At 63.0% G+C, this 57,261-nt stretch carries 49 protein-coding genes and 6 tRNA genes (1 of these 55 only partly in view); 39 read left to right on the top strand and 16 right to left on the bottom strand.

Translation table 11 applies throughout. The features are described 5' to 3' along the window. Positions 1–3,837 carry the end of a DUF5801 repeats-in-toxin domain-containing protein gene (locus ACT531_RS02350; protein ID WP_476016617.1) on the top strand. 5,160 nt of this gene lie to the left of the window's left edge, so the window shows 3,837 of its 8,997 coding nt (coding positions 5,161–8,997); its start codon lies beyond the left edge, outside the window; the stop codon is at positions 3,835–3,837. A gap of 235 nt (positions 3,838–4,072) precedes the next feature. On the opposite strand, the gene ACT531_RS02345 is transcribed toward ACT531_RS02350, so the two are convergent. Together ACT531_RS02345 and ACT531_RS02340 are read right to left on the bottom strand one after the other, a co-directional pair. Next, positions 4,073–5,986 (bottom strand): EAL domain-containing protein, encoded by a 1,914-nt coding sequence (locus ACT531_RS02345; RefSeq protein ID WP_476016342.1) that lies wholly within the window; start codon positions 5,984–5,986, stop codon positions 4,073–4,075. A 30-nt stretch (positions 5,987–6,016) separates the two neighbouring features. Beyond that, a complete protein-coding gene (locus ACT531_RS02340) occupies positions 6,017–6,715 on the bottom strand; it encodes a transglutaminase-like cysteine peptidase (protein ID WP_476016341.1) in 699 nt (232 codons plus the stop codon). 136 nt (positions 6,716–6,851) lie between these two features. Between ACT531_RS02340 and ACT531_RS02335 the strand changes: the two genes are divergently transcribed. Next, positions 6,852–8,354, top strand: coding sequence for a TolC family outer membrane protein (locus ACT531_RS02335; RefSeq protein ID WP_476016340.1), 1,503 nt, complete (start codon positions 6,852–6,854; stop codon positions 8,352–8,354). A gap of 68 nt (positions 8,355–8,422) precedes the next feature. On the opposite strand, the gene lipA is transcribed toward ACT531_RS02335, so the two are convergent. From lipA to ACT531_RS02320, 3 genes are read right to left on the bottom strand one after another with little or no spacing between them, the layout of a single operon-like run. Further along, positions 8,423–9,403: a lipoyl synthase gene (lipA, locus tag ACT531_RS02330; protein ID WP_015012205.1), complete on the bottom strand. Its 981-nt coding sequence runs from the start codon at positions 9,401–9,403 to the stop codon at positions 8,423–8,425. Positions 9,404–9,418: 15 nt separating this feature from the next. Further along, positions 9,419–10,114, bottom strand: coding sequence for a lipoyl(octanoyl) transferase LipB (gene lipB / locus ACT531_RS02325; protein WP_476016339.1), 696 nt, complete (start codon positions 10,112–10,114; stop codon positions 9,419–9,421). 23 nt (positions 10,115–10,137) lie between these two features. Continuing rightward, the gene (locus tag ACT531_RS02320; protein ID WP_110961982.1) at positions 10,138–10,455 is read right to left on the bottom strand and encodes a YbeD family protein; all 318 of its coding nucleotides are present in this window, start codon (positions 10,453–10,455) and stop codon (positions 10,138–10,140) included. A 288-nt stretch (positions 10,456–10,743) separates the two neighbouring features. On the opposite strand from ACT531_RS02320, the gene ACT531_RS02315 reads away from it, so the two are divergent. The 9 genes from ACT531_RS02315 (at position 10,744) to ACT531_RS02275 (ending at position 17,911) form a co-directional block, all read left to right on the top strand. Then, positions 10,744–11,217, top strand: a complete 474-nt coding sequence (locus ACT531_RS02315) for an ATP synthase subunit I (protein WP_209816478.1) — start codon at positions 10,744–10,746, stop codon at positions 11,215–11,217. Positions 11,218–11,236: 19 nt separating this feature from the next. Beyond that, positions 11,237–12,115 carry a F0F1 ATP synthase subunit A gene (gene atpB / locus ACT531_RS02310; RefSeq protein WP_015012209.1) on the top strand — a complete coding sequence of 293 codons (879 nt, stop codon included), beginning with the start codon at positions 11,237–11,239 and terminating at the stop codon, positions 12,113–12,115. 55 nt (positions 12,116–12,170) lie between these two features. After that, a complete protein-coding gene (atpE, locus tag ACT531_RS02305; protein ID WP_015012210.1) occupies positions 12,171–12,440 on the top strand; it encodes a F0F1 ATP synthase subunit C in 270 nt (89 codons plus the stop codon). A 34-nt stretch (positions 12,441–12,474) separates the two neighbouring features. Beyond that, the gene (locus tag ACT531_RS02300; protein WP_015012211.1) at positions 12,475–12,945 is read left to right on the top strand and encodes a F0F1 ATP synthase subunit B; all 471 of its coding nucleotides are present in this window, start codon (positions 12,475–12,477) and stop codon (positions 12,943–12,945) included. A gap of 10 nt (positions 12,946–12,955) precedes the next feature. Then, a complete protein-coding gene (locus tag ACT531_RS02295; RefSeq protein WP_015012212.1) occupies positions 12,956–13,498 on the top strand; it encodes a F0F1 ATP synthase subunit delta in 543 nt (180 codons plus the stop codon). 42 nt (positions 13,499–13,540) lie between these two features. Continuing rightward, on the top strand, positions 13,541–15,094 hold the full coding sequence (atpA, locus tag ACT531_RS02290; RefSeq protein WP_060987364.1) for a F0F1 ATP synthase subunit alpha: 1,554 nt from the start codon (positions 13,541–13,543) through the stop codon (positions 15,092–15,094). An 18-nt stretch (positions 15,095–15,112) separates the two neighbouring features. Further along, the gene (gene atpG / locus ACT531_RS02285; RefSeq protein WP_476016338.1) at positions 15,113–15,979 is read left to right on the top strand and encodes a F0F1 ATP synthase subunit gamma; all 867 of its coding nucleotides are present in this window, start codon (positions 15,113–15,115) and stop codon (positions 15,977–15,979) included. Between the two features lie 33 nt (positions 15,980–16,012). Next, positions 16,013–17,419, top strand: a complete 1,407-nt coding sequence (gene atpD, locus ACT531_RS02280) for a F0F1 ATP synthase subunit beta (RefSeq protein ID WP_015012215.1) — start codon at positions 16,013–16,015, stop codon at positions 17,417–17,419. 75 nt (positions 17,420–17,494) lie between these two features. Further along, positions 17,495–17,911 carry a F0F1 ATP synthase subunit epsilon gene (locus ACT531_RS02275; protein WP_015012216.1) on the top strand — a complete coding sequence of 139 codons (417 nt, stop codon included), beginning with the start codon at positions 17,495–17,497 and terminating at the stop codon, positions 17,909–17,911. Positions 17,912–18,213: 302 nt separating this feature from the next. Here ACT531_RS02275 and ACT531_RS02270 read toward each other — a convergent pair whose 3' ends face one another. From ACT531_RS02270 to ACT531_RS02250, 5 genes are all read right to left on the bottom strand, one after another. Continuing rightward, the gene (locus tag ACT531_RS02270; RefSeq protein ID WP_056062211.1) at positions 18,214–18,510 is read right to left on the bottom strand and encodes a hypothetical protein; all 297 of its coding nucleotides are present in this window, start codon (positions 18,508–18,510) and stop codon (positions 18,214–18,216) included. 90 nt (positions 18,511–18,600) lie between these two features. Continuing rightward, a complete protein-coding gene (locus ACT531_RS02265; protein WP_015012218.1) occupies positions 18,601–18,888 on the bottom strand; it encodes a hypothetical protein in 288 nt (95 codons plus the stop codon). A gap of 520 nt (positions 18,889–19,408) precedes the next feature. After that, complete coding sequence (locus tag ACT531_RS02260; protein ID WP_476016337.1) at positions 19,409–19,951, bottom strand: TPM domain-containing protein; 543 nt, start codon at positions 19,949–19,951, stop codon at positions 19,409–19,411. Further along, positions 19,951–20,877 (bottom strand): TPM domain-containing protein, encoded by a 927-nt coding sequence (locus ACT531_RS02255; RefSeq protein WP_476016336.1) that lies wholly within the window; start codon positions 20,875–20,877, stop codon positions 19,951–19,953. Before ACT531_RS02255 ends, ACT531_RS02260 begins: the two co-directional genes overlap by 1 nt. 32 nt (positions 20,878–20,909) lie before the next feature. Continuing rightward, positions 20,910–21,521, bottom strand: a complete 612-nt coding sequence (locus tag ACT531_RS02250; RefSeq protein ID WP_060985174.1) for a LemA family protein — start codon at positions 21,519–21,521, stop codon at positions 20,910–20,912. A gap of 216 nt (positions 21,522–21,737) precedes the next feature. Between ACT531_RS02250 and ACT531_RS02245 the strand changes: the two genes are divergently transcribed. The 3 genes from ACT531_RS02245 to ACT531_RS02235 all read left to right on the top strand — a co-directional run bounded on the left by ACT531_RS02245 (position 21,738) and on the right by ACT531_RS02235 (position 23,812). Beyond that, positions 21,738–22,190 carry a YybH family protein gene (locus ACT531_RS02245; RefSeq protein ID WP_476016335.1) on the top strand — a complete coding sequence of 151 codons (453 nt, stop codon included), beginning with the start codon at positions 21,738–21,740 and terminating at the stop codon, positions 22,188–22,190. 67 nt (positions 22,191–22,257) lie between these two features. Beyond that, entirely contained in the window at positions 22,258–23,271 is a 1,014-nt protein-coding gene (locus tag ACT531_RS02240; protein ID WP_476016334.1) for a YheT family hydrolase, read from the top strand. Beyond that, a complete protein-coding gene (locus ACT531_RS02235; protein ID WP_476016333.1) occupies positions 23,264–23,812 on the top strand; it encodes a DUF2946 family protein in 549 nt (182 codons plus the stop codon). The genes ACT531_RS02240 and ACT531_RS02235 overlap by 8 nt, the downstream gene beginning before the upstream one ends. A 153-nt stretch (positions 23,813–23,965) precedes the next feature. Here ACT531_RS02235 and ACT531_RS02230 read toward each other — a convergent pair whose 3' ends face one another. The 4 genes from ACT531_RS02230 to ACT531_RS02215 form a co-directional block, all read right to left on the bottom strand. Continuing rightward, on the bottom strand, positions 23,966–24,826 hold the full coding sequence (locus ACT531_RS02230) for a c-type cytochrome (protein WP_015012225.1): 861 nt from the start codon (positions 24,824–24,826) through the stop codon (positions 23,966–23,968). A 154-nt stretch (positions 24,827–24,980) separates the two neighbouring features. Continuing rightward, complete coding sequence (locus ACT531_RS02225) at positions 24,981–26,414, bottom strand: efflux transporter outer membrane subunit (protein WP_476016332.1); 1,434 nt, start codon at positions 26,412–26,414, stop codon at positions 24,981–24,983. Then, positions 26,407–29,562: an efflux RND transporter permease subunit gene (locus ACT531_RS02220; RefSeq protein WP_476016331.1), complete on the bottom strand. Its 3,156-nt coding sequence runs from the start codon at positions 29,560–29,562 to the stop codon at positions 26,407–26,409. Before ACT531_RS02220 ends, ACT531_RS02225 begins: the two co-directional genes overlap by 8 nt. Positions 29,563–29,575: 13 nt before the next feature. Continuing rightward, positions 29,576–30,871: an efflux RND transporter periplasmic adaptor subunit gene (locus ACT531_RS02215; protein ID WP_476016330.1), complete on the bottom strand. Its 1,296-nt coding sequence runs from the start codon at positions 30,869–30,871 to the stop codon at positions 29,576–29,578. Positions 30,872–31,061: 190 nt separating this feature from the next. Here ACT531_RS02215 and ACT531_RS02210 point away from each other — a divergent pair, with 190 nt between their 5' ends. The 22 genes from ACT531_RS02210 to ACT531_RS02105 all read left to right on the top strand — a co-directional run bounded on the left by ACT531_RS02210 (position 31,062) and on the right by ACT531_RS02105 (position 53,345). Continuing rightward, positions 31,062–31,718 carry a TetR family transcriptional regulator gene (locus tag ACT531_RS02210; RefSeq protein WP_476016329.1) on the top strand — a complete coding sequence of 219 codons (657 nt, stop codon included), beginning with the start codon at positions 31,062–31,064 and terminating at the stop codon, positions 31,716–31,718. 69 nt (positions 31,719–31,787) lie between these two features. Then, positions 31,788–31,863: transfer RNA gene (locus ACT531_RS02205), tRNA-Arg, on the top strand. A 101-nt stretch (positions 31,864–31,964) separates the two neighbouring features. Then, positions 31,965–32,050 (top strand) — tRNA-Tyr (locus ACT531_RS02200). Positions 32,051–32,123: 73 nt separating this feature from the next. Next, positions 32,124–32,197 (top strand) — tRNA-Gly (locus ACT531_RS02195). A gap of 60 nt (positions 32,198–32,257) precedes the next feature. Next, positions 32,258–32,332, top strand: a tRNA-Thr gene (locus ACT531_RS02190). 74 nt (positions 32,333–32,406) lie between these two features. Then, complete coding sequence (tuf, locus tag ACT531_RS02185; RefSeq protein ID WP_015012187.1) at positions 32,407–33,597, top strand: elongation factor Tu; 1,191 nt, start codon at positions 32,407–32,409, stop codon at positions 33,595–33,597. A gap of 15 nt (positions 33,598–33,612) precedes the next feature. Beyond that, positions 33,613–33,688, top strand: a tRNA-Trp gene (locus ACT531_RS02180). Positions 33,689–33,779: 91 nt separating this feature from the next. After that, a complete protein-coding gene (gene secE, locus ACT531_RS02175) occupies positions 33,780–34,166 on the top strand; it encodes a preprotein translocase subunit SecE (RefSeq protein WP_343736345.1) in 387 nt (128 codons plus the stop codon). Next, positions 34,163–34,759, top strand: coding sequence for a transcription termination/antitermination protein NusG (nusG, locus tag ACT531_RS02170; protein ID WP_015012231.1), 597 nt, complete (start codon positions 34,163–34,165; stop codon positions 34,757–34,759). The genes secE and nusG overlap by 4 nt, the downstream gene beginning before the upstream one ends. A gap of 162 nt (positions 34,760–34,921) precedes the next feature. After that, complete coding sequence (gene rplK / locus ACT531_RS02165; RefSeq protein WP_008907082.1) at positions 34,922–35,353, top strand: 50S ribosomal protein L11; 432 nt, start codon at positions 34,922–34,924, stop codon at positions 35,351–35,353. Further along, positions 35,354–36,049: a 50S ribosomal protein L1 gene (gene rplA / locus ACT531_RS02160; protein WP_015012232.1), complete on the top strand. Its 696-nt coding sequence runs from the start codon at positions 35,354–35,356 to the stop codon at positions 36,047–36,049. Positions 36,050–36,289: 240 nt separating this feature from the next. Then, entirely contained in the window at positions 36,290–36,814 is a 525-nt protein-coding gene (gene rplJ / locus ACT531_RS02155; RefSeq protein ID WP_060986604.1) for a 50S ribosomal protein L10, read from the top strand. 40 nt (positions 36,815–36,854) lie between these two features. Then, complete coding sequence (rplL, locus tag ACT531_RS02150; RefSeq protein ID WP_015012234.1) at positions 36,855–37,232, top strand: 50S ribosomal protein L7/L12; 378 nt, start codon at positions 36,855–36,857, stop codon at positions 37,230–37,232. A gap of 266 nt (positions 37,233–37,498) precedes the next feature. After that, positions 37,499–41,611, top strand: a complete 4,113-nt coding sequence (rpoB, locus tag ACT531_RS02145) for a DNA-directed RNA polymerase subunit beta (RefSeq protein WP_291441954.1) — start codon at positions 37,499–37,501, stop codon at positions 41,609–41,611. Between the two features lie 21 nt (positions 41,612–41,632). Continuing rightward, the gene (gene rpoC, locus ACT531_RS02140) at positions 41,633–45,868 is read left to right on the top strand and encodes a DNA-directed RNA polymerase subunit beta' (RefSeq protein ID WP_060986602.1); all 4,236 of its coding nucleotides are present in this window, start codon (positions 41,633–41,635) and stop codon (positions 45,866–45,868) included. Positions 45,869–46,047: 179 nt separating this feature from the next. After that, complete coding sequence (locus ACT531_RS02135) at positions 46,048–46,656, top strand: LemA family protein (RefSeq protein WP_476016328.1); 609 nt, start codon at positions 46,048–46,050, stop codon at positions 46,654–46,656. A gap of 18 nt (positions 46,657–46,674) precedes the next feature. Further along, on the top strand, positions 46,675–48,144 hold the full coding sequence (gene rsmB, locus ACT531_RS02130; RefSeq protein ID WP_476016327.1) for a 16S rRNA (cytosine(967)-C(5))-methyltransferase RsmB: 1,470 nt from the start codon (positions 46,675–46,677) through the stop codon (positions 48,142–48,144). Between the two features lie 10 nt (positions 48,145–48,154). After that, entirely contained in the window at positions 48,155–48,766 is a 612-nt protein-coding gene (locus ACT531_RS02125) for a DUF4390 domain-containing protein (protein WP_476016326.1), read from the top strand. Continuing rightward, positions 48,763–51,057, top strand: coding sequence for a sensor histidine kinase (locus ACT531_RS02120; protein WP_476016325.1), 2,295 nt, complete (start codon positions 48,763–48,765; stop codon positions 51,055–51,057). Before ACT531_RS02125 ends, ACT531_RS02120 begins: the two co-directional genes overlap by 4 nt. Positions 51,058–51,099: 42 nt before the next feature. After that, positions 51,100–51,783 (top strand): response regulator, encoded by a 684-nt coding sequence (locus tag ACT531_RS02115; RefSeq protein WP_015012241.1) that lies wholly within the window; start codon positions 51,100–51,102, stop codon positions 51,781–51,783. Positions 51,784–51,843: 60 nt separating this feature from the next. Further along, positions 51,844–51,919, top strand: a tRNA-Phe gene (locus tag ACT531_RS02110). A gap of 172 nt (positions 51,920–52,091) precedes the next feature. Further along, the gene (locus tag ACT531_RS02105) at positions 52,092–53,345 is read left to right on the top strand and encodes an Hsp70 family protein (RefSeq protein ID WP_476016324.1); all 1,254 of its coding nucleotides are present in this window, start codon (positions 52,092–52,094) and stop codon (positions 53,343–53,345) included. A 101-nt stretch (positions 53,346–53,446) separates the two neighbouring features. Here ACT531_RS02105 and rsmI read toward each other — a convergent pair whose 3' ends face one another. After that, entirely contained in the window at positions 53,447–54,376 is a 930-nt protein-coding gene (gene rsmI / locus ACT531_RS02100) for a 16S rRNA (cytidine(1402)-2'-O)-methyltransferase (RefSeq protein WP_476016323.1), read from the bottom strand. Here rsmI and ACT531_RS02095 point away from each other — a divergent pair. From ACT531_RS02095 to ACT531_RS02085, 3 genes are all read left to right on the top strand, one after another. Then, entirely contained in the window at positions 54,376–54,786 is a 411-nt protein-coding gene (locus ACT531_RS02095; protein ID WP_476016322.1) for a YraN family protein, read from the top strand. The genes rsmI and ACT531_RS02095 overlap by 1 nt on opposite strands. Positions 54,787–54,876: 90 nt before the next feature. Next, a complete protein-coding gene (locus tag ACT531_RS02090; RefSeq protein WP_015012252.1) occupies positions 54,877–55,476 on the top strand; it encodes an SIS domain-containing protein in 600 nt (199 codons plus the stop codon). Next, positions 55,473–56,138, top strand: a complete 666-nt coding sequence (locus ACT531_RS02085; protein WP_476016321.1) for a BON domain-containing protein — start codon at positions 55,473–55,475, stop codon at positions 56,136–56,138. Before ACT531_RS02090 ends, ACT531_RS02085 begins: the two co-directional genes overlap by 4 nt. A 128-nt stretch (positions 56,139–56,266) precedes the next feature. Here ACT531_RS02085 and ACT531_RS02080 read toward each other — a convergent pair whose 3' ends face one another. Next, positions 56,267–57,181 carry an NAD(P)-dependent oxidoreductase gene (locus tag ACT531_RS02080; RefSeq protein ID WP_060986594.1) on the bottom strand — a complete coding sequence of 305 codons (915 nt, stop codon included), beginning with the start codon at positions 57,179–57,181 and terminating at the stop codon, positions 56,267–56,269. Positions 57,182–57,261: the final 80 nt, after the last annotated feature.

The raw sequence follows: 57,261 nt of genomic DNA, 5'->3' as shown, positions 1-57,261 counted from the left end.
CATGTCAACACGGTGGCCGTGGGACCGGCTTCGGGCAACCAGAACTGGGAGGACATCTATGGCGGGGGCGACCGGGACTACAACGACGTGCTGCTCAACGTCACCATGCCTCTGCTGGTGGATGACACTTTCCTCGATGTCGATGCAGAGTCCGACCTGGGCTCCACACGCTTCACGGTGAGTTATGGGGCAGATGGTGCCGCAGCGCTGAACGGGAAGGTCTATAGCCTGGTGCTCACCGGTGGAGAAGGCGCGTCCTCGGGTTTCCATGACACGGCACTGTCGTCCAATGGACAGCCTTCGGATGTGCTGCTCAAGAGCGGCCCTGGTGGAGTGGTGATTGGCTATGTCATGGTGGACGGGATGGAGAAGACGGTGTTCAAGCTGTCGATCAATGCCGCCACGGGCGAGGTGACTTTCGACCAGCAGCGCACCGTCGTGCACTCCACTCCGGGCGATTCGAACGAGGTGCAGTCCGCGCTGGCGGGCAAGATCGGTCTGCAGCTGACGGCCACCGATGGCGATGGCGACCATGTGCAGGCCAGCATCGATGTAGGCCGCATGCTGTTCATTGCCGATGACGGCCCCATCGCACGGGACGACACCGATGGCACGCAGTGGGTGGTGGACCACCGGGTTGCAACCGGCAACGTACTCACTGGCGCAGGCACCACCTCGGGGGTGGCGGGCCAGGACCAGCACGAAGGCATGCAGGACGGAGCCAAGGCCGAGGTGGTCCAGGTGCGCGCCGGTGCTGAAGGTGCGGCGTGGACCCCTGGTACGGCTGTCGCCAGCGGCGGCAGCGCCACGGTGGCGGGCCAGTACGGCTCGCTCACCATCGAATCCGATGGTGACTACTCCTACACAGGCCACCAGACGACCATCCAGCTGGGTGGCGGTGCCGGTGTGCCCGCAGGCACCGATGCGTTCGACTACGGCAAGCCTTACACCACGAACCTGGGCGAGCAGCTCATCACCAACCCGAGCGTGGCACAGACCGGCGGTGCGGTGGTCACGGACCAGCCCAGCGGCGCCGGGGTGGACGACCCGACTGAGCCCGTGCCCGGTGATGTGGGTGCAAGCACCCCAGAGCAGGTAGGCTATTCACCGACCCAGGGCACGGAAGCCCTGTCGGTGGACCTGGGCAAGATGGCCGTGCGGGCGGTGGTGGATATCTCCAACCTGTACCAGAACGAATCCGGCCAGGCGGGCAACAATGGCGAAACCGGCCGCTGGGAGGCGTTCGACGCTGCTGGCAACAAGGTAGGCGAGGGGATGATTGGCGGCGCGCTGTTTGCCAACACCAACGTACACCAGGGTCAGGTCGAAATCGAAGTGCTGGGCGCTGATGGCAACCCCATTGCCTTCCAGAACGTGGTGTTCACCGGCGTGGACTACCTGGCGGGCGACAAGGGCAGCGACAGCTCGGACTATTTCGTCAAGGCCGTCAGCTTTGAAGAATATGTGGAGAGCGGCACCAAGGACCAGTTCAGCTACCAGATGAAGGACGGCGACGGCGACACCGACAGCGCCACGCTGACCATCGACACGGGCCACCAGCTGAGCACGCAGGGCCTGGGAATGGTTTATGAAGATGGCCTGGCCACAGGCAACGTAGACAGCAGCCCGCACACCACGGACACCACGGGTACGCTGGGCATGGGCAGCGCCACCTACACCCTTGGTGTGCCCGTACAAAAGATCACCTCGGCAGGCGACGAAGTGCGCTGGACGGTGTCGGGCGATGGCAAGACGCTGACCGGTGTCGCAGGTGCGGGCGAAGACCTGCGCACGGTGGCCGTGGCCACCATTGACGACAGTGGCCAGTACAAGCTGGAGCTGAAGGGCCAGGTGGACCACGCCTACACCCAAAGTGGCGAAGAAAACCTGTACCTGCAGCTGGTGGCCAACAAGACCGAGGGCGGTGAGACCGAGGTGCAGGGCTTCAACGTCAAGATCCAGGACGATGCGCCCGTCTATGTGGGGGGCACGCAGGACACACTGGTCGCCAACAGCGGCGTGGGCGAGGTCGTCGCCGACCTGGGCGCCCGTGTGGGGGCCGATGTGGTGGGGGCCGATGTGAACATGGCGGCTACTACGGCGGCGTCTGTGGGCGGCTCGTCGCTGCGCTATGTGTCCTTGTCGTACATGCAAGGGGGCTCGGTGCAGTCCACGGTGATGACGGTGGATGGCAACAAGGTGTACTACCAGACCACCAGCGACGGCACCATCAAGGCGGTGTACGACGACTGCGGCGAGATCAAGACCGCCTTCACTGTGGAGGGTGTGGTCAACGCGGATGGCACCACAAGCTATGTGACCAACATGCTGGCGGTGGCAGACAAGGTGCAGGTGGGGACTGAAGTTGTCTCGCCGGGCAGCACCACGACCGTGGAAAAGACGGTGGTCTTCGGCGACAGCAAGAACGATGATGTGTTCAAACCATCCGGCCAGTCGTCCTCCGGTGGCACGGAGATGATGGCAAAGTATGTGGATTCCGCCACAGGCATCTACATGGTGGTCACGGCCGATAAGGACGAGACGGTGGTCAACGGTGTGGTGAAGGATGGCTCCAAGTGGGAAGTCACCCAGGACGATGTGATCTTCCAGACCGACGCGAACCAGGCGAATGACCCCAAGGTCAACTGGTCTTCCACAGGCAATGGCAACGGGGGCGGCGGCTTTGGGGTGGGCGACAACTTCATCGACAACGCTTCTTCCGAAGGTGTGCGTGATTCTGACAAGAGCGACGCTGTCGGTGCTGGCGACGGTGCTGGCGAAAGGCTGGTGGTCGAGTTCTTCAAGGCCGATGGCACGCGCCTGAACGTGATTACCGCAGACTTCAAGCTCGACCATCTGGGCAAGGAAGAAACCGCCATCATCAACGCTGGTAACACGACCACCAGTGGAGTGGTGTCCACCACCACTGCAGTCGGCAGCACCCTCTACAAGGATGGCACAACCTCCGGCGGCAATACCAGTGGCGGCACGGCCAGCGTCGAGACCTCTGTCAAGGTGGACCCAGCGGGCAGCACCACGTTCAACACCGTGCAGTTCGCTGCCGAGGACTGCACCGATTACCGGGTGACTGACGCCGCCACGTTGACCTACACCGAGACCGTGACGACTCCACCAGTGACCAAGCCGGTCTACGCTGACCAGACGTGGATCAACTTCCAGGCGGTGGTGGTGGATGGCGACGGCGACCAGCTTGCCAAACCGATCGACGTCAAGGTGGTCATCGACACCGACAACACGCTCGACGGCGACAAGGTGAGCCTGTCAGACCCCACAAATGGCGGTTTGACCATTAAGGGTGGTGATGCGTCGGAAACTATTGTCGGCAGCAAGGGCGACGACACCGTGCTGGCGGGCAAAGGCAACGATGTGGTCAAGGGCGGCGACGGTGACGACAAGCTCGACGGTCAGAGCGGAAACGACACGCTGGACGGCGGCACGGGAAGCGATACCCTGGTCGGCGGGAAAGGCAGCGACGCCCTCACTGGCGGGGATGGCGACGACACGATCAAGATCAACCTGGCGGACAGCACTACGGGCGGCACCCCTGACAAGGATGTCGTCACAGGCCTGGCCGAGGGCGACAAGATTGAAGTGGCCGACCTGCTGGCGGACGATGGTGGCGACCTGCTGGCCAACCTACCCCCCGCTGCCGTCGCAGGAGACACCTCCATCACGCTCGACAGCAACGGGCCCGCGGCTGGCGGCGCATCGCAGACGGTGGTGGTAGAGGACACCACGCCTGCGGCCCTCGCAGTGGATCTGGCCCTTGGGGCACCCAGCGTGGCGACCATCGAAATCAAGCCGAACGAAGACTGATCGGGCCACGCGCTTGGTAGTGGGTTCCCGGCGTCTTCCGACCCCGTGGCCCTTGCGCTTCGCAGCGCAAGGGCTTTTCCCATAGAACTTCAATAAAAATGGCCGTTGTCCCTCATGGGAATGAGAGGGTCTGCGGCCGAGTTGGAGTATTTACTGGTACGGACTGCTGAGCCTGCAGGAGCGGGAGCACAGCCGTTGAGGACGGGGCTGATACTGCGGCCAGTCCCGTATTGCTTCAACGGATGCCCGGTCCCGTGGCGCCATCGAAACCCAGCGACGCCAGAAGCGGTAGATCGTCCCGCGACTCCACCCCCAAGGCGATGACCTGGATGCCAATTGCGTGGGCGATGTTGCACAGGCCTCGCAAAAACTCTTGGTTGCCCAGGTTGTCGCCAATGCCGCGTACGTAGCTGGGGTGGACCTTGATGTAATCCAGCCCAAGGTCCGCAAGCTTGTTGCCCTCGGTGAAGCGCTGACCGAAATATTCGATACCAACACGGCAACCCAGTTGCTGCAGGGTGTGCGCCAATGCCTTGAAGGCATCGAAGGCTCGGAACACGCCGTACTCAGGTACCTCGAACAGCAAGCGCGCACACATGTCGGGGTAGGCGTGCAGAAGCTGGGTGAGTTCGTTGCGGAAGCGGAAGTCTGCGATGGTCTCGGCCGAGAGGTTGACGGCAATGTCTCCGGCGGAGCTGCGCAGGTGCTCAATGGCCAAGCGCACCACGCGTAGATCGATAGGGGCGGTGAGGTTGAGGTGGGCTGCCATGGGCATGAAGTCTCCCGCAGACATTAGTGCACCGGAGGCATCAGCCACCAGCCGGATCACGCCTTCCTGGTGGATGGCGCCATTCCCGCTGCCGTCCACCACTGGGTAGAAGGCCAATTGAAGCCTGCCGCCGCTGACTGCCTCGGTCAGCAAGGTCCGCCACTGTTCGGCGGGCCGCGCGTCGGCGGAGTGCGCGCCCTCGTCCACGTACATACTGTTGGGCCCGAGGGACGCTGCGCGGGCCAGTGCTTCGTCTGCGCGGCTGAAGAGTTCGCCCAGGGGCTCCTGCCTGCGGTATCCCAAGGCACCGATGTGGAACAGGTCCGGGACGAATGCTGACCAGTGGGGGAGCCACTGCGAGGACAGGGCGGCGAAGATGTCCTGTGCTGCTTCTTGTGGCGACGGCGTGGAGGGGCACAGCACGCCGAACTCGCCCCCTTTGAGCCGACCCGCCCGCTGGCCGGGCTTACCCTCGCCGCTTTTGTACAGCACGGTGCCCAAGTGCTTGAGCAGCGCATCGGCCTTCTGGTGCCCCAGCTGGTTGTTCAACCCTTCGAGATCGGTCAGCCTAAGGATCACCAGACTCCCTGAAGAGAGAAACTGTTCGCCTTCTATCGCCTCCTGAAGGTGCGATAGGAAGTAGTCGCGGCTGGAGAGTCCGGTCACTGCGTCTCGATTGACCTTCTTGCGCAGTCCGTCCAGGCGCGCAGCCTCCTCACCAAACATCGACCGCAAGCGCGTGACCATCTCATTCATGCCGCGCGCCACACTGCGCAGCTCTGGCGTACTCGGCTCAGCAATCTTGACGAAGCGCCGGTCTGCGATGGCCTCGGCCTGTGCCACTACGTCGCGCAAGGGAGATGTGATGCGCTTGACGGCAAGGGTGCCAACGCCACCTGCGACGACACTGCCCAGAACGAACCAGGCCAGCAGCTCCAGGGTGCCCGTCCACAGGCTGTGGTAGGCGTACTGGTCGTGGCTGGCAAGGGTGAGAGTGCCATATTGCTTCCAGCCGTCCTGGATCTGGGCCCGTCCGGGCTCGGCGTTCATGGGAATCAGCCGCGCGAACCAGGCAGGTGCGCCCTGCAAGGAGCCAGAGAAGCTGCGTTCGACCAGCGTCTGCCCAGTGGGCGACACAATCCGGATGAAGCGGTAGTGCCCAGCATCGAACTGTGCCGCGACCTGAAGTTCGACCGTCACGGGGTCCTTGTCCAGCTGCGACAGGGCCAGCGCCAGCGAGGTCGCGTTGTCGATGTTCTTGACCTGCAGCTGCTGCTGCAGGTAGTGCCGAGCAGATAGCACACTGACCAGCATGCTGCCTCCAAACGCAATCGCCATGACCAGGCCGATGGCAAGCCAGAGTTGTTTGGTGAGTGACATGTGCTGTATCTCCTAGAAAGGGCGCAGCATTCAGAAGCCTTCTTGCCGCATGCGCTCCAGCACATCGCGCCAGCGCGACAGGCGGGCTGTCGGGTCTGCCGAAGAGGTGGTGGCGCCAGAGACCCAGAGGCCTTCATTGTTGAAGCTGAAAACAGGTGACAGATCGGCCCGGGATGAGGCGGGGCGGATGGTGGTGATCAGGTTGTCCAGTACCATCGGTTCGTCTGCGGGGTTGGCGTAATAGCCCAACACCATATGCGCTTCGCTTTTCGCGCTGCCAGCGCCCCCGATCCGGGCCCGAACATAGATCATGCGCAGCTTGGCGTTGGGGACCCCCATGTGCAGCAGCGTGATGTACTTGGCGATGGAGAAATCTTCGCAGTCCCCTGCGCTTTTGCCCATGAATTCCAGCGGAGTGGCCCAGTAGTCGTCTTGCTGCCAGATGAACGAGTCGCTTTCAAACAGCATCCGCCGGTTGAAGAAGTTATTCACTTGGGCTAGCTTCTCGGCTTCGCTGAGACGGCTGCCTTCAGCCATCATGGCCCTCCAGGCAATGACGAGATCAGAGCCCTTGGCGCCGTAGCGCTGGAGCGCTACAGATTGGATCTTATCCAGATCCGGTGCGCTGGACACAACCCCCAGTGCCAAAGTAATGGTGAGTGCCACTAACGCCCGAACTCGCACTGCGATTCGGAGCGCACGCTTCTTAGGTGGCGGAATGGAGGGCATGGAACGCAGAGTTCGCGGCTACCTGGCTGAAAGTACTGGGTCGAGGGCGATGTGACCTCGTTGTAAAAAAAAACTGTGAGAGTTTCAAGGTAAATGTTACGTTTCGATTCTGCATCACAAACGATTCGGAGTCGCCATGAAACTGTCTCTTAGCCTGATCGCTGCCGCTGTTTTCATCAGTACGGGCGCTGCTGCGCAAACACCTCCTGAGGGCCTAGTCGAGGCTGCTCGCAAGGCCGTGACAAACAACCCAGATGTGCAAGCTCGATGGTTTGGCTTTCGAGCAGCCGACTCCGAGCGCAGTGTCGCTCGGGCAGGCTTCCTGCCTCAGCTGGATGCGTTGGCCAGCACTGGGCGCGAAAACCGGGTACGCCCCTCGGGAAGTACCGGCTCTTACCACCACACTGGGGCCGCCCTGACACTGAATCAGATGTTGTTCGACGGCTTCTTCACCAGCAACGAAGTCAAACGGCTGGGGCATGCCAAGCTCACGCGGTACTACGAACTGGTAGAGGCATCGGAAACGGCGGCACTGGAGGCTGTGCGGGCGTATGCCGACGTGGCGCGCTACCGGGAACTGGTCGAGCAGGCTAAACAAAACTACGTCGAACACAAGCTGACAACGAACCAGATTGATGAACGCACTTCTGCCGGTGTTGGGCGGCGTGTCGATCTTGAGCAAGCGACAGGTCGCCTGGCTTTGGCGGAGTCGAACTTGTTGACGGAAATATCCAATTTGCATGATGTCAGCGCCCGTTATCAGCGGTTGATTGGCGAACTGCCCCCCGGCACGTTGGTTTCCCTGCCGGAAGGATTCAAGCTCGGCGCCTTGCCTGCAAAAACTGAAGACGTAGTTAACTTCGCCTTGAACAACAGTCCTACGATCAACGCGGCCCTCGAGAACGTGCTTGCTAGCGAAGCAGGCATCGCATCACAGAAGGCGGGGTATGCCCCTCGGATTGATTTTCGGGCGCGACAGTCTTGGGATCGCAATCTGATTGGAGAGCAGGGGCGATCAAGGGATAGCACGGTCGAGCTGGTGCTGACCTACAACTTCTATCGAGGCGGTGCAGACAGGGCGCGGGAGCAGCAGGCTGTTGACAACAAGTTCCAAGCGCGCGAGCTTAAGGAGAAGGCTTGCCGAGATGTGCGGCAGACCACGGTGATTGCGTTCAATGACGTCCGACGTTTAATAGAGCAAATGACGTATTTGGATCAGCACCGGCTTTCCACCGAAAAAGCGCGTGAGGCATACAGGCAGCAGTTCGATCTTGGTCAGCGCACATTGCTCGACTTGCTTGATACCCAGAACGAAGCATTCCAGGCGAGCAGAGCGTATGTCAACGCGCGATACGATCAGATAGTGGCTCAGGCTAGGACCCTGAGTGCCATGGGGCAGTTACTGCCCGCACTTAATGTGAGTCGCGCCGACATGCCTTCACCCGCGGATGCCGGGCAGCAGCGTAGTGGCATTGATCCTGCGGAGTTATGTCCTGCAGAGGCCCCGATATCCATCGTGGTGGACAAAGCTCAGGCTGTAGCGGATACACCTGTTCGCCCTCGCGCTGCACTCCCCCCTGCACCTGCTTCGGGTACTCCCGCTGGAGCTGGAGTCGTCCAACCAGGGTTGAATCGTTAACCGGTAGTCCGTTCATAATTGACAGCCGCGGGGTTGAGGCGGGGATTGCGGGGCGCTATGAAAAGAGGTCAGACACCTGCGGCGTGCGCCTGCTGGTCCGCGTGGTAGCTGGAGCGCACCATGGCGCCCACGGCCGCGTGGCTGAAGCCCATCTTGTAGGCCTCTTCCTCGAACATCTTGAAGGTGTCGGGGTGCACGTAGCGGCGCACGGGCAGGTGGCTGTTGCTGGGCGCCAGATACTGACCAATGGTCAGCATGTCGATGTTGTGCTCGCGCATGTCGCGCATCACTTGCAGAATCTCTTCGTCCGTCTCGCCCAGGCCCACCATGATGCCGCTCTTGGTGGGCACGTTGGGGTGCAGCGCCTTGAACTTTTTCAGCAGGTTCAGGCTGAACTGGTAGTCCGAACCGGGACGCGCTTCCTTGTACAGGCGGGGCGCGGTTTCCAGGTTGTGGTTCATCACATCCGGGGGGGCTGCCTTGAGGATTTCGAGCGCGCGGTCATCGCGGCCACGGAAGTCGGGCACCAGGATTTCGATCTGCGTTTGGGGCGACAGCTCGCGGATGTTCTGAATGCATTCCACAAAGTGGCCGCTGCCGCCGTCGCGCAGGTCGTCGCGGTCCACGCTGGTGATCACCACGTACTTGAGCTTGAGCGCAGCGATGGTTTTGGCCAGGTTCAGTGGCTCGTCCTTGTCCAGTGGGTCGGGGCGACCATGGCCCACGTCGCAGAACGGGCAGCGGCGCGTGCACTTGTCGCCCATGATCATGAACGTGGCCGTGCCCTTGCCAAAGCATTCGCCGATGTTGGGGCACGAGGCTTCTTCGCACACCGTGTGGAGCTTGTGCTCGCGCAGGATGTCCTTGATCTCGTAGAAGCGGGTGGTGGGGCTGCCTGCCTTCACGCGGATCCACTCGGGCTTTTTGAGCACTTCGCCTTGCTCCACCTTGATCGGAATACGCGACAGCTTGGCCGCAGCCTTTTGCTTGGCCAGCGGGTTGTAGGCTTCGGTGGATTGCGCTTCGCGGACGACTTCAGGGGTGCTCATGGCTGTAGGCAGAGTTCAGGGCGCCAACCGGATGCTGAGCTGCTGGCCCAGCACCTGCGCGGCTTCTTCCCAGGTGGTGTGGACCCCGATTGTAGAAAGGTCCACCGTTTTCAATCCTGCGTAACCGCAAGGGTTGATGCGGTCGTAAGGCTCCAGGTCCATGTCCACGTTCAGCGCCACGCCGTGGTAGGTGCAGTGGCGGCTGACCTTGATGCCCAGCGCGGCAATCTTGCCCAGGCCTTCGAAGTCGGGTGTGGGTGCCTCGGCGCCCGTGCGTTTTTGGGGGCGTTGGGGCAGCATGGCGTGGCTGTGCGGGTCATCCAGACGCACGTAAATGCCGGGTGCACCGGCAACCCGGTGGCCTGTGATGCCGAAGTGCGCCAGCGTGCGGATCACGGCCTCTTCGACGCGGTAGACGTATTCCTTGACGAAATAGCCCGCGCGTTGCAGATCGATCAGCGGGTAGGCGACCACCTGACCGGGGCCGTGGAAGGTCACCTGCCCGCCCCGGTTGGTGGCGATGACGGGGATCTCGCCCGGGTCCAGCACATGGTCGCTTTTGCCTGCAATGCCCTGGGTGTAAAGCGGTGGATGCTCACAAATCCAGAGCGTGTCAGCGTCCGACGGCGTCCGTGTGGCTGTGTAGTCCTGCATGGCCTGCACGGTGCTGGCGTAGTCCACGCGGCCCAGCAGGCGGATGTCAATCGTCATGGCGCAATCTGCAGAGACGGCGGTTACAGCACCACTTTCACCATCGGGTGCGAGGACAGCGCGCGGTACAGGTCGTCCAGCTGCTCGCGGCTGGTCGCCGTGATGGTGATGGTTACTCCGAGGTAATTGCCCGCGCGGCTGTCGCGCAGTTCAATGGTGGCAGCGTCGAAGGTAGGGTCGAACTGGCGCGCCATTTCGGTCACGGCATGCACGAAGCCGTCCACCTTGGCGCCCATGACTTTGATTGGGAACTTGGAGGGGTATTCGATCAGCGAGTCTTTGCGTGGATCGGCGGCCTGGGGATCGAGGCCGTTGGCGGGCGGCGGATTGGAGGATGTCATGGTGATTAGCGGTGAGTGGGGTGCTGCGGTTTCGATAGCTGGCGACGCACTGTCATTGTGCGCCACAGGCGCGTTCGGCTCTTCGCGCTGCCCTTTCGGCGTGCGCCAGATCGGTGCATGGCGAGGCCGTTTTGTGAGCGCCAGTGCCGTTGGCACGTCACCACAACGGGGCGGGCACACACGCAACCCGCCGTCGCGTTTGCGGGTTTTTGTCTGGTGCCATGGGTTTTTACTTATAATTAGAGGCTTTGTAAAAGTTGCGGTCTGTAACGCGGGCGTCATTCATCAATGAAAACAATCCCGCCAGAGACTGAAACTGAGGCTGAAGAATCTGACTTCAAGCCCCTGACGGCCCAAGAGGCGCAGCAGTGGCGCAGTCGCCATCCGCCCCTCTCGGTGTGGAAGGTGGTGGCAGGTCAGGCGCTGGTCGGAATGCTGGTGGCCCTGGTGGCCTGGGTTCTGACGGGCAGGGCGGTGGTGGGCTGGTCTGCAGCCTACGGCGCTCTGGCAGTGGTGGCTCCGGCCGCACTGTTTGCCCGCGGTGTGTTGCGCCACAAGGCGTCATCCAATCCGCGGGCTGCCATGGTGGGGTTCTTTGGGTGGGAAATCGCCAAGATCATGTTGACGGTGGCGCTGCTGGCGGCGGCACCTCGGCTGGTGCCGGGCTTGAGCTGGATTGCCTTGCTGGTTGGCATGGTGGTCGCAATGAAAACGTACTGGGTGGCACTGTTGGTGCGGCCTGGTGTCCGAAAAACCGATTGATAGAGAGAAGAGTTGTCCGATGGCCGCAGAAGCGCACGCTCCGACTGCAAGTGAATACATCGTTCACCACCTGCAGCATCTTCAAAACGTCAACCAGACCAAGATTGTTGATTTCACTGTCATCAACTACGACTCGATCATCGTCGGTTTGGTTCTGGGTGCGCTCACCCTTTTGATTCTGTGGTCAGCTGCCCGTAAGGCAACCTCGGGTGTGCCCGGTCGTTTCCAGGCTGCGGTCGAGATGCTGGTCGAGATGGTGGACAACCAGGCCAAGGCCAACATCCACAACGCCGAAAGCCGCAAGTTCATCGCTCCCCTGGGTCTGACGGTGTTCGTCTGGATCTTCTTGATGAATTTCATGGACATGCTGCCTGTGGACCTGCTGCCCGCCATCTGGGCCAAGATCTACGGCGCTGCAGGTCACGACCCACACCACGCTTATCTGCGTGTTGTGCCCACAGCCGATCTGTCCACCACGCTGGGCCTCGCTTTCGCTATCCTGATCCTGCGCTTCTGGTACAGCGTCAAGATCAAGGGGGCCGGCGGCTGGGCGCACGAACTGGTGTCGGCTCCTTTTGGCACAAGCAAGAATCCTATCTTCGCCCTGATCCTGGGCGTGGTGAATCTGCTCATGCAGATCATTGAATATGTCGCCAACACCGTGTCCCATGGCATGCGGTTGTTCGGCAACATGTACGCTGGCGAACTGGTGTTCATGCTCATCGCCCTCATGGGTGGTGCTGCGGCCCTGTCGCTGTCGGGTGTGCTGCTGCCTGTGGGCCACGTCATCGCTGGCACCATCTGGACGCTGTTCCACATTTTGGTGATCTCGCTGCAAGCATTCATCTTCATGATGCTCGCGCTGATCTACCTTGGTCAGGCGCACAACGCGCACTAAGTTTCCCTTTCGTTTTTTCTTTCCTTAACTTTTCTTTTTTAACTCAGGAGTCATCATGGAAAACATTCTCGGTCTCGTCGCTCTGGCTTGTGGTCTGATCGTTGGTCTGGGCGCTATCGGCGCTTCCATCGGCATCGCCCTGATGGGTGGCAAGTTCCTCGAATCGTCGGCACGTCAGCCTGAACTGATCAACGAACTGCAAACCAAGATGTTCATCTTGGCTGGTCTGATCGACGCTGCGTTCCTGATCGGTGTGGCTATCGCCCTGCTGTTCGCTTTCGCCAACCCCTTCGTTTCCACGCTCTTGGCCAACCTGCCCAAGTAAATCCCGTTCAACGCCACTTTAGAAAGGTGTTGCCGTGAGTATCAATGCGACCCTGTTCATTCAGGCCATCGTCTTCCTGATCCTCGTGTGGTTCACGATGAAATTCGTGTGGCCTCCGATCGCGAAGGCGTTGGATGAACGAGCCCAGAAAATCGCCGATGGCCTCGCAGCTGCCGACCGTGCCAAATCCGAACTGACCGCTGCCAACCAGCGCGTTGAAAAGGAACTGTCACAGGCGCGCAACGAAACGGCCTCGCGTCTTGCGGACGCCGACCGTCGTGCCCAGGCCATCATCGAAGAAGCCAAGGCACGCGCCACAGAGGAAGGCAATAAGATTGTTGCTGCAGCCCGCGCCGAAGCCGAGCAGCAGACGGTCCAAGCCCGCGAAGCCCTGCGTGAGCAGGTGGCAGCGCTGGCCGTCAAGGGTGCCGAGCAGATTCTCCGCAAGGAAGTCAATGCTGGCGTCCATGCCGACCTGCTCAACCGCCTGAAGACCGAGCTGTAAGGGGACACACATGGCTGAACTCGCCACCATTGCCCGCCCTTACGCCGATGCCTTGTTCAAGGCTGCCACTGCGGGCGCGGGCGTCGATCTGGGCAGCACCGCTGCCTGGATGGACGAACTGGCGGCGATTGCCGCCAACCCCCAGCTGCGTCAGTTGGCGGACAACCCCAAGGTGACGGCAGACCAGGTGTTCGCCGTATTCACCGGGGTCGCCCGCTCGGCCCTGCCGGATATGGCCAAAAATTTCCTGCGCACAGTCATCGACAACGGACGCATCGATGCGCTCCCGGAAGTGGCTGCGCAGTTTCGTGCCCTCGTGAATCGTCGCAACGGCTCCTCGGATGCCGTCGTGTACAGCGCATTTCCGATGGACAGTGCTGCACTGTCCGAGGTCAGCGCAGCGCTGGAAAAGCGCTTCGGCCGTAAGCTCAATCTCGCTGTACAGCTGGATGAGTCCCTGATCGGTGGTATTCGCGTAGTGGTGGGTGACGAGGTGCTGGACACTTCGGTCAAGGCCCGTCTTGAACAAATGAAAGCGGCCCTCGTTGCGTAACGCGCGACGAGGACAGCGAACCAAAGAAAGAAGGAAAGAGTCATGCAACTCAATCCCGCAGAAATTTCTGAACTCATCAAGAGCCGCATCGAAGGTCTGGCCGCCAGCAGCGATATCCGCAACCAGGGTACCGTGGTGTCCGTGTCTGACGGTATCGTGCGCGTTCATGGCCTGTCGGACGTGATGCAGGGCGAAATGCTCGAGTTCCCCGCGACCAAGGACGGTCAGCCTTCCTACGGTCTGGCGCTGAACCTCGAGCGCGACTCCGTCGGCGCCGTGATTCTGGGCGAGTACGAGCACATCTCCGAAGGCGACACCGTCAAGTGCACGGGCCGCATTCTGGAAGTGCCCGTGGGCCCCGAACTGGTCGGCCGCGTGGTGAACGCCCTGGGTCAACCTATCGACGGCAAGGGCCCCATCAACGCCAAGCTCACCGACGTGATCGAAAAGGTTGCTCCCGGTGTGATCGCCCGTAAGTCCGTGGACCAGCCTCTGCAGACCGGCCTGAAGTCCATCGACTCGATGGTGCCCGTGGGCCGTGGCCAGCGCGAGCTGATCATTGGTGACCGCCAGACCGGCAAGACCGCCGTGGCCATCGACGCCATCATCGCCCAGAAGGGCCAGGGCGTGACCTGTATCTACGTCGCCATCGGTCAGAAGGCATCGTCGATCAAGAACGTGGTGCGCGCTCTGGAACAAGCCGGCGCCATGGAGTACACGATTGTGGTGGCCGCATCGGCTTCCGAATCGGCTGCCATGCAGTACGTGTCGGCCTACTCGGGTTGCACGATGGGCGAATACTTCCGCGACCGCGGCCAAGACGCCCTGATCGTGTACGACGACCTGTCCAAGCAAGCTGTGGCCTACCGCCAAGTGTCGCTGCTGCTGCGTCGCCCACCAGGCCGCGAAGCCTATCCTGGTGACGTGTTCTATCTGCACAGCCGTCTGCTCGAACGTGCAGCCCGCGTGAACGCCGACTATGTCGAAGCCTTCACCAAGGGTGAAGTCAAGGGCAAGACCGGTTCGCTGACCGCACTGCCGATCATCGAAACGCAAGCTGGCGACGTGTCCGCTTTCGTGCCTACCAACGTGATCTCGATCACCGACGGCCAGATCTTCCTGGAAACCAGCCTGTTCAACGCCGGTATCCGTCCCGCCATCAACGCCGGTATCTCGGTGTCGCGCGTGGGTGGTGCTGCCCAGACCAAGCTGGTGAAGAACCTGTCCGGCGGTATCCGTACCGACCTGGCCCAGTACCGTGAACTGGCTGCGTTCGCGCAGTTCGCTTCCGATCTGGACGAAGCCACCCGCAAGCAGCTGGACCGCGGTGCCCGCGTGACCGAACTGCTGAAGCAGGCACAGTACAGCCCGTTGTCCATCTCGCTGATGGCCGCCACGCTGTTCGCTGTGAACAAGGGCTTCATGGACGACATCGATGTCAAGAAGGTGCTCGACTTCGAACACGGCCTGCACCAGTTCCTGAAGACCAGCCACGCCGCTTTGCTGGCCAAGCTGGAACAGGCCAAGGCCATGGACAAGGATGCAGAAGCCGAATTGACCGCAGCGATCGCCGCGTTCAAGAAGTCGTTCGCTTAAACCGGACGAGGAGCCATCATGGCAGCAGGCAAGGAAATACGCGGCAAGATCAAATCGGTGGAAAACACCAAGAAGATCACCAAAGCCATGGAAATGGTGGCCGCATCCAAAATGCGCAAGGCGCAGGACCGGATGCGGGCTGCCCGCCCATACAGCGAGAAGATCCGCAACATTGCAGCCAACCTCGGCAAGGCCAACCCGGAGTACGTGCACCCGTTCATGAAAATGAACGATGCCAAGACCGCCGGTGTGATCGTCATTACCACGGACAAGGGCCTGTGCGGCGGCATGAACACCAACGTGTTGCGTGCCGTGACGACCAAGCTGCGTGAACTGCAGGGTGCTGGCGTCTCGACCGAAGCCGTGGCGATTGGCAACAAGGGCCTGGGTTTCCTGAACCGTGTGGGCGCCAAGGTGGTTTCGCACGTGACGGGTCTGGGCGACACCCCCCACCTGGACAAACTGATTGGCCCGGTGAAGGTGCTGCTCGATGCATACGCAGAAGGCAAGATCAACGCGGTGTACCTGAGCTACACCAAGTTCATCAACACCATGAAGCAGGAATCGGTGGTGGAGCAGCTGCTCCCCCTGTCCTCCGAGCAGATGCAGGCTGAGAAGACGGAACACGGCTGGGACTACATCTATGAGCCCGATGCGCAAAGCGTCATCGACGAGCTGCTGGTCCGTTATGTCGAGTCCCTGATTTACCAGGCGGTTGCGGAAAACATGGCGTCCGAGCAGTCGGCACGCATGGTGGCCATGAAGGCCGCCACCGACAACGCCGGAAGCGTCATTGGCGAGTTGAAGCTGGTCTACAACAAGACGCGCCAGGCAGCGATCACGAAAGAACTTTCGGAAATCGTGGCTGGCGCCGCTGCTGTGTAAGCAGCTCAACTAACTACTTTATTGGAGCGAAAAATGGCTCAAGTGCAAGGCAAGATTGTTCAATGTATCGGCGCCGTGGTGGACGTTGAGTTCCCACGCGACCAGATGCCCAAGGTTTACGACGCCCTGAAGCTGGAAGGCTCTGCCCTGACGCTGGAAGTGCAGCAGCAGCTGGGTGACGGCGTGGTGCGTACCATCGCCCTGGGTTCCTCCGACGGCCTGCGCCGCGGCATCATGGTGACCAACACCGGCAACCCCATCACCGTGCCCGTGGGCAAGGCGACGCTGGGCCGCATCATGGACGTGCTGGGCAACCCCATCGACGAACGTGGTCCCGTGGGCCAGGAGCTGACGGCTTCGATCCACCGCAAGGCACCTGCGTACGACGAACTGTCGCCCTCGCAAGAACTGCTGGAAACCGGCATCAAGGTGATTGACCTGGTGTGCCCGTTCGCCAAGGGCGGTAAGGTGGGTCTGTTCGGTGGCGCCGGTGTGGGCAAGACCGTTAACATGATGGAACTCATCAACAACATCGCCAAGGCCCACTCGGGTCTGTCGGTGTTCGCTGGTGTGGGCGAGCGTACCCGCGAAGGGAACGACTTCTATCATGAAATGGCCGATTCCGGCGTGGTGAATCTGGAGAACCTGGGCGAGTCCAAAGTGGCCATGGTGTACGGCCAGATGAACGAGCCACCAGGCAACCGTCTGCGCGTGGCCCTGACCGGTCTGACCATTGCGGAATCTTTCCGTGACGAAGGCCGTGACGTGCTGTTCTTCGTGGACAACATCTACCGCTACACGCTGGCCGGTACTGAAGTGTCCGCTCTGCTGGGCCGTATGCCTTCCGCCGTGGGCTACCAGCCTACCCTGGCCGAAGAAATGGGCCGCCTGCAAGAGCGTATTACGTCCACCAAGGTCGGTTCGATCACCTCCATCCAGGCCGTGTACGTGCCAGCCGATGACTTGACCGACCCCTCGCCAGCCACGACGTTCGCCCACTTGGACTCCACCGTGGTGCTTTCGCGTGACATCGCCTCGCTGGGTATCTACCCCGCTGTGGACCCGCTGGACTCCACCAGCCGCCAGCTGGACCCGAACGTGGTGGGCGAAGACCACTACACTACGGCCCGCGCCGTGCAGGGTACGCTGCAGCGCTACAAGGAACTGCGCGACATCATCGCCATTCTGGGCATGGACGAACTGGCTCCTGAAGACAAGCTGGCTGTGGCCCGCGCTCGCAAAATCCAGCGTTTCCTGTCGCAGCCTTTCCACGTGGCCGAAGTGTTCACGGGCTCCCCAGGCAAGTACGTTCCCCTGGCCGAAACCATCCGTGGTTTCAAGATGATCGTGAACGGCGAATGCGATCACCTGCCAGAGCAAGCGTTCTATATGGTGGGCACCATTGACGAAGCCTTCGAAAAGGCCAAGAAGGTGGCCTGATGAGCCGTCGGCCGGGCAGCCCGTGGCGACCCGGCCTTCTGCAATCAAGCAACCCACCTTTTCCTAGGAGCAATGATGAACACCATCCACGTTGATGTGGTCAGTGCCGAAGAGTCCATCTTCTCCGGTGAAGCGCGCTTTGTCGCTCTGCCCGGCGAAGCTGGCGAGTTGGGCATCTACCCCCGCCACACCCCGCTGATAACCCGCATCAAGCCGGGCTCGGTGCGCATCGAAATGGCTGACGGTGGCGAAGAGTTCGTTTTCGTGGCCGGTGGCATTCTGGAAGTGCAACCCAACTGCGTGACCGTGTTGTCGGACACCGCCATTCGTGGCAAGGATCTGGACGACGAGAAGGCCAACGCGGCCAAGTCTGCAGCCGAAGAAGCGCTCAAGAACGCCAAGAGCGACATCGATCTGGCCAAGGCCCAGTCCGAGCTGGCCGTCATGGCTGCCCAGATTGCCGCACTGCGCAAGTTCCGCCAGAAGAAGTAAGCTTTCGCGAGCACTCTGGTGCGGCACAAAAAACCCGGCATTGCCGGGTTTTTTTGTTTCTGTCGCGGTGACAACGCTCCAGACGTACACAGCCATACTCCTAGAAGCGGGGGCGCAGTATTGCCTATCGACGGGGTAGCAACTCGCCAGCAATGGCCTCTGCGAAGCTGGTCACTTGATCTCCGCTCCAAAAGGCTTACGCACAAACAAAAAGGCCAGGGCCCCTCACAGGGCCCCGGCCTTTTGCATTTGCACAGCTTTTTCACAAAGCCCCCATGCCGTGCGCACGGGGCCTGTGGCAATTACATCGCGTTGCCGATCTCGCCCGAAGAGATCTGGCCCGTGCGCAGGGCTTCAGCAGCCTGGGCACGCACAGCAGCGCGGTCAGCGGTGGACTTGTAGGTCACCACACGCGAGCCAGCAGGCTCGATGCTGCGGGTTTGTGCCACGGTAGCGGCTTCGGCAGCCACTTCAGCACGGGTGCGGTTGGTTTCGAACTTGGTAGCGAACTGCGAAGCATCGGCTTCATCAGCGTGGGCACCAAAAGCGGCGAAAGCGGCGACAGCAGCAACGGACAGGAAACGGACAGACTTGTTCATGGTGAAACTCCAGAAAATTTGAAAAAGAGGGACTTGGGTACTGAGAGATACGGCGCAACCAGAGCGGCAGATTCAGCCGCCCCGGGTCAATTAGCCGCGCTCACCCGAAGAAATCTGGCCGGTACGCACAGCTTCAGCAGCCTGGGCACGCACGGCAGCGCGGTCAGCCGTGGACTTGTAAGTCACCACACGCGAACCAGCGGGTTCGATCGAGCGGGTCTGGGCCACGGTAGCTGCTTCAGCTTGCACTTCAGCGCGAGTGCGGTTGGTTTCAAACTTGGTGGCGAACTGCGAAGCATCGGCTTCGTCAGCCTGGGCACCAAAAGAAGCGAAAGCAGCGACAGCGGCGATGGAGAGGAAACGTGCGGTGTTGTTCATGATGGAAATCCTTGAAGTTAAAGAAGCGGCTCAAAAAACCGGAACAAAGCGCCAAAAACAAAGAAAGCTGCCTGGGACCGGGTTCGGTGAGTCGCCTTGCGGGTTCGGCTCATCGATGGGATGAACTGTACGCCGGTGGGGTGCAGAGAAAAACCACCGGGTCGCGAACTAACTGTTCCGGTATTGGAAACAATGGAGGGAATGTATGAGAGCGCCCGAGGACTTAGGGCCTCACAAGGTGTCGGAACCGCTAGGATTTCATGGAAAACCCGGGTGCAAATTCAGGACGACCAGGGCCTGGATAAGTCCAGCGTTCCGACCATACGGAGGCGGTGCAAGACCATAGAGTCGGTGCCCCGCATGACCTCCGACAAGAGGGCTACTGGGGTACGTGGGGCTGGGGGTTAGGAGGGCTGCGAACGCCAATGGCCTCGCCTGCAAGATGCCCCGTCATCGTGGCCTTTAGTGTGCCGGCATGCGCCGCTCGTACGCTGTTGGGGCCGACGCCCGTCAAGCAGCGTCAGCGCACGATCGGTGCGTCCGGCAGCTCGTTGGGGGAGGGGGAATCCGCCGCGCGTGGAAAGTGCTGAATCAGCAGGGCGCCCACAGCGCTCACCGCCCGCGACAGGCCTTCCTCGTAATGCCCTTGCCGAAATTGGGCTGACATCTGCGCCGCCATCTGCTCCCACACCTCCGGAGGGACATGGCGCGCCAAGCCCCGGTCGGCAACGATCTCAAACGCATGCTCTGGCATCAGCAGGTAGATCAGCACGCCGTTGTTGTGTTCGGTGTCCCACACGCGGTGCTTGCTAAACAGCATCAATGCGCGTTCCCGCGTTCGGGCGTGGCGGCGCAGGTAGCTCCAGGGCAGGCCCGCCTCGGCCACGATGCGGATCTGCCCGGTGTGTTGCAACTCGTTGGCCGCCACCTGCGCGCCCAGGCGCTGCAGCGCGGGTGCCGGGATGGCGGACCGGCCAAAAGCGTCATGCCAGCGGTGGTGCACCAGCCGCCAGAGGGCTCGCCACAGCGTGTGCGCAGGTCGTTCGCTGTTCTCAACACCCATCACCAATCCCCCGAGGCGCCGCCGCCGCCAAAATCGCCCCCGCCGCCCGAACTGAAACCGCCGCTGTCACTGCTGCTGCTGCTGCTGAATCCGCCCGAACTGCCACTGCTCCAGCCTCCGGAGCCTCCACCGCCATGCCCCAGGCTGATGGGGCCGCTGCTACCGCCAAAAAGCCACGTGTAGAGCAGTGCAATGACGCCCGCACCCACCGACAGCAGCAGGCTGGAGGTGAACACAAACGCCAGGGCCCCCACGCCGCCGCCCACCGCCAGGCCACCCAGCGCAGCCCCCAGCAGGCTGCGTGCCAATGGGCCAGCCACCATGACGCCAAAGAACAGGAAGATGGCGAAGTCCGTCCAGTCGAACAGGCCGTGACTGCTGCCTCCAGCGGCGGGGGAGGATGTCTCGGCCGGGGCGGGAAGGGCTTCGCCCGCGATGCGCGCGCCGATCTGCGTGATCGCTGCACCGAGGCCTCCCGCAAAGTCGCCTTGTTGAAAGCGAGGCTTCATCGCGCCGTCGATGATGCGTGCTGCTGCAATGTCGGGGATGGCGCCTTCCAGCGATTTGGCGACCTCAATGCGCATCTTGCGGTCGTTCTTGGCGACCACCACCAGCACACCGTCACCCACGTCGCGGCGCCCGATCTTCCACTGATTGCCGACGCGGTTGGCATAGGCGGCGATATCTTCCGGTGCCGTGGTGGGCACGATCAGCACCACGACTTGCGAGCCGCGCGATTTTTCGAGCGCAACCAGCTGGCCCTCCAGCGCCTGAATGTCATTGACGCTGAGCGTGCCTGTCTGATCCATGACGTGGCCGGTCAGCGGGGGCACCGCCAGCGGCTGCGATTGGGCCCAGCCAAAGACTGGCCATGAAGCTATCAAAAATATAGCTATCAGGGCATATCGAATAGGCGCTAGCAGCATATTTGGCTCACGTCAGACCCTGCAAGGGGTGTTCAGGGCTTGGCCTTGGATGCGGAGAAGTCCACCGTGGGCGGCACGGCAATCTGGGCCTCGTTGGCCACGGTAAAACTGGGCTTGGGGGCGTAGCTGAAGGCCATGGCCGTGAGGTTGGTGGGGAAGCTGCGGGCCAGCACGTTGTACTCCTGCACCGTCTGGATGTAGCGGTTGCGGGCCACGGTGATGCGGTTCTCCGTGCCTTCCAGCGTCACCCTCAGGTCGCGAAAGCCCTGGTTGGCCTGCAAGGTGGGGTAGCGCTCGGACACGACCATCAGGCGCGACAAGGCGCTGGACAGCTCGCCCTGGGCCTGCTGAAACTTGCTGAAAGCCTCGGGGTTGTTCAGGGTTTCGGGCGTGACCTGGATGGCCGTGGCCTTGGCACGGGCCTCGACCACCTTGGTCAGCGTCTCCTGCTCAAAGTTGGCCTCGCCCTTGACGGTGGCGACGATGTTGGGCACCAGGTCGGCACGGCGCTGGTACTGGTTGAGCACTTCGCTCCACGCGGCCTTGGACTGCTCGTCCAGGCGCTGGAAGTCGTTGTAGCCGCAGCCGCTCAGTGTGAGCGTGGCAGCGAGCACGGTGAGGAGGGCAAGAAGACGTTGGATCATCATGATGGTGGAGTCCGCCGATGGAGAAATGGGATGACTGTGCCAGAAACCGCGATGCGCAAGACAGCAAAGTTTGTGGAGGATCTGTCGCAGTGGGTGCACCTCCAGAGCGCGTACAAAATCAGACCGCAGCAAGGCATTGCACCGCCGCCGCACAATAGCAGCCTCGCGTTGCACCTGTCACGCCATTCCAACCCACTTACCCTCTGAACCCACATGCCCCGCGCCCGATCAAAAGCAGCCACTCTGGGTGGCTCTTCGGATGAAACCGAATCCGCGTTCTATGAGGCGCTGCAGCGCGGTGACATCGATCTGCTGATGTCGTGCTGGGCGGACGACGACGAGATCATCTGCGTGCATCCGGGAGGGCCGCGCCTGCTGGGGCCTGTGGCCATCCGTGCCGCGTTCGAGGCGATGTTCTCGCATGGCACCGTGCGTGCTCGGCCAGCGCAGGTGCACCGCGTGGTGGCGCTGTCGAGCGCCGTGCACAGCGTGGTCGAGCAGGTCGAGGTGATGCTGCCCGACGGCCTGCACCAGGCCGTGGTCATGGCCACCAACGTGTACCACAAGACTCCCGAAGGCTGGCGTTTGGTGGCCCACCATGCCAGCCCGGGCGTGGCGCCCGATGCCCAGGTGGATGTGCTGGCGCAGCGCCCCGTTCTGCATTGAGAGGCCCCTGCGTGAGGATTTTGGGTCCAATTGGCCGTATGCGCCGACAACATATGCCTTGGCAGCTATGAAATACATAGCGCCTCGCTGGCTGCCCGGGGGCCAGTTGCAAACGATCTGGCCCGCGCTGTACGCACGCCGGGTGTTCGGCCCGCGTCCTGAGTACCGCCGTGAGCGCTGGGACACCCCCGACGGCGATTTTGTCGATGTGGACTATCTGCAGGACGGAGTGGCGGCTGACGCTCCCCGGCCGCTGTTGGTGGTGTTCCACGGGCTGGAAGGCTCGTCGCGCAGCCATTACTGCGAGGCCTTTGCCGACCTGGCCCGCGAGCGCGGCTGGGCCTGCGCGCTCCCGCACTTCCGGGGGTGCAGTGGGGAGATCAACCGCGCCCCGCGCGCCTACCACTCGGGCGACTACGCCGAGATCGGCTGGATGCTGGAGCAACTGCGCGCGCGCCACCAGGGGCCGCTGATGGCGGTGGGGGTGTCACTGGGCGGCAATGCCCTGCTGCGCTGGGCCGCCGAAGTGGGCACTGACGCCGCGCGCAGCGCAGATGCGGTGGCGGCCGTGTGCTCGCCCATCGACCTGGCAGCGGGCGGCCATGCCATAGGGCGCGGCTTCAACCGGCTGGTGTACACCCGCATGTTCATGCGCACTCTGGTGCCCAAGGCACTGCAGAAGCTGGCCCAGCACCCGGGGCTGTTTGACCGGCAGGCTCTGCTGGCCGCGCGGGATCTGTACGCGTTCGACAACGTGTTCACAGCGCCGGTCCATGGGTTTCGCAACACCGAGGACTACTGGCTGCGCGCGTCGGCCAAGCCGCTGCTGCACCGCATCCGCATTCCGGCCCTGGTGGTGAACGCGCGCAACGACCCCTTTGTGCCCGCTGGCAGCCTGCCGGGCGTGCGCGAGGTAGGGCGCCATGTGACGCTCTGGCAGCCGGCGCACGGCGGCCATGTGGGGTTCCCGCGTGGGTTGCCACCCGGGCATGTGCGCGCCATGCCCGACGCGGTGGGAGGGTGGCTGGCCGAGCACAGTGGGGCGCTGGCGCAGCACAGCGCACAATCCGCCCATGGATGACATCGTCAAACAGGCACTGGCCAAATGGCCCAATGTGCCCGACTGCTATGGCTGGCTGGGCCTGGATGCGCGTGGCCACTGGTATCTGCGCGACGACGCGGTGCAGGCAGCGGGTACGTTTCCGCACAGCAAAGGGTCGTTGCTGCAGCACGACAAGCTCATCGCGTTCATAGCCCGCAACTACGAACATGACGACCAGGGGCAGTGGTTCTTTCAGAACGGCCCTCAGCGCGTGTATGTAGAGCTGGAGGCCACGCCCTGGGTCTGGCGCCTGCAGCCGCAGGACCTGCGTGCCGTCAGCCACACCGGTCGGGAGGCGTTGGTGCGCCGCTGCCTGCTGGACGAACTGGGCCGTGTGTACCTGGAGACAGACCTGGGCCTCGGGCTGGTCCACACGCTGGACGTGGCACTGGCAGCAGAGGCGGTGACCGATGGGCGCTGGACGCCCGAGGACGTGCAGGCGAAGGACCTGCCGGCGCGCTACGGGTATGTCTGCAGCCCGCGTGCCAGGCCGCAAGCTGGGGCGTCGCAGTCAAGCTGAAGCTCTCCGCCCCCACCGCCCTTCGCCTGGAGCCGCAGGCATTGACCGCTGCTGATCGCTGAGCGGGATGGGTTCCAAAACGACAAAGCCGGTCGCAAGGACCGGCTTTGGGTTTGGGTTTTTACCCCGCCAGGGCGGGATAAAAGGGCTGCCTTACTTGGCGGCGGCTGCCATGAACTCCACCGCGGCGCGCAGATCGGCGTCAGAGGCTTGTGTACCACCACGGGGAGGCATGGCGCCCTTGCCCTTGGCGACACTGGTGTACAACGCATCGATGCCTGCGGGCAGGCGAGCGGCCCATGCGGCCTTGTCACCAAACTTGGGAGCACCGGCCACACCGGCAGCATGGCACACCTGGCAAGCTTGCTTGTACAGAGCCTCGCCAGCGCCTGCTGCGGCGGCTGCAGGTGCGGCAGCTACTGCTACAGCGGGCGCAGCCGCTGCAGGGGCTGCGGCAGGTGCTGGTGCAGGAGCGGCCGCTGGGGCTGCGTCTGCCTGGGCGGCAGGGGCCGCAGCGGCGGGAGCAGCAGGTTCGGCAAACTTGGCGCCACCCGCGTTGGCCATGTAGGCCACGGCGCGTGCGATTTCGGTGTCATTGAAGTCGCCGCCACCTTGGGGGGCCATGGCGCCCTTGCCCTTCAGGGCGGACTGCACCAGGGCTTCAAACCCGGTGCCGATGCGCGCAGCCCAGGCGGCTGCATCGCCAAACTTGGGGGCACCTGCAGCGCCGGAGGCATGGCAGGCGGAGCACTGGGCCTTGAACACCTCTTCGCCACTCTTGAGGGGACGGTTGGCGTCGCGCACTTCAACCATGCCGATCTTCTGAATGCGTTCGGCGATGGCCTTTTCGGGGTTGACGGCACCGGCAGCGGGCTTGTCCGCCGACGTCACATACAGGACCAAGCCAATGATGGCAAAGATCGGAACTACAAACGAGAAAAGTACCGCGACCAGCAACTGCTTGGGGTTCTTGATCGGGCCGGTATGGGCTTCTTCGTGGTGGTTGTCGCTCATGTCGTCCTCAGGTGTATCGGGGGCTTCGGTGTAATCAACCTTAAATTATATCTGCGGGGATGGTTATTCCGATCCCCGCTTGATGCAGACAACCACGGGTTTGCCCCAGCGCGCGCAGCACCTCAGGGGGCTGCGCGCGCTTCAGCGCAGAGCGTCAGGACGGGGCCTGGGCGCTGGTGTCGGGTGCTCCGCCCCCCAGCGCCTTGTACAGCGACACCTGGTTTTGCAGTTGCGCCAGCCGCACCTGCACCACGGCCTGCTGGGCCGTGAACAGCGAGCGTTGTGCGTCCAGCAGGTCCAGATAGCTGGCCACGCCGTTGCGGTAGCGCAGGTCGGCCAGTTGCAGGCGCGCGGCTTCTGCCTGAGCCTGCTGTTGCTGGGCCTGGGCCTGTTCGCCCAGGGTGGCTTGCCCGGCCAGCGCGTCCGAGACTTCGCGGAACGCGGTCTGGATGGCTTTTTCGTACTGCGCCACGGCAATCTCCCGGCCGACCCGGGCGCTGTCCAGATTGGCCTGATTGCGGCCCGCGTCAAAAATGGGCAGCAGCAGGGATGGAGCTATGGTGAAGCCCCAGGAGCCGTTCTTGAACAGGCCGGACAGCTCGCCGCTGGCGGTGCCTGCCTGCGCTGTCAGGGAGATGCGCGGGAAAAACGCCGCCCGCGCTGCGCCGATGTTGGCGTTAGCGCCAATCAGTTGCTGCTCCGCTTGGCGGATGTCTGGCCGGCGGGTGAGCAGCTCTGACGGCACGCCAGCAGGTAGCGGTGCCATCGCAGGCGCGTCGGCCAGCTTGCCACCCGCCAGACTGGCGCGCACGTCCTGGGGCAGTGCTTGGCCCAGCAGCAGGACCAGCGCGTTTTCGTCGAGCGCGCGCTGGCGCTGTTGCTGTGCCAGCGTGGCGCGGGCCGCCTGGGTGAGCGACTCTGCCTGGCGGAAGTCGAGCTCGGAGGCCACGCCCGCGTCCAGGCGCATCTTGGTCAAGCGCACCGACTCCTCGCGCGAGGCAAGGGTCTGACGCGACAGGTCCAGCAGTTCCTCGTCGGCCAGCAGCGTCAGCCAGCCATTGGCTACCGCCGCCACCAGGCTCACCTGGGCGGCGTTGCGGCCTTCTTCGGTGGCGAGGTATTGGGCGAGCGCTTGTTCCTTGAGGCTGGCAATGCGGCCAAAGAAGTCGATCTCCCACGCAGATACGGCCAGGCCCACGCTGAACGAGTTGGTCAGGTTGCCGGTGCCCGCAGCGGGCGCCCGGCTGGCATTAGCCGCCAGGCCCACGCCCGGGTACAGGTCGGCACGGCGCACCTGGTAGGTGGCCCGGGCCTGCTCGATGTTGAGCATGGCCACCCGCAAGTCGCGGTTGTTGGCCAGCGCAATGCCGATGAGCTGCTGCAGACGTGGCTCTGCAAAGTAGTTCTGCCAGGGCACGGTGGCGCCCGGCTGAACCGCCGCACCGTCCGTTGTTGCTGCCGCGCCGGCGTAAGTAGCAGGGACGGGGGGCTGAGGGCGTTCGTAGGTAGGAATGAACGAGCAGCCCGCCAGCAGCGCCGCCGCTGCGGCCGCTGCCAGTGCCAGAGGGGTACGGCGGTGTTTAGTCATGGGTTCCAACTCCTGCTTCTTCTGCATGGCGGCGGTTCATTTCCTGCTGGCGTGCGCTGCCCTTGAACAGGCTGCGCACCACCACAAAGAACACGGGCACAAAGAACACGGCCAGGGCGGTGCCGGTGACCATGCCACCCAGCACGCCAGTGCCGATGGCCCGCTGGCTGGCAGAGCCTGCGCCCGACGCAACCACCAGTGGCAGAACACCCAGGCCGAACGCCATCGAGGTCATCACGATAGGACGGAACCGCAGGTGCGCGGCGGCCAGCGCCGACTCGATCACGCCCTTGCCTTGGGCCTGCAGGTCCTTGGCGAACTCGATGATCAGGATGGCGTTTTTCGCCGACAGGCCAATGATGGTGATCAGGCCCACCTGGAAGTACACGTCATTGGCATAGCCGCGCAGCAACGTGGCCAGCAGCACGCCCAGCACGCCCAGGGGCACCACCAGGATCACGGCCAGCGGGATCGACCAGCTCTCGTACAGCGCGGCCAGGCACAGGAACACCGCCAGGATGGCAAAGCCATACAGGATGAGCGACTGCGACCCTGCCAGCTTTTCTTCGCGCGACTGGCCAGTCCATTCAAAGCCAAAGCCTTGGGGCAGTTGGCCGGCCAGCTTCTCCATCTCGGCCATCGCCGCCCCCGTGCTGTAGCCCGGCGCGGGCGAGCCGGAGATGCGCATGGCGGGGTAGCCGTTGTAGCGCACGGTTTGCTGCGCGCCGGTCACCCAGCGCGTCGTCGCGAACGCCGACAGCGGTACCGGTTTGCCCTGGCTGTTGGTGGCATTGATCTGCAGCAGATCGTCAGGCTGCATGCGTGCAGGCGCATCGGCTTGCACCACCACCCGCTGCAGGCGGCCCTGGTTGGGGAAGTCGTTCACATAGCTGGAACCCAGCGCTGTGGAGAGCGCAGAGTTGATGGCGTCGAAGGGCACGCCCAGCGCGTTGGCCTTGTCACGGTCAATGTCGATTTGCAGCTGTGGCGCATCCTCCAGACCATCAGGGCGCAACTGCGTCAGCACCTTGCTCTGCGAGGCCATGCCCAGCAACTGGTTGCGGGCTTTCACCAGGGCTTCGTGCCCTGCGCCGCCCCGGTCTTGCAGGCGGAACGTGAAGCCGCTGGCGTTGCCCAGCTCGGGAATGGGTGGCGGGCTCAACGGAAAGATGAACGCATCGCGAATGCCCATCAGCGCACCAAAGGCCCGGTTGGCCACGTCCTGAGCTGACTGGCCGGGGCCATGGCGTTCGCTCCAGTCCTTGAGGGTCACAAACGCGAGGGCCGCGTTCTGCCCCTGGCCGGAGAAGCTGAAGCCCAGCACACCCACCATGCTCTGCACTTCAGGCTGCTTCAGGATGAAGCCTTCGACCTGCTCCATCACGGCCAGCGTGCGCTCCTGCGTGGCGCCGGGTGGCAGCTGCACGTTGACGATGATGTTGCCCTGGTCCTCGCTGGGCAGGAACGATGTGGGCAGGCGCATGTAGACCACCGCCACGGCGCCGATGATGGCGGCGTAGATCACGAGGTAACGCGCAGCGCGACGGAGGATGCGCGCCACAAAACCCTCATAGCCCTTGGCGGTGCGCGAAAAGCCGCGATTGAACCAGCCAAAGAAGCCGGTCTTCTCGTGGTGATGCCCGGCCTCCACGGGCTTGAGCAGTGTGGCGCACAGCGCTGGCGTGAGCGACAGTGCCATGAAGGCCGAGAAGCCAATGGAGGCAACCATCACCGCCGAGAACTGGCGGTAGATGTTGCCGGTGGAGCCTGCAAAAAAGGCCAGCGGCACGAACACCGAGATCAGCACCACCGTCACGCCAATGATGGCGCCCGAGATCTGGCGCATGGCTTTGCGGGTGGCCTCCACTGGAGACAGGCCTTCTTCGCTCATGATGCGCTCGACGTTCTCCACGACCACGATGGCATCGTCCACCACGATACCGATCACCAGCACCATGCCGAACATGGTGAGCACGTTGATCGAGAAGCCCAGCGCGAGCAGCGTGGCGAACGTGCCCAGCAGCGCAATCGGCACCACGATGGTCGGGATGATGGTGTAGCGCCAGTTTTGCAGGAACAGGAACATCACCAGGAACACCAGCACCACGGCCTCGACCAGGGTTTCTGCGACCTGCTTGATGGAGATGTCCACGAAGCGCGAGCTGTCGTAAGGAATGCTCCAGCTCATGCCTTCGGGGAAGTAGCGCGAGAGTTCATCCATCTTGGCGCGCACATCCTTGGCTGCCTCCAGCGCATTGCCGCTGGGCGACAGCTGAACGCCGATGCCCACGGCGGGCTTGCCGTTCAGGCGCGCAGCGGTGGCGTAGGCCTGGCCGCCCAGTTCCACACGCGCCACATCCTTGATGCGCACGGTGGAACCATCGGTGTTCGCACGCAGCACGATGTTGCCGAACTGCTCGACGCTGGACAGCTGCCCGTTGACAACCACAGTGGCGGCAATGCCCTGGCCCGCAACATTGGGCAGGTCGCCAATGGTGCCGCTGGCCACCTGCGCGTTCTGGGCGCGGATGGCAGCGGTGATCTCGGCGGCTGACAGGTTGTAGCTCAGCATCTTGGCCGGGTCGATCCAGATACGCATCGCCCGCTCGGTGCCGAACAGTTGCGCCTGACCAATGCCCTTGAGGCGTTGCAGTTCGGGCACCACGTTGCGCGAGGCATAGTCGCCCAGGGCCACGGTGTCTGTGGCCGGGTTGGTGGACGACAGCATGGTGAACAGCAGGAAGTTGGAGCGCGATTTGTCCACGCGTACGCCCTGCTGCGTCACGGCAGACGGCAGACGCGGCGAGGCGCGCGAGAGCCGGTTCTGCACGTCCACCTGTGCCAGGTCGGCATTGGTGCCAGGCTGGAAGCTCAGCGTGATGCTGCCGGAACCATCGGCTTGCGCCACCGACTCCATGTAGATCAGCCCTGGGGATCCGTTCATCTCGCGCTCGATCACCGACAGCACGCTGTCTTCGAGGGTCTGCGCTGACGCGCCGGGGTAGGCCGCGTTGATGACGATGGACGGTGGCGCCACCGGCGGGTACTGGGCAATAGGTAGCTGCGTGATGGCTACGCCGCCCATCACCATGATGAACAGCGCAATCACCCACGCAAAAATGGGGCGGTCAATGAAAAATTTGGCCATGCTGGATTGCCCCTTATGGCTTGGATGCGGCCGAAGCAGGTGCGGCCGGCGCCTCTGCGGAGGTGGGCGCGGAGGCGGTCGCCGCTGCCGGCGCAGGCGTGCCTGGCGCTTGCCATGGGACGGGCTTTACCGGGGTTCCGGGAGGCAGCATCTGCAGCTTCTGGAACCCGTCCACCATCACTTTTTCTCCCGCCTTCAGCCCGTCCAGCACCACCCAGCGGTTGTTCTGCGCGGCACTGATCTTGACGGTGCGTTGGGACACCTTGCCGTCCTCGCCCACCACGCTGACCGTGTCGCCCTGCTGGGTCCGCGTGACAGCCTGCTGGGGCAGGGTGATGGCGTTGCTGGCCTGTGCCTGTTCTATCCGCACGCGCAGGTACAGGCCGGGCAGCAGTTCGCCCTTGGGGTTGGGCACTTCGGCGCGCAGGGTGACCTGGCCGGTGGTGGAGTCCACCGACAAATCTGTGAACAGCAGTTTGCCGGCTTGTGAGTATTCAGAGCCATCGCTGAGCACCAGCTTGACGCTGGCCCCCTGTCCGCCGCCCGCGCGCTTGAATTGCCCGCTTTCCATGGCACGGCGCAGCTGGAACACGTCCGCGGCCGATTGGGTGAAATTCACGTACACCGGGTCGATCTGCTGCACCACGGCCAAGGCGGTCGCTTCGCCCTGGCCCACCAGGGCGCCTTCGGTGACCAGTGCGCGACCGATGCGGCCGGAGATGGGAGCGGTCACGCTGGCGTAGCTGAGGTTGATGTCGGCGGTGCGCACTGCGGCCTTGGCGGCCGCCACGTCGGCCTGGGCTTGTTTTTCGGCCGCTTCGGCGTTCACAAAGTCCTGTTTGCTGATGGCATTGGCGGCGACCAGCGGGCGATAGCGTTCTGCCTGTGCGCTGGCCTGCGCCAGATTGGCCTGTGCCTTGGCGAGGCTGGCACGTGCACTTTCTGCCGCTGCGGCGTAGGGCGCGGGATCAATGCGGAAGAGCACCTGCCCCGCCTTGACGTCGCTGCCTTCCTTGAACACCCGCTGTTGGAGGATGCCTGCGGCCCGGGCGCGCACCTGGGCCACGCGCGATGCCTCCACGCGGCCAGGCAGCTCGGTGATCAGTCCTACGTCGCCCGGGGTGGCGGTGACCACCCCCACCTCGACGGGTGGGGGCTTGGGGCCACCCGCACCGGCGGACTGTCCATCGGGCTTGCCGCAGGCGGATACCAGCAGTACCGCTGCGCTGATGGCGGCCAGCGAAAGCACTCGTCGGGTGGTGGCGGCACGCAGTTGCGGGGTGCCGGATGCGTCATGCAGTTGGGGCATGGAAGTCCTTTGGATGTGCGTCAGAAAAGGGAGGGGGCCATAAGGCCAGGCCGAGCTCAGGGCGCTGCGCGCGAAGTCCCGCCAGTTTGATCGGAAATTATACATACAGACATGAATGTATAATTGTCGACTGTGACAGATGCCCCTCCGCAGCTGTAGGGGTTTTGGAGACTCAACAAGGTGTTTGACTATGGCGCGCCGGACAAAAGAAGATGCAATCGCCACCCGTAACGGGTTGATCGATGCGGCTGAATCGGTGTTTCGGGAGAAGGGGGTGTCCCGGGCGTCGCTGAGTGATATTGCACAGGCTGCGGGGGCTACCCGTGGTGCGATCTACTGGCATTTCAAGGACAAGGTAGATCTGTTCGGCGCCATGATGGATCGGGTTACGCTGCCGCTGGAGCAGGGTTTTGCCAGCTTTGAGGACAGTGCCGGTGCTGATCCAGTGCAGCGGCTGCGGGCGGTGATGGCGCTGGTATTTCGCAGCGTGGCCTCGGACGAGCACACCCGTCGGGTTTTCGAAATTGCTTTGTACAAGGTGGAGTACGTGAGCGAGCTGATGGGCTTGCGTGAGCGCCACGTAGCGGCCTCTGAGGGTTTCACGCAGCAACTGGCGCGTGACTTCGCGTTGGCGGCGGAGTCGCAGGGGGTGATGCTGTCGATGTCGGCCATGGAGGCGGCAATCAGCCTGCACGCTCTTTTTGATGGATTGATTCGCAACTGGATCTTGAATGAGGGGGGCTTCGATCTCGTTCGTGTGGGTGGCGCCAGTACTGACGCGTTTCTTCAGGGGGTGGGCTTGTCGCTGGACGGGTCTAAGGAGTCCATGCGCCCCTGTCGTGATTGAGCGCTGGGGCTTTGTTTGGTTGGAAGCCCGTCGCGTGCAATAATCAAAGGCTGCGTAAGTCAGAGGTGTGCGGCTGTAGCTCAGTGGATAGAGTATTGGCCTCCGAAGCCAAGGGTCGTGGGTTCGATCCCCGCCAGCCGCACCAACGATCGATGCAGCAACAAGCATTGCCAGTGCTTGTGATGGGTGCCAAGTGCGTTTAATTTTTAAGCGCGCAAAAATTGGTGCTATAATTCGAAATTCTCCGGAGGGGTGCCCGAGTGGCTAAAGGGGGCAGACTGTAAATCTGTTGGCTTACGCCTACACTGGTTCGAATCCAGTCCCCTCCACCAGTGAGTGAGCAGTGTTGAGAGTGTTGCTTGGCCGTGCAAGATGGGGTCAAGTTCGCAAAGGCCGGTGGTCTGCGCGGGAGTAGTTCAATGGTAGAACCCTAGCCTTCCAAGCTAATGACGCGGGTTCGATTCCCGTCTCCCGCTCCATTGTTCATTGCGTTGGTTTGTTGAGTAGAAATTTTTGGTGCTGTGCAAGCAGTGTCAATTGCCCATGTGGCTCAGTGGTAGAGCACTCCCTTGGTAAGGGAGAGGTCGCGGGTCCGATTCCCGCCATGGGCACCACTTTCTGGTGCGTCCGGTTCTGGTTGCGCCGAGATCCTGTTGTGTAGATATAGATTTTTTTCGGAGTCGGAAAAATGGCAAAAGGAAAATTCGAGCGGACCAAGCCTCACGTCAACGTGGGCACGATCGGTCACGTGGACCATGGCAAGACGACGCTGACGGCGGCTATCGCCACGGTGCTGTCCTCCAAGTTCGGCGGCGAAGCCAAGGCCTACGACCAGATCGACGCTGCGCCCGAAGAAAAGGCCCGCGGTATCACGATCAACACCGCCCACGTGGAATACGAAACGGCCAACCGCCACTACGCCCACGTGGACTGCCCCGGCCACGCCGACTATGTGAAGAACATGATCACCGGCGCTGCCCAGATGGACGGCGCTATCCTGGTTTGCTCCGCTGCTGACGGCCCCATGCCCCAGACCCGCGAGCACATCCTGCTGGCCCGCCAAGTGGGTGTGCCTTACATCATCGTGTTCCTGAACAAGTGCGACATGGTGGACGACGAAGAACTGCTGGAACTCGTCGAAATGGAAGTGCGCGAACTCCTGGACAAGTACGACTTCCCAGGCGACGACACCCCCATCATCCGTGGCTCCGCCAAGCTCGCCCTGGAAGGCGACAAGGGCAAGCTGGGTGAAGAAGCCATCATGAAGCTGGCCGAAGCCCTGGACACCTACATCCCCACGCCTGAGCGCGCTGTGGACGGCGCCTTCCTGATGCCTGTGGAAGACGTGTTCTCCATTTCCGGTCGTGGCACCGTGGTGACCGGTCGCGTGGAACGCGGCATCATCAAGGTCGGCGAAGAAATCGAAATCGTGGGTATCCGCGACACGCAAAAGACCACCTGCACCGGCGTGGAAATGTTCCGCAAGCTGCTGGACCAAGGCCAAGCTGGCGACAACGTCGGCCTGCTGCTGCGCGGTACCAAGCGCGAAGACGTGGAACGCGGCCAAGTGCTGTGCAAGCCCGGCTCGATCAAGCCCCACACCCACTTCACGGCTGAGGTGTACGTTCTGTCCAAGGACGAAGGTGGCCGTCACACGCCTTTCTTCAACAACTACCGTCCTCAGTTCTACTTCCGCACGACCGACGTGACTGGCGCCATCGAGCTGCCAGCCGACAAGGAAATGGTCATGCCTGGTGACAACGTGTCGATCACTGTGAAGCTGATCAACCCCATCGCCATGGAAGAAGGTCTGCGCTTCGCTATCCGCGAAGGCGGCCGCACCGTGGGCGCTGGCGTCGTGGCCAAGATCATTGCTTAATCAGGCAAGGTATACAGGGGTATAGCTCAATTGGCAGAGCGTCGGTCTCCAAAACCGAAGGTTGTAGGTTCGATTCCTACTGCCCCTGCCACTTGAATGTGGCCCCCAACAAGCCCGCCAGAGTCTGGCGGGCTTCGGTGTCTTAGGTGATGCCGTGACTCGGAAGCAGGAAATACTCAAAGATGGCCACTTCACAGGTTGAAACTGTCAATACAGGCGCAGACAAGGCCAAGCTCGCAGCGGTGGTGGCTTTGGTCATTGCATCTGTTGCGGGCTTTTATTTGTTGGGCAAGCAGGGCGCTGTCGTGCAGTGGGCTGTGCTGATCGTCGGACTGGTAGCGGCTGCAGCAGTGTTTCTGGTGTCGGAATCCGGGCGTCAGTTTGTCGCGTTTGCCAAGGATGCATGGCGCGAAGTGAAAAAGGTGGTCTGGCCCACCCGCAAGGAAACCTTGCAGATGACGGCCTATGTGTTCGCCTTTGTGGTGATCATGGCGCTTTTCCTGTGGTTCACGGACAAGACGCTGGAATGGGTCTTGTACGACTTGATTTTGGGTTGGAGAAAGTCATGACGACCGCTGCGGAAATCACGGGAGCACAGGCTCCTGCAGGCGCTTCTGCCTCGGCCAATCCCGACTTGCGCTGGTACATCGTTCATGCCTATTCGGGCATGGAAAAGGCGGTGGAGCGCAATATTCAGGAGCGGATCGGCCGCTCTGGCATGCAAGACAAATTCGGCCGCATTCTGGTGCCGACCGAAGAAGTCGTCGAAATGAAAAACGGCCAGCGCAAGACGACGGAGCGTCGCTTGTTCCCTGGCTATGTGTTCGTTGAGATGGTGATGGATGACGATACCTGGCACTTGGTGAAGCACACCAACAAGGTGACGGGTTTTGTGGGTGGGGCCAAGAACCGTCCGGCGCCCATCTCGGAAGACGAAGTGCAAAAGATCGTCAGCCAGATGCAGGAAGGCACCGACAAGCCGCGCCACAAGATCGAGTTCATGGTGGGCGAGTTGGTGCGCGTCAAGGAAGGCCCTTTCACAGACTTCAATGGTTCCGTGGAAGAAGTCAATTACGAAAAGAGCCGTGTGCGCGTTTCCGTGATGATCTTTGGCCGCTCTACCCCTGTGGAGCTGGAATTCGGACAGGTCGAAAAGACATAAGTCCCGTGATCATTGAGGCGTTCGACCTCGGTGATCTGGACAAAATGTTTGGATGCCGCACTTTTCGGCTCGGTGCGGACATCGTCACAGTGAGTCGTTAACCCCGGGGAGCTGGTGGTTGCTCGGTGCAACACAAGCGTTATGACCCGTCAGGAGTAAAACATGGCGAAAAAAATCGTCGGTTTTATCAAGCTGCAAGTTCCAGCTGGTAAGGCCAATCCATCCCCACCTATCGGCCCAGCACTGGGTCAGCGTGGCCTCAACATCATGGAGTTCTGCAAGGCATTCAATGCGCAGACCCAAGGTGTGGAGCCAGGCCTGCCATTGCCCGTGGTCATCACGGCGTTTGCAGACAAGAGCTTTACCTTCATCATCAAGACGCCGCCTGCGACGACTCTGATCAAGAAGGCCATCAAGCTCGAAAAGGGTTCTTCCAATGCCCTGAAGACCAAGGTCGGCAAGATCACGCGCGAACAGCTCGAAGAAATCGCCAAGACCAAGATGAAGGACATGAACGCCGCGAACGTTGACGCTGCTGTCCGTACGCTGGCTGGTTCCGCACGCTCGATGGGCGTGACGGTGGAGGGTTTGTAAATGGCCAAGTTGACGAAAAAGCAAAAGGCCCTGCAGGGCAAGGTTGACAGCACCAAGCTGTACGCTTTTGCAGACGCAGTGGCGCTGGTGAAAGAAGCCGCAACGGCCAAGTTCGATGAATCCATCGACGTGGCGGTGCAGTTGGGTATTGATGCCAAGAAGTCGGACCAAGTGGTGCGTGGCGCTGTGGTGCTGCCCAACGGTACTGGCAAGACGACCCGCGTGGCCGTGTTTGCACAAGGCGCCAAGGCTGAAGAAGCCAAGGCCGCAGGTGCTGACGTTGTGGGCATGGACGACCTGGCCGCCATGGTCAAGGCTGGCGACATGCCTTTCGACGTGGTGATTGCTGCTCCAGACGCCATGCGCGTCGTGGGTACCCTGGGCCAGATCCTGGGCCCCCGTGGCCTGATGCCTAACCCCAAGGTGGGTACCGTGACTCCTGACGTCGCTACGGCCGTGAAGAACGCCAAGGCGGGTCAAGTGCAGTTCCGTGTGGACAAGGCCGGTATCGTCCACAGCACCATCGGTCGCCGTTCGTTTGACAACGAAAAGCTGCAAGGCAACTTGGCTGCACTGATCGACGCCCTGAACAAGGCCAAGCCAGCTTCGAGCAAGGGTCTGTACCTGCGCAAGGTCGCTGTGTCCTCCACGATGGGCGTTGGCGTCCGCGTGGATACGCAATCCATCGCAGCGTAATTGCGATAAGAAATCTTCAGGTCTTTCAAAGGGCCTGATGTGGTGGGCTGTGGGTGGTGTAACAACTGCCTGCAGGCCATCCAAGACCGTTGGTGTGTGGTTCGCCGCACTTAATCCCTCCTTGGGGCCAACGCAGATGGCGATCCCGCTGCAGATGGAATCCGTTCCGAAACAGTTGGTCGCTGCAACAAGAGCGCGCAAAAGGGTGCAAATCCGAATGCGCAATTTAAGGAGTAGACCTTGAGTCTTAATCGCAGTGAGAAAGAAGCGGTCATCAGTGAAGTGACCAGCCTCGCCGCTAAAGCTCAAACGCTTGTGATTGCGGAATACCGTGGCATCACGGTCGCCGACATGACCAAACTGCGCGTCGATGCTCGCAGCAAGGGTGTGAGCCTGAGTGTTCTGAAGAACACCCTGGCCCGCCGTGCTGTGGCAGGCAGCCAGTTTGACGTGGTGGCAGACCAGATGACTGGTCCCCTGATCTATGGCTTCTCCGAAGACGCTGTGGCCGCCGCGAAAGTGGTGTCCGACTTTGCGAAGACCAACGACAAGTTGGTGATTCGCGGTGGCGCTTTCGGTGGTAAGGCCCTGGACGTCAATGGCGTGAAGCAACTGGCCAACATTCCTTCCAAGGAAGTTTTGCTGGCTCAGATTTGTGGCTTGCTTATGTCCCCCATGTCGCGTACGGCCGTCGTGCTGGGCGCACTGGCGGCGAAAAAAGGCGAAGGCGCAGCCGCACCGGCCGCCGAACCTGCAGCAGCTTGATAGCTGGGCAGTCAACCAACACAATTGTTAGGAAATCAAAATGGCATTCGATAAAGACGCATTTTTGACCGCGCTGGACAGCATGACGGTCCTGGAACTCAATGACCTGGTGAAGGCCATTGAAGAGAAGTTTGGCGTGAGCGCTGCAGCCATGGCGGCTCCTGCTGCAGCTGGCGGCGGCGGCGGCGCAGCTGCTGCTGAAGAAAAGACGGAATTCAACGTGGTGCTGACCGACGCTGGCGCCAACAAGGTGTCCGTCATCAAGGCAGTGCGCGAAATCACCGGTCTGGGCCTCAAGGAAGCCAAGGACCTGGTGGACGGCGCTCCCAAGAACGTCAAGGAAGGCATTGCCAAGGCCGACGCCGAAGCAGCCGTCAAGAAGCTGGTGGAAGCCGGCGCCAAGGCCGAACTCAAGTAATTTGGTCTTGCCCAAGGGCTGGAGTGCTCCTCAAAGGGCCTCCAGCCTTTGGTGCTTTCAGAGCGCACCCGCAAGCCCCGTTCTCAACGCGGCTTTCGAGTGTCTTCTGACAATCCCGACAGCAGAAGACGCCTTGGTTCGGGTGATGTGCAACGCATCACCGTCCGCCATGGTTGGTAGTGGCCAACCGCCAAGCCCGCAAGGACCACGCTCCTTGCGGGTCAGTCGTCGAAGACCCAGGACTCATGTCTTTGCCCGGAGATCTCATGGCCTATTCCTACACCGAACGCAAGCGAATTCGCAAAAGTTTCGGCACCCGCGATAGCGTGCTCGAAGTTCCTTATCTGCTGCAGATGCAGAAGGACGCATACACCGCTTTCCTGCAGGCAGATACAGCACCCCAGAAAAGAACCATCGAAGGCCTTCAGGCTGCATTCGACGCTGCCTTCCCGATCGTCTCCCACAACGGTTTTGTGGAGATGAAGTTCATTGAATACAACCTGGCCAAGCCGGCTTTTGACGTGCGCGAATGCCAGACCCGTGGTCTGACCTTCGCCTCGGCCGTGCGCGCCAAGGTGCAATTGATCATCTATGACCGCGAGTCTTCGACGTCGCAGTCCAAGGTGGTCAAGGAAGTGAAGGAGCAAGAGGTCTACATGGGCGAAGTGCCCCTGATGACCGACAAGGGCTCGTTCATCATCAACGGTACCGAGCGTGTGATCGTGTCGCAGCTGCACCGCTCGCCTGGCGTGTTCTTCGAGCATGACAAGGGCAAGACCCACAGCTCGGGCAAGCTGCTGTTCTCGGCACGCATCATTCCCTACCGTGGTTCCTGGCTCGACTTCGAGTTCGACCCCAAGGACATCCTGTACTTCCGCGTGGACCGTCGCCGCAAGATGCCGGTCACGATCCTGCTCAAGGCCATTGGCCTGAACCCCGAGTCCATCCTGGCGAACTTCTTCGTCAACGACAACTTCCGCCTGATGGACAGCGGCGCGCAGATGGAGTTCGTGCCCGAGCGTCTGCGTGGCGAAGTCGCGCGCTTCGACATCACCGACAAGTCCGGCAAGGTGGTCGTGGCCAAGGACAAGCGTGTCACCGCCCGTCACACCCGCGAACTGGAACAGTCTGGCACCACGCACATCAGCGTGCCTGAAGACTTCCTGATCGGCCGTGTGGTCGCCCGCAACATTGTGGACGCCGACACCGGTGAAATCATTGCCAAGGCCAACGAAGAGTTGACCGAAGCGCTGCTCAAGAAGCTGCGTTCTGCTGGTGTGCAAGACCTGCAGGTCATCTACACGAACGAACTGGACCAAGGCGCTTACATCTCGCAGACCCTGCGCATCGATGAAACCGTGGATGAGTTCGCTGCCCGCGTGGCCATCTACCGCATGATGCGCCCTGGCGAGCCACCGACCGAAGACGCCGTGCAGGCTCTGTTCCAGCGCCTGTTCTACAACCCCGACACGTACGACCTGTCGCGCGTGGGCCGCATGAAGTTCAACGCCAAGATCGGCCGCGACGAATCCACCGGCCCCATGGTGCTGTCCAACGAAGACATCCTGGCCGTGGTCAAGATTCTGGTGGACCTGCGCAACGGCAATGGCGAAGTCGATGACATCGATCACCTGGGCAACCGCCGCGTGCGTTGCGTGGGCGAACTGGCCGAGAACCAATACCGTACGGGCCTCGCACGTATCGAAAAGGCCGTGAAGGAGCGTCTGGGCCAGGCCGAGCAAGAGCCGCTGATGCCCCACGACCTGATCAACAGCAAGCCGATCTCGGCCGCCCTGAAGGAATTCTTCGGTGCTTCGCAGCTGTCGCAGTTCATGGACCAGACCAACCCGCTGGCCGAAATCACGCACAAGCGCCGTGTGTCCGCTCTGGGCCCAGGCGGTCTGACCCGCGAACGCGCAGGCTTCGAAGTGCGTGACGTGCACGTGACCCACTACGGTCGCGTTTGCCCTATCGAAACGCCGGAAGGCCCCAACATTGGTCTGATCAACTCGCTGGCTCTGTACGCCCGCCTGAACGAGTACGGTTTCATCGAAACCCCGTACCGTCGCGTGGTGGATGGCAAGGTGACCAACGACATCGACTATCTGTCGGCGATCGAAGAAGGCAAGTACGTGATTGCGCAGGCCAATGCGCAGCTCGATAAGGACGGCCGCCTGACGGGTGAGCTGGTCTCCGCCCGTGAAAAGGGTGAGTCCATCCTGTGCGGTGCGGACCGTGTGCAGTACATGGACGTGTCGCCCGCGCAGATCGTGTCGGTGGCTGCCTCGCTGGTGCCTTTCCTGGAGCACGACGACGCGAACCGCGCGTTGATGGGTGCCAACATGTCGCGCCAGGCCGTGCCTGTGCTGCGTCCTGAAAAGCCGCTGGTGGGCACGGGCATCGAGCGCGTGGCTGCTGTGGACTCGGGCACCGTGGTGACTGCTACCCGCGGCGGTGTGGTGGACTACGTGGATGCCACCCGTATCGTGGTGCGCGTGAACGACGACGAAGCCGTGGCCGGTGAAGTCGGTGTGGACATCTACAACCTGATCAAGTACCAGCGTTCTAACCAGAACACCAACATCCACCAGCGTCCCATCGTCAAAAAGGGCGACATGCTGGTCAAGGGTGACGTGATCGCCGACGGCGCATCGACGGACTTCGGCGAAATCGCCATCGGCCAGAACATGCTGATCGCGTTCATGCCCTGGAACGGCTACAACTTCGAAGACTCGATCTTGATCAGTGAGCGCGTGGTGGCGGAAGACCGCTACACCTCGATCCACATCGAGGAACTCGTGGTCATGGCCCGCGACACCAAGCTGGGCGCTGAAGAAATCACGCGCGACATTCCGAACCTGTCGGAACAGCAACTGAACCGTCTGGATGAGTCCGGCATCATCTACGTGGGTGCCGAAGTGCAGCCTGGCGATACGCTGGTCGGCAAGGTCACCCCCAAGGGTGAAACCACGCTTACGCCTGAAGAGAAGCTGCTGCGCGCCATATTCGGCGAGAAGGCTTCCGATGTGAAGGACACCTCGCTGCGTGTGGACCAAGGCTCGTCGGGCACCGTGATCGACGTGCAGGTCTTCACCCGTGAAGGCATCCAGCGCGACAAGCGTGCTCAGCAGATCATCGACGATGAACTCAAGCGCTTCCGCCTGGACTTGAACGACCAGCTGCGCATCGTGGAGGCCGACGCGTTCGACCGTATCGAAAAGCTGCTGACCGGCCGCGTCGCCAACGGCGGCCCGCAGAAGCTCGCCAAGGGCACGAAGATCGACAAGGCTTACCTGGCCTCCGTCGAGAAGTTCCACTGGTTCGACATCCGCCCTGCGGAAGACGAAGTGGCCACACAGCTCGAATCCATCAAGAACGCGCTGGAGCAAACCCGCCACAGCTTCGACCTGGCTTTTGAAGAAAAGCGCAAGAAGCTCACGCAAGGCGACGAGCTGCCTGCTGGCGTGCTGAAGATGGTCAAGGTGTACCTGGCCGTCAAGCGCCGCCTGCAGCCCGGTGACAAGATGGCAGGCCGCCACGGTAACAAGGGTGTGGTATCCAAGATCGTTCCGGTCGAAGACATGCCTTACATGGCAGACGGCACGCCCGCCGACATCGTTCTGAACCCGCTGGGCGTGCCCTCGCGGATGAACATCGGTCAGGTGCTGGAAGTTCACCTGGGCTGGGCCGGCAAGGGCATTGGTCAGCGCATTGGCAACATGCTGCAAGAGCAGGCCAAGGCCGCCGAACTGCGCAAGTTCCTGGAAGAGGTCTACAACTCGCGCGGCCGCAAGGAAGACCTGTCGCAGCTCAGCGACGACGAGCTGGTGGCCATGGCTGAGAACCTGACCAACGGCGTGCCTTATGCCACCCCCGTGTTCGACGGTGCTTCGGAAGAAGAAATCAAGGACATGCTCAAGATCGCCTACCCGGACGACATCAAGGAGCGCAAGGGCCTGACCGAGTCGCGCACCCAGGCGTATCTGTATGACGGTCGCACGGGCGAGCGCTTCGAGCGCCCGACCACCATCGGCTACATGCACTACCTGAAGCTGCACCACTTGGTGGACGACAAGATGCACGCCCGCTCGACCGGTCCGTACTCGCTCGTGACGCAGCAACCTCTGGGCGGCAAGGCCCAGTTCGGTGGCCAGCGTTTCGGGGAAATGGAAGTGTGGGCGCTGGAAGCTTACGGCGCCGCCTACGTGCTGCAGGAAATGCTGACCGTGAAGTCCGACGACGTGGTGGGTCGTACCAAGGTGTACGAATCCATCGTCAAGGGCGAACACGCCATCGAAGCCGGCATGCCGGAATCGTTCAACGTGCTGGTCAAGGAAATCCGTTCGCTGGGCCTGGACATCGAGCTGGAACGCTCCTAAGCAGAAAAGGAAAGAGTCACTATGAAATCGCTACTCGACCTGTTCAAGCAATTCACGCCGGACGAGCATTTCGATGCCATCCGCATCGGCATGGCTTCGCCCGAGAAGATCCGTTCGTGGTCTTTCGGCGAAGTGAAGAAGCCCGAAACCATCAACTACCGCACGTTCAAGCCCGAGCGTGATGGCCTGTTCTGCGCCAAGATTTTTGGTCCCATCAAGGACTACGAATGCCTGTGCGGCAAGTACAAGCGCCTCAAGCACCGCGGTGTGATCTGCGAGAAGTGCGGCGTTGAAGTCACGCAGACCAAGGTGCGCCGCGAGCGCATGGGTCACATCGACCTGGCCGCGCCCTGCGCCCACATCTGGTTCCTGAAGTCGCTGCCCTCGCGCCTGGGCCTGGTGCTGGACATGACGCTGCGCGACATCGAACGCGTGCTGTACTTCGAAGCTTATGTGGTGACCGACCCCGGCATGACCCCGCTGAAGAAGTTCAGCATCATGTCCGAGGACGACTACGACGCCAAGCGCAAGGAATACGGTGACGAGTTCATCGCCAAGATGGGCGCCGAAGGCATCAAGGACCTGCTGGAATCCATCGACATCGACCTGTCGATCGAGAAGCTGCGCGGCGACCTGACCGGCTCCGAAGTCAAGGTCAAGAAGAACGCCAAGCGCCTGAAGGTGCTCGAAGCGTTCAAGAAGTCTGGCATCAAGCCCGAGTGGATGGTGCTGGAAGTGCTGCCCGTGCTGCCCCCGGACCTGCGTCCGCTGGTGCCGCTGGACGGCGGCCGCTTTGCCACGTCTGACCTGAACGACCTGTACCGCCGCGTCATCAACCGCAACTCGCGTCTGCGCCGCCTGCTGGAGCTGAAGGCCCCTGAAATCATCGCCCGCAACGAAAAGCGGATGCTGCAAGAGGCTGTCGATTCGCTGCTGGACAACGGCCGCCGTGGCAAGGCGATGACGGGCGCCAACAAGCGTGCCCTGAAGTCGCTGGCCGACATGATCAAGGGTAAGTCGGGTCGCTTCCGTCAGAACTTGCTGGGTAAGCGCGTGGACTACTCTGGTCGTTCCGTGATTACCGTGGGCCCAACGCTCAAGCTGCACCAGTGCGGTCTGCCCAAGCTGATGGCGCTGGAGCTGTTCAAGCCTTTTATCTTCTCGCGCCTCGAAGCCATGGGCATCGCGACGACGATCAAGGCGGCCAAGAAGGAAGTCGAATCCGGCACCCCCGTAGTGTGGGACATCCTGGAAGAGGTCATCAAAGAGCACCCCGTGATGCTGAACCGTGCGCCTACGCTGCACCGTTTGGGCATCCAGGCCTTTGAGCCCATCCTGATCGAAGGCAAGGCCATCCAGCTGCACCCCCTCGTTTGCGCGGCCTTCAACGCCGACTTCGACGGTGACCAGATGGCTGTGCACGTCCCGCTGTCGGTGGAAGCACAAATGGAAGCCCGCACGCTGATGCTGGCCTCCAACAACGTGCTGTTCCCTGCTTCGGGCGAACCCTCCATCGTGCCTTCGCAGGACGTGGTGCTGGGCCTGTACTACGCCACCCGTGACCGCATCAACGGCAAGGGCGAAGGCCTGGTGTTCGCGGACACCGGTGAAGTGCAGCGTGCGCTGGACGCCGGCCAGGTCGAACTGGCTGCCAAGATCACGGTGCGCATGACCGAGTGGACCAAGGACAAGGCCACGGGCGAATTCGTACCCTCGACCTCGTTGGTGGAAACCACCGTGGGCCGCGCACTGCTGTCCGAGATCCTGCCCAAGGGCCTGCCGTTCTCCAACATGAACAAGGCGCTCAAGAAGAAGGAAATCTCGCGCCTGATCAACGTGTCCTTCCGCAAGTGTGGTCTGAAGGAAACCGTGGTGTTTGCCGACAAGCTGCTGCAAAACGGCTTCCGTCTGGCTACGCGCGCCGGTATCTCCATCGCCATCGACGACATGCTGGTGCCGCCTCAAAAGGCCGGCATCATCGAGCGCTCCGAGAAGGAAGTGAAGGAGATCGAGCAGCAGTACGTGTCCGGTCTGGTCACGGCTGGCGAGCGCTACAACAAGGTGGTGGACATCTGGGGCAAGGCCGGCGACGAAGTGTCCAAGGTGATGATGGCCCAGCTGTCCAAGCAGAAGGTCACCGACCGCCACGGCAAGGAAGTGGACCAGGAGTCCTTCAACTCCATCTACATGATGGCCGACTCCGGTGCCCGCGGCTCTGCCGCCCAGATCCGTCAGGTGGCCGGTATGCGGGGTCTGATGGCCAAGCCAGACGGCTCGATCATCGAAACGCCTATCACCGCGAACTTCCGCGAAGGTCTGAACGTGCTGGAGTACTTCATCTCCACCCACGGTGCCCGTAAGGGTCTGGCCGACACGGCGCTGAAGACCGCCAACTCCGGTTACCTCACCCGCCGTCTGGTGGACGTGACGCAGGATCTGGTCGTGACCGAAGAGGATTGCGGCACAGCCAATGGTTCGCTGATGCGCGCCATCGTCGAAGGCGGTGAAGTGATCGAATCGCTGCGCGAACGTATCCTGGGCCGCACGGCGGCCGAAGACGTGCTGCACCCCGAGAATCGCTCGGTGCTGGTCGAAGCTGGCGTGATGCTGGACGAAGACCTGATCGAAGAGCTGGAAGCTGCTGGCGTGGACGAAGTGAAGGTGCGCACGGCCCTGACCTGCGAAACCCGCTACGGCCTGTGCGCCAAGTGCTACGGCCGCGACCTGGGCCGCGGTGGCCTGATCAACCTCGGCGAAGCCGTGGGTGTGATCGCCGCCCAGTCCATCGGCGAGCCCGGCACGCAGCTGACCATGCGTACGTTCCACATCGGTGGTGCCGCTTCGCGTGCTGCCATCGCGTCGAGCGTGGAAGCCAAGTCCAACGGCGTGATCGGCTTCAACGCCACGATGCGCTACGTGAGCAACACTAAGGGCGAGCTGGTGGTGATTGCGCGTTCGGGTGAAATCATCATCCAGGACGAGCATGGCCGCGAGCGCGAGCGCCACAAGGTGCCTTACGGTGCGACGCTGACGGTGAAGGCCGACCAGCAGATCAAGGCCGGCACGATCCTGGCCAATTGGGATCCGCTGACGCGCCCCATCATCACCGAGTTCGCCGGTCAGACCAAGTTCGAGAACGTCGAAGAAGGCCTGACGGTGGCCAAGCAGGTCGACGAAGTGACCGGTCTGTCCACGCTGGTGGTGATCGATCCGAAGCGCCGTGGTGCCGCCAAGGTGGTGCGTCCTCAGGTGAAGCTGATCGACGCCCAGGGCAACGAAGTGAAGATCCCTGGCACCGACCACTCGGTGACCATCGGCTTCCAGGTCGGCGCTCTGATCCAGGTGCGTGACGGTCAGGATGTGGGCCCCGGCGAAGTGCTGGCGCGTATTCCGGTCGAAGGCCAGAAGACCCGCGACATTACCGGCGGTCTGCCCCGCGTGGCCGAGCTGTTCGAAGCCCGTACGCCGAAGGACAAGGGCACGCTGGCCGAAATGACCGGTACCGTGTCGTTCGGCAAGGAAACCAAGGGCAAGGTCCGCCTGCAGATCACCGACCCCGATGGCAAGGTGTGGGAAGAGCTCGTGCCCAAGGAAAAGAACATCCTGGTGCACGAAGGCCAGGTGGTCAACAAGGGCGAATCGATTGTGGACGGTCCGGCCGACCCACAAGACATCCTGCGTTTGCTGGGTATCGAAGAACTCTCGCGCTACATCGTCGATGAAGTGCAGGACGTGTACCGCTTGCAGGGCGTGAAGATCAACGACAAGCACATCGAGGTGATCGTTCGCCAGATGCTGCGCCGCGTCGTGGTCGAGAACGTCGGCGAGTCGAACTACATTGCCGGCGAACAGGTTGAGCGCTCCGAGATCCTCAATACCAACGAGGCATTGCAGGCCGAGGGCAAGATCCCCGCGACCTACAGCAACTTGCTGCTGGGTATCACGAAGGCATCTCTGTCCACCGACTCGTTCATCTCGGCCGCTTCCTTCCAGGAAACGACCCGCGTGCTGACCGAAGCCGCGATCATGGGCAAGAAGGACGAACTGCGCGGCCTGAAGGAAAACGTGATCGTGGGCCGTCTGATCCCTGCCGGTACCGGTCTGGCCTACCACCAGGCACGCAAGGCCAAGGACGCCATGGACGACGCCGAGCGCCGCGCCATCGCCGAAGCCGAAGCCGCCGAAATGGCCGCCCAGTCGGACGCCTCGGATGTGGACAGTGGCAGCGTCACTGCCACCGACGCAGCGGCAGACTGATAGCAAACAGCAAGGCCTTCCCCAGGCCCTGCTGCGGTCGCCACAGCGCCCCCGTCCTGTCCCAGGCAGGCCGGGGGCGTTTTTGATGGACGTGTGTCTTTTCACCGTCCGTCGTTTGTTTCAATCTTCTGTTTTTCGGGCCGGGACGGGTGCAGCCGCACCTGCTCCGGCAACTGCGCATGCTGTGGTCGTCGCCCCTTTTCTGGATTGCTTTTGCCGTCTTTCTGTTCTGGGCCCTGGGGGCCTACAACCGTCTGATGCGCCTGCGCTCGGCTGTCGTGCAGTCGTTCGGCAGTTTTGACGCGCACATGGTGCGGCTGGTGGCCTTGCTCGGCGAGTTCGGGGCGGCGCAGACAGTACAGCGCGGAAGCTTGCTGGCCGATGCCGGGGCGCAAGAGCTGGCTGCGCTGCAGGGCGCCGTGACGCAATTCAGTGCCTCGCTGGCCGTAGCGCGCGCCCGCCCGTTGCAGGGCGATGCGGTGGCGGCGTTGGCGGCTGCCCGTGAGGTGCTGCGCGCGACCTGGGCCACGGCCTTGCAGAAGCTGCTGGCCGACCCCGTCCAGCCCACAGCGCTGACCCCGGCTGTCGATACTGGTACGGGAGCACCCGGAGCTGTTCCCGCGGGCCTGTCCGTGTGGCAGGTCCGTTGGGAGGAACATGCGGTGCAAAACGAACAGGCAACTCGCGTATTCAACGAGGCCGTGGTGCAGTACAACGCCGCCATTGCCCAGTTTCCGGCCAGCCTGCTGGCCAGGGTGTTCGGCTTCAAGGCGGCCCGTGCGCTGTAACCCGTTGTCAGGATCACGATGAACCCACCTTCCCCCCAACGCCCCCGCCGCGCTGCTGGCAATGCGCCGCGTGCGGTGCGCCCTGCCTCCGGGCCATCTCCGCAGGCGAGCTCTGAGGCACACAGGCCGGGTCCAGGGTCTTCTGCGGGGGGCGCGCCCGTGCCCCTGTGGCGGTTGCTCACGGCAGTGGCGGGCGCCTTGCAGGCGATCCGTGGCGGGCAGTCGGGCACAACAGCGCTGGCGGCGGTGGATGCTGCGCTGCGCCCCGGCGTGCAGGCCTTGTTGTTCCAGGTCTTGCGCCAGGCCGGGCGGGCCGAGGCCCTGCGCCGACAACTGGCCGCCCGCGCCCCCGCACCCGCCGCCGATGCCCTGCTGTGTAGCGCGCTGGCGCTGTGCTGGGACTCAAAGGCCTCGCCCTACGAACCGTTCACCCTGGTGAACCAGGCGGTGGAGGCGGCCAAGCACCACCCGGCCACGCGCGCGCAGGCCTCGTTCATCAACGGCTGCCTGCGCCGCTTTCTGCGCGAGCGCGACGCCCTGGTGGCGGCCACCGACAACGACCCTGTGGCGCGCTGGAACCATCCGGCCTGGTGGGTGCAGCGCCTGCGCAAGGACCACCCCCAGCACTGGGAGCAGATCCTGCAGGCCAACAACTCACACGCACCCATGGTGCTGCGGGTCAATGAACAAAAATGCACGGTAGCGCAATATCTATATGCCTTACATGCTATTAATTTAGAAGCATCTGCCGTGGGTGAGCACGGCGTCGCCCTGCACCAGGCGGTGCCCGTGCAGTCGCTGCCACACTTTGCCGAGGGCTGGGTCTCGGTGCAGGACGCCGCCGCCCAGCAGGCGGCGCCTTTGCTGCTGCAAGGGTTGGACCTGAGCCAGCCCCTGCGCGTGCTCGATGCCTGTGCCGCCCCCGGCGGCAAGACAGCGCACCTGCTGGAGATGGCGGGGCCGCAGTCTCCCCTGCAGGTCACGGCGCTGGAGATCGATGCCACGCGCAGCGCCCGTATTTGTGACACCCTGGAGCGCCTCGGGCTGAAGGCCCAGGTCCTGGTGGCCGATGCGGCACGCCCGCAAGACTGGTGGCAATCAGAGAGCGGCGGGGTGCTGTTCGACGCCATCCTGCTGGACGCACCCTGCACAGCGTCCGGCATTGTGCGACGCCACCCGGATGTGCGCTGGCTGCGCCGTAAGTCCGACATCGCCCAGTTGGCGACCCTGCAGGCGGCATTGCTCAAAGCCCTGTGGCCGCTGTTGCGGCCCGGCGGACGCTTGCTGTATTGCACCTGTTCCGTCTTCCGGGCAGAGGGCGATGCCCAGGTGCAAACGTTTCTTGCACACAACACCGATGCGCAATTGCTGCCGTCGCCGGGCCATTTAATTCCCGGCAACGCGGACAAGGGCGGGGCTGTCCCGGACAATCTGACCGGTGACCACGACGGCTTTTTTTACGCACTGTTGCAAAAATCGGCGCAATGAGCCACGGGGCATGCGCTGGTGGTGGCTGTGCGCATGGTTTGTGCTGTTTTGGGGGACGGTGCTCTGCGGGGTGCCGCAGGCTGGGGCGGCCCAGGCCGCGTCCTCCGAGGTGGGCGACCTGCGCCTGGAGCGCGGGGACGATGGCCTGTACCTGAGTGCCAACCTGCAATTTGAACTGCCAGAGCTGGCCGAAGACGCCTTGCAAAAAGGCATTCCCATGTTCTTCGTGGCCGATGCCCAGGTGTTGCGCGACCGCTGGTACTGGTCGGACCGGCAGGTGGCCGAGACCACCCGGTATTTCCGTCTGAGCTACCAGCCACTCACCCGCCGATGGCGCCTGAACATTTCTTCGACGCCTTTCACCAACAGCGGGCTGGGGGTGGTGCTGGGTCAGAACTTTGACAATTACGCCGATGCCCTGTCGTCGATTCAGCGGTTTTCACGCTGGAAGATCGCTGAACGCGATGTGATCGAGTCCGATGCCGTGCATACGGTGAACTTCCGCTTCCGTCTAGACATCTCACAGTTGCCCCGGCCCTTCCAGATAGGCGCGGTGGGCCGGTCGGGCTGGAATCTGCTGGTCTCCCGCAGCCAGCGCCTGGGCGCAGAGCCTGCCAAATGAGCACTTCCCCTTTGCCATCCGGCGTTTCGGCATCGACCCACGCCACCGCCCGCCAGTCCCGCGCAGTGCGCTGGGCCGTGGGCGTCGGCGCGGCGATCATGTCGGCCATCGGTCTGGTGCTGCTGTTCTTGCTGACGCTGGCCACCAACAACCGCGTGCTGTATGAGCGCAATTACGCCTGGCTCTTTGGCGTCAACGTGTTTGTGGCATTGCTGCTGCTGCTGGTGCTGGGCTGGGTGGCGGTGCGCCTGGGCCTGCGCCTGCGCAAGGGGCGCTTTGGCAGCCGCCTGCTGGTCAAGCTGGCGGCCATCTTTGCGTTGGTGGGGCTCATGCCGGGGCTGCTGATCTATGTGGTGTCTTACCAGTTCGTCACGCGCTCCATCGAAAGCTGGTTCGACGTGAAGGTGGAGGGGGCGCTGTCCGCGGGCGTCAATCTGGCCCGCGTATCGCTGGACTCACTGGCCACGGACATGGCTGCCAAAACCCGCAACGCCAGCGCCCAGGTGGCCCAGGTGCCCGATGCCGCTGCGGGCCTGGTGCTGGAGCGCATTCGCGACCAGTTGGGCGCGACCGACGTGGTGCTCTGGAACGCGTCCGGCCAGGCGGTCGCCAGCGCAGGGCAGTCGCGGTTCAGCCTGAACCCGGAACGGCCCGGCGCGGCCTTGCTGCGCACGGCGCGCCAGCAGCGCGCCACCGCGCAGATCGAAGGGCTGGACGACATTGCCGACCCGGCCGCCGCGCAGAACGCTCGGGTCAAGGTGCTGGCCCTGGTCAGCAGTCCCAGCGTGGGCCTGTTGATGGAGCCGCGCTACCTGCAGGCCACCTTGCCCCTGCCGCCCGCGCTGGTGGCCAATGCCATTGCCGTGCAGGAAGCCAATCGCGAATACCAGGAGCGTGCGCTGGCCCGGGGCGGGTTGCGGCGCATGTATGTGGGCACGCTCACGTTGAGCCTGTTTTTGGCGGTGTTCGGTGCGGTGCTGCTGGCGGTGCTACTGGGCAACCAGCTGGCCCGGCCCCTGCTAGTGCTGGCCGAGGGGGTGCGCGAGGTGGCGGCGGGCAACCTGAGCCCCAAGGCCGCTTTGCAAAGCAAGGACGAACTGGGGGGGCTCACGCGCTCCTTCGCGCTGATGACCCAGCAACTGGCGGACGCACGCCAGGCGGTGGAGCAGAGCATGGGCGAGGTTGATGCCTCCCGCGCCAACCTGCAGACCATTCTGGACAACCTCACGGCGGGCGTCATCGTGCTGGACGCGCAAGGGCTGATCCGCTCCTCCAACCCGGGTGCTACCCGCATCCTGCGCGCCCCCATGGCCGCTTATGAAGGGCGGTCACTGTCTGAAGTACCGGGCCTGGCGGAGTTTGCCGCCTCGGTCCAGGGCCATTTCGACGCGTTTCTGGGGGACCATGAACGGCACGGCCTGGACCATTGGCAGCAGCCATTCGAGTTGCATGCCTCCTCCGGCGGCGCCGGGCAACACGCCACCAGCCTGGTCGCACGGGGCGCTGAGCTGCCCGATGCCACCCGACTGTTGGTTTTTGACGACATTTCGGAGATCGTTTCGGCCCAGCGTGCGCAGGCCTGGGGCGAGGTGGCGCGCCGGCTGGCGCACGAAATCAAGAACCCGCTGACCCCCATCCAGCTGTCGGCCGAGCGGCTTGAAATGAAGCTGTCGGGCAAGTTGCCGGACGCTGAACAGGCCATCCTCGCCAAGTCCGTCAAGACCATCGTGGACCAGGTCGATGCCATGAAACGGCTGGTCAACGAGTTCCGCGATTACGCACGCTTGCCTGCGGCCGAACTGCATGCGTTGGACCTCAATGCACTGGTCGCCGACGTGCTTCATTTATATGGTGCAGAAAACGCCACCGTGCCTGTAGAGGCTGAGCTGGACCCGCGCTGCCCCTGGATTGCGGGCGATGCGCAGCAACTGCGCCAGGTCGTGCACAACCTGCTGCAGAACGCCCAGGACTCCACCGAACAGGCCCGCGCTGGGGCGCTTGAGCCCGTGCCGCCGGTGCGTATCAGCACCCGCTGGAGCGAATCGTCACGGCGCGTTCGTCTCACGGTGTCGGACAGCGGTGGGGGCTTTCCGTCGCACATCCTGCAGCGCGCGTTCGAGCCCTATGTCACCACCAAGCCGCGTGGCACTGGCCTCGGCTTGGCCGTGGTCAAAAAGATCGCAGATGAGCACGGAGCGCGCATCGAACTGTCCAACCGCACCGAAAACGACGTGGTGCGCGGCGCCCAAGTGTCGTTATCATTCGCCCCTGAACCAGCGGTGGCGTCATAACAACACCGCCCCGCAGTACCTCCCCAAGGCGCTTCAACACACATGGCAAACATTCTGGTGGTCGACGATGAGCTCGGCATTCGTGATCTGCTGTCGGAAATCCTGAACGACGAAGGTCACAGCGTAGACCTCGCAGAAAATGCGACCCAGGCCCGAGCCGCCCGGGCAGGCAACAGCTATGACTTGGTGCTGCTGGACATCTGGATGCCCGACACAGACGGTGTCTCGCTGCTCAAGGAATGGGCCACTGCCGGCGTGCTCACCATGCCGGTCATCATGATGAGTGGCCACGCCACCATCGACACGGCGGTGGAGGCCACACGCATCGGCGCCTTCTCGTTCCTCGAAAAACCCATCACCCTCCAAAAGCTGCTCAAGGCCGTGGAGCAGGGCTTAGCCCGCAACGCCGCCCACCAAGCCGCTCCCGTGGCCGCGGTCGCTGCGCCCGCAGCCGCCCCGGCTGACCCAACTTTTTCGCAGCTGCCTGCCGTTTCGGCGGTGATGGCCGGAGTGGACCCTGGCCCGCACGCCCACCAGGGCTTTGACTTGGACCGTCCCCTGCGCGAAGCGCGCGACGGGTTCGAGAAGGCGTATTTCGAATTCCACCTGGCCCGCGAAGGCGGCTCCATGACCCGTGTGGCCGAAAAGACGGGCCTGGAGCGCACTCACTTGTACCGCAAACTGCGCCAGCTGGGCGTGGACCTGGGGCGCGGCAAGCGCGGCTGATCAATTAATTTGTGCCTTTTGCCAGAAGCACTGTTTTTTCTGGCTATAATTTGAGGCTCAGGCCCGGTAGCTCAGTCGGTAGAGCAGAGGATTGAAAATCCTTGTGTCGGTGGTTCGATTCCGCCCCAGGCCACCAAACAAAAGCCCTTGATTTGCAAAAATCAAGGGCTTTTTCAATTGCGTGCCGCCAACGCGGGTCACGCCCGCAAAGCCTGCATTGCACCCTGCAGCCCTGCTGTGCGTGGCCCGGGTGCACTGCTGCCAGCCACCGCGCTGCATTTCCTTTTGTCTCTCTCCCCACTTCTCCCATGCCCCTTCTGCAGGACGTCACGCTTGGTATCGACTTTGGCACTTCCAATTCCGCGATGGCGGTACGGCAAGGGGCGGGACTGTCGCGAATGGTGGCGCTGGAGGGGGATGCGCCTACGCTGCCCACGGCGCTGTTCTTCAACGCTGAAGACCAGCGCACGCACTTTGGGCGCGATGCGGTGGCGCAGTACCTGGCGGGTACCGAAGGGCGGCTGATGCGCTCGCTCAAGAGCCTGCTGGGCAGTGCGCTGCTGCAGGACAAGACGGCGGTGCACAACCAAATGGTCAGCTACCAGGACATCATCGGGCTCTTCTTGCGGATGCTGGCGCAGAAGGCCCGTGACGCGCTGGGTGGCATGCCCGCGCGGGTGGTGATGGGGCGGCCGGTGCATTTTGTGGATGGCGACGCCGCGCGCGATCAGCAGGCTGAGGACGCGCTGCGCCAGGCCGCGCTGTCGGCAGGGTTCGAGAACGTGAGTTTTCAGTTCGAGCCCATTGCGGCCGCGCTGGACTACGAGCAGCGCATCGACCGCGAGTCACTGGTGCTGGTGGTGGACATTGGCGGCGGCACCTCGGATTTCACCGTGGTGCGCCTGGGCCCCGAGGGCATGGCCCGGGCCGACCGCAGCAACGATGTGCTGGCCACGACCGGCGTGCACATCGGCGGCACAGACTTTGACCGCCGCCTGAGCCTGGACCTGCTCATGCCGCTGCTGGGCTTTCGCCACATCGGCCCGTCGGGGCGTGAGGTGCCCAGCCGTGTGTTTTTTGATCTCTCGACCTGGCACCTGATCCAGTGGCTGTATTCGCCGCGCGCACTGCGCGACGCGCAGAACCTGCGCACCGACTATGCCGACGCCGCTTTGCACGCCCGGCTGATGCGGGTGCTGAACGAGCGGCTGGGCCACCGCCTGGCCAACACGGTGGAGCAGGCCAAGATCGCGGCTTCGCTGGCCGATGCCGAGGCGCCGATGCCATTGGACTGGGTCGAGGCCGGGCTTAGCGCCGCGGTCACGCCGCCTGGATTGGCGCAGTCCTTGGCGCAGCCGCTGGACCAGGTGGTGGCGTGCGCCCGCGACTGCCTGCAACGGGCGGGCCTGGACGATGGGGGGGTGGACGCGATCTACATGACCGGGGGCTCGTCAGCGCTGCGACCCTTGCGGCAGGCGCTGCGCACGGCGTTTCCGGCGATCCCGCAGGTGGAGGGTGATCTGTTCGGCGGGGTGGCTGCGGGCCTGGCGGTGTCGCGGTAGTCACGCACTTCAGATTGCTATCAATTGGATAGCTGCCAGGGCATGTTGCACTGGCGCTACCGCCCGAAAACGCCCAAAACGCCGCCCAAAAGCCCCTGGCGTCAGTCTTGCGCCCCGTCCTGGTGCTTCCACTCCAGCGCGGTGTCGTACAGCACGTTGCGCGATGCGCCCGTGATCTCTGCGGCCAGGCGCACGGCGGTCTTCAGGGGCAGCTCGGCCAGCAGCAGGCGCAGCACGCGGTGGCTGTCGCCCGCGTCGCTGACCACGGGCACCGGGTGCAGCAGCACCACAAACTCGCCGCGCGAGCGCTGGGGCGACCCGTCCAGCCACGCCGTCAGCGCCTGCGCTGGCTGGGTGGTGACTTCTTCAAACTGTTTGGTCAGCTCGCGCGCCAAGGTAACGGGGCGCTCGCCCAATACGGCCAGGGCCTGGGTCAGCTCGCCGATGCGGTGGGGCGCTTCGAGCAGCACCACGCACCGGGGTTCGTGGGCCAGCTGCTGCGCAATCACATTGGCACGCTCCGCGTTCTTGACGGGCAGGAAGCCTGCAAACACAAAGCCGCCATGCTCGGTGCTGTGGGCCACGGCACCCGCCACGCTCAGTGCGGTGGTGATGCTGCTCGCGCCCGGCAGCGGTACGGCGCGCAGGCCTGCGGCCTGCACGGCAGCCACCAGGCGTGCGCCGGGGTCGCTCACGCCGGGAGTGCCTGCGTCGCTCACATAGGCCACGCGCTGGCCTTGCTGCAGTCGGTGCACCACGTTCTGCGCGGCTTCGGCCTCGTTGTGCTGGTGCACGGCCAGCAACTGGCTGGCGCTCTTGTCGATGCCGTAGGCGCGCAGCATGGACTGCGTGTGGCGCGTGTCCTCGCAAGCCACCGTGTCGGCCAGCTGCAGCACGTGCAGGGCCCGCAGGGTGATGTCGGCGAGGTTGCCGATGGGCGTGGCCACCACGTACAGCGCGCCCTGCGGATAATGCTGCGCAGCGGCGGCGTCGTGCGCCGCGCTCTGGGCTGAAGCGAAAGATGCGCTCAATGAGTTTCCTTGGAAAAAGACCACCGGCCGTTGCCACCCCAGGGGCTGCCAAAAAGGCCACCACGCGCGAGCGGGGCAACGCGGCCGAGGACCAGGCCTTGGCCCATCTGCAGGCGGCTGGCCTGCAACTGGCGGTGCGCAATTATCGGACGCCTGGGCGCGGTGGGGGCGAGATCGATCTGGTGATGCGCGACCGGGACGGCACCCTGGTGTTTGTGGAGGTGCGCAGCCGTACGCACGGCGGCTTCGGCGGCGCCGGGGCCAGCATCAGCCCGACCAAGCAGCAGCGCATCATCTTTGCCGCGCGGCACTACCTGATGCGCTTGCCGTCGCCACCGCCCTGCCGTTTTGATGTGGTGCTGGTGGAGGAGGGCGTGCAGTGGATCAAGGCAGCGTTCGATGCGCAGTAGCGGCATGCGACCCGCTGGCCGCCAGCGCAATGCAGGTGGCTACCCTTTGCTACAAAAGCTGTAACACGCGGCGGGTATCATCGGGCCCTCATGCTTGAGCAACGCATCCAACAGCATTTCATCGACAGCGCCGACCTGAAGTACCAGGCCGCGCAAACCCTGAGCCACCCTATTGCCGCTGCCGTACAGGCCGTGCTGGCCTGCGTGACCAGCGGCGGCAAGGTGCTGGCCTGTGGCAATGGCCCATCGGCCGCCGAGGCGCAGCAGTTTGCCGCCTTCTGCGTGGCGGGCTTTGAACGCGAACGCCCCGAGCTGGCCGCGTTGGCGCTCACCTCTGACAACACGCTGCTCACGGCGGCTGCGGGCAGCCACGATGCCACCCAGCAGTTTGCGCGCCAGGTGCGTGCCCTGGGCCAGGCGGGTGATGTGCTGCTGGCCCTGACGGTGCATGGCAACGACCCTAACCTGCTGGCCGCCACCGAGGCCGCGCACGAGCGCGACATGACGGTGGTGGTGCTGGCCGGCCGCACCGGTGGCAAGCTGGCCGCCATGCTGCGGGAGACCGACGTTTTGATCAGCGTGCCCCACGACCGTGCGGCACGCGTGCGCGAAGTCCACACGCTGGTGCTGCACTGCCTCAGCGACGGCGTGGACGCACAGTTACTTGGTGAACAGGAGATTCCACTATGACCCCGACAACCCTGAACCGCACCCGCCGCGTGGTGGGCACTGCCCTGGCTGCCGCCACGCTGGCGGCGGCACTCTCGGCCTGCGCGCCCTTGATCGTGGGCGGCGCCGTAGTCGGCGGCGTGATGGCGGTAGACCGCCGCACGGCCGGCACCCAGATCGAAGACGAAGGCATCGAGCTGCGCGCCGCCAATCGCATCCGCGAGACCCTGGGCGACCGGGCCCACGTCAACGTGACCAGCTACAACCGCCAGGCATTGCTGACCGGTGAAGTCGCAACCGCCCAGGACCGCCAGGCGGTGGAGCAGATGGTGTCGCAGGTGGAAAACGTGCGCTCGGTCGTCAACGATCTGGCCGTGATGCCCCCTTCCACGCTGAGCCAGCGGTCCACAGACACCTTCATCACCGGCAAGGTGCGCGCGAGCCTGGTGGACGCGCAGGACATCTCGGCCAACTCCTTCAAGGTGGTGACGGAGCGCAATACCGTCTACCTGATGGGCCGTGTGTCGCAGCGTGAAGCCAACCGCGCCACGGACATCGCCCGGGGCGTGACCGATGTGCGCAAGGTGGTGCGTGTGTTCGAGATCGTTCCGGAAGAAGAACTGCGCCGCATCGCGCCGCAGCCTGCGCCGGTCACCACGGACACCAAGCCGGCTGGCGGCTAAGGCCGAGCATCAGACCGCAGGGTCTAAGTCCCAGACCGCAGCGCGTGGTCTGGGACTTTTTTTATGGGCGTGTAGCGTCGGAGCCCGCCGCTCCGCTGCTCTGCCATACGTCGCCGGCGGCTGCGGGGTTACTTCAAGCGCTGAATCAGGCTGGACGTATCCCAGCGGTTACCGCCCATCTTCTGCACATCGGCGTAGAACTGGTCCACCAGCGCCGTCACGGGCACGCGCGATCCGTTGCGCTTGGCTTCATCCAGCACCAGGCCCAGGTCCTTGCGCATCCAGTCCACCGCAAAGCCGAAGTCGAACTTGCCGTCCACCATGGTCTTGCCACGGTTGTCCATCTGCCAGCTCTGGGCCGCGCCCTTGCCGATCACGTCCAGTACCTGCTTCATGTCCAGCCCGGCGTTCTGGCCAAACGCCACGGCTTCTGACAGGGCCTGCACCAGCCCGGCGATGCAGATCTGGTTGACCATCTTGGCCAGCTGGCCCGAGCCGCTGGCGCCCAGCAGCGTGAAGGCGCGCGAGAACGCCATGGCAACGGGCTGAGCGGCCTCGAAGGCGGCCGCATCGCCGCCGCACATCACCGTGAGCATGCCGTTCTGTGCGCCCGCTTGGCCGCCCGACACGGGGGCATCCACAAACTGCAGGCCCAAGGCTTGGGCGGCAGCGTACAGCTCGCGCGCCACCTCGGCCGATGCGGTGGTGTGGTCCACAAAAATGGCGCCGGGCTTCATCCCGGCAAAGGCGCCGTCCGCGCCCAGCGTCACGGAGCGCAGGTCGTCGTCATTGCCCACACAGCAGAACACTATGTCGGCGCCTGCGGCCGCCTCGCGGGGCGTCGCTGCATGATTGGGGGCTTTGGTGCCCGCATATTCTGCGCACCATGCTGCAGATTTGGTAGCGGTGCGGTTGTACACCGTGACTTCATGACCGGCCAGCGCCAGGTGGCCAGCCATGGGGTAGCCCATCACGCCCAGGCCCAGAAAGGCGACCTTGCGGGAAGGGGTTGCGTCGTAATTGCGGGGATTGGTGCTTGGCATGGTGTGATCGCGTGATGAGCTGAAAGTATGGGTCAAAACGAAAACCCGCCCAGAAGGGCGGGTGAAGCGGGGCGAAGGCG

The organism is Acidovorax sp. DMC1 (assembly GCF_056314325.1).
Note: the sequence above shows the minus strand (reverse complement) of the source record. Positions and strands in the feature narration are given on the sequence as shown.

Excerpts from the sequence above, each read along its gene's own strand:
- ACT531_RS02345 (WP_476016342.1), bottom strand. The coding sequence starts at position 5,986 with ATGTCACTCACCAAACAACTCTGGCTTGCCATCGGCCTGGTCATGGCG.
- ACT531_RS02340 (WP_476016341.1), bottom strand. The coding sequence starts at position 6,715 with ATGCCCTCCATTCCGCCACCTAAGAAGCGTGCGCTCCGAATCGCAGTG.
- ACT531_RS02335 (WP_476016340.1), top strand. The coding sequence starts at position 6,852 with ATGAAACTGTCTCTTAGCCTGATCGCTGCCGCTGTTTTCATCAGTACG.
- lipA (WP_015012205.1), bottom strand. The coding sequence starts at position 9,403 with ATGAGCACCCCTGAAGTCGTCCGCGAAGCGCAATCCACCGAAGCCTAC.
- lipB (WP_476016339.1), bottom strand. The coding sequence starts at position 10,114 with ATGACGATTGACATCCGCCTGCTGGGCCGCGTGGACTACGCCAGCACC.
- ACT531_RS02320 (WP_110961982.1), bottom strand. The coding sequence starts at position 10,455 with ATGACATCCTCCAATCCGCCGCCCGCCAACGGCCTCGATCCCCAGGCC.
- ACT531_RS02315 (WP_209816478.1), top strand. The coding sequence starts at position 10,744 with ATGAAAACAATCCCGCCAGAGACTGAAACTGAGGCTGAAGAATCTGAC.
- atpB (WP_015012209.1), top strand. The coding sequence starts at position 11,237 with ATGGCCGCAGAAGCGCACGCTCCGACTGCAAGTGAATACATCGTTCAC.
- atpE (WP_015012210.1), top strand. The coding sequence starts at position 12,171 with ATGGAAAACATTCTCGGTCTCGTCGCTCTGGCTTGTGGTCTGATCGTT.
- ACT531_RS02295 (WP_015012212.1), top strand. The coding sequence starts at position 12,956 with ATGGCTGAACTCGCCACCATTGCCCGCCCTTACGCCGATGCCTTGTTC.
- atpA (WP_060987364.1), top strand. The coding sequence starts at position 13,541 with ATGCAACTCAATCCCGCAGAAATTTCTGAACTCATCAAGAGCCGCATC.
- atpG (WP_476016338.1), top strand. The coding sequence starts at position 15,113 with ATGGCAGCAGGCAAGGAAATACGCGGCAAGATCAAATCGGTGGAAAAC.
- atpD (WP_015012215.1), top strand. The coding sequence starts at position 16,013 with ATGGCTCAAGTGCAAGGCAAGATTGTTCAATGTATCGGCGCCGTGGTG.
- ACT531_RS02275 (WP_015012216.1), top strand. The coding sequence starts at position 17,495 with ATGAACACCATCCACGTTGATGTGGTCAGTGCCGAAGAGTCCATCTTC.
- ACT531_RS02270 (WP_056062211.1), bottom strand. The coding sequence starts at position 18,510 with ATGAACAAGTCTGTCCGTTTCCTGTCCGTTGCTGCTGTCGCCGCTTTC.
- ACT531_RS02265 (WP_015012218.1), bottom strand. The coding sequence starts at position 18,888 with ATGAACAACACCGCACGTTTCCTCTCCATCGCCGCTGTCGCTGCTTTC.
- ACT531_RS02260 (WP_476016337.1), bottom strand. The coding sequence starts at position 19,951 with ATGGGTGTTGAGAACAGCGAACGACCTGCGCACACGCTGTGGCGAGCC.
- ACT531_RS02255 (WP_476016336.1), bottom strand. The coding sequence starts at position 20,877 with ATGCTGCTAGCGCCTATTCGATATGCCCTGATAGCTATATTTTTGATA.
- ACT531_RS02250 (WP_060985174.1), bottom strand. The coding sequence starts at position 21,521 with ATGATCCAACGTCTTCTTGCCCTCCTCACCGTGCTCGCTGCCACGCTC.
- ACT531_RS02245 (WP_476016335.1), top strand. The coding sequence starts at position 21,738 with ATGCCCCGCGCCCGATCAAAAGCAGCCACTCTGGGTGGCTCTTCGGAT.
- ACT531_RS02240 (WP_476016334.1), top strand. The coding sequence starts at position 22,258 with ATGAAATACATAGCGCCTCGCTGGCTGCCCGGGGGCCAGTTGCAAACG.
- ACT531_RS02235 (WP_476016333.1), top strand. The coding sequence starts at position 23,264 with ATGGATGACATCGTCAAACAGGCACTGGCCAAATGGCCCAATGTGCCC.
- ACT531_RS02230 (WP_015012225.1), bottom strand. The coding sequence starts at position 24,826 with ATGAGCGACAACCACCACGAAGAAGCCCATACCGGCCCGATCAAGAAC.
- ACT531_RS02225 (WP_476016332.1), bottom strand. The coding sequence starts at position 26,414 with ATGACTAAACACCGCCGTACCCCTCTGGCACTGGCAGCGGCCGCAGCG.
- ACT531_RS02220 (WP_476016331.1), bottom strand. The coding sequence starts at position 29,562 with ATGGCCAAATTTTTCATTGACCGCCCCATTTTTGCGTGGGTGATTGCG.
- ACT531_RS02215 (WP_476016330.1), bottom strand. The coding sequence starts at position 30,871 with ATGCCCCAACTGCATGACGCATCCGGCACCCCGCAACTGCGTGCCGCC.
- ACT531_RS02210 (WP_476016329.1), top strand. The coding sequence starts at position 31,062 with ATGGCGCGCCGGACAAAAGAAGATGCAATCGCCACCCGTAACGGGTTG.
- tuf (WP_015012187.1), top strand. The coding sequence starts at position 32,407 with ATGGCAAAAGGAAAATTCGAGCGGACCAAGCCTCACGTCAACGTGGGC.
- secE (WP_343736345.1), top strand. The coding sequence starts at position 33,780 with ATGGCCACTTCACAGGTTGAAACTGTCAATACAGGCGCAGACAAGGCC.
- nusG (WP_015012231.1), top strand. The coding sequence starts at position 34,163 with ATGACGACCGCTGCGGAAATCACGGGAGCACAGGCTCCTGCAGGCGCT.
- rplK (WP_008907082.1), top strand. The coding sequence starts at position 34,922 with ATGGCGAAAAAAATCGTCGGTTTTATCAAGCTGCAAGTTCCAGCTGGT.
- rplA (WP_015012232.1), top strand. The coding sequence starts at position 35,354 with ATGGCCAAGTTGACGAAAAAGCAAAAGGCCCTGCAGGGCAAGGTTGAC.
- rplL (WP_015012234.1), top strand. The coding sequence starts at position 36,855 with ATGGCATTCGATAAAGACGCATTTTTGACCGCGCTGGACAGCATGACG.
- rpoB (WP_291441954.1), top strand. The coding sequence starts at position 37,499 with ATGGCCTATTCCTACACCGAACGCAAGCGAATTCGCAAAAGTTTCGGC.
- rpoC (WP_060986602.1), top strand. The coding sequence starts at position 41,633 with ATGAAATCGCTACTCGACCTGTTCAAGCAATTCACGCCGGACGAGCAT.
- ACT531_RS02135 (WP_476016328.1), top strand. The coding sequence starts at position 46,048 with ATGCTGTGGTCGTCGCCCCTTTTCTGGATTGCTTTTGCCGTCTTTCTG.
- rsmB (WP_476016327.1), top strand. The coding sequence starts at position 46,675 with ATGAACCCACCTTCCCCCCAACGCCCCCGCCGCGCTGCTGGCAATGCG.
- ACT531_RS02125 (WP_476016326.1), top strand. The coding sequence starts at position 48,155 with ATGCGCTGGTGGTGGCTGTGCGCATGGTTTGTGCTGTTTTGGGGGACG.
- ACT531_RS02120 (WP_476016325.1), top strand. The coding sequence starts at position 48,763 with ATGAGCACTTCCCCTTTGCCATCCGGCGTTTCGGCATCGACCCACGCC.
- ACT531_RS02115 (WP_015012241.1), top strand. The coding sequence starts at position 51,100 with ATGGCAAACATTCTGGTGGTCGACGATGAGCTCGGCATTCGTGATCTG.
- ACT531_RS02105 (WP_476016324.1), top strand. The coding sequence starts at position 52,092 with ATGCCCCTTCTGCAGGACGTCACGCTTGGTATCGACTTTGGCACTTCC.
- ACT531_RS02095 (WP_476016322.1), top strand. The coding sequence starts at position 54,376 with ATGAGTTTCCTTGGAAAAAGACCACCGGCCGTTGCCACCCCAGGGGCT.
- ACT531_RS02090 (WP_015012252.1), top strand. The coding sequence starts at position 54,877 with ATGCTTGAGCAACGCATCCAACAGCATTTCATCGACAGCGCCGACCTG.
- ACT531_RS02085 (WP_476016321.1), top strand. The coding sequence starts at position 55,473 with ATGACCCCGACAACCCTGAACCGCACCCGCCGCGTGGTGGGCACTGCC.
- ACT531_RS02080 (WP_060986594.1), bottom strand. The coding sequence starts at position 57,181 with ATGCCAAGCACCAATCCCCGCAATTACGACGCAACCCCTTCCCGCAAG.